The following is a 57671-nucleotide window of genomic DNA, read 5'->3' as shown; positions in this document are numbered from 1 at the left end:
CTACGGCCTCGATCGGATCGCGGCGCTGGCCGACGACGGCGAGCAGGACCTCGCCGCGTGGCCCGAACTGGTCCGGCAGGGCTGGCTGGACGCGGACCTCGGCCTGGCGGAGTTCGTCCTGCTGGCCGAGGAGGGCGGCCGTGCGCTGCACCCGGTGCCCTGGTTCGCCACGGCGGGGCTCGCCCTGCCGGTGTACCGGGCCGCGGGTGTCGAACCGCCCGGCCCGGCGACGCTGGCCGACGGCGGCGACACCTGCCGTGCGGCACGTCGCGACGACGCCTGGCGGCTCGACGGCGCGGTGCAGGCCGTCCTGCACGCCGACGTCGCCACGGAGCTCCTGGTCGCCGCCCGCACCCCGGCCGGGGTGGCGTTGTTCGGCGTCAGCCCCGCTGCCGCTTCGCTGTCCGCGCGCGACGGCGTCGACCCGCTCCGGGCGACGTCGGACGTCGCGCTGGCCGGAGCCGAGGGACGACTGCTGATCGGGCCGCCTGCCGCCGCGCCACTGCTCACCGCGATCCGCGGCCGGGCGACGACCCTGCTCGCGGGCGAGGCCATCGGCGTCGCGGACCGGGCCTTGACGATCGCCGTCGAGCACGCGAAGGCACGGAACCAGTTCGACCGGCCCATCGGTTCCTTCCAAGCGGTGAGCCAGCAACTCGCCGATGGCTACGCCGAAGTCGAGCTCGCGCGTTCGCTGGCCTACCGCGCCGCCGGAGCCGCCACGGCGGAAGCGGTCGCGTGCGCCGCGCACGCCGCGAGCCGCGCGGCGATCACCGTCTGCGAGACGGCGATCCAGGTCTGCGGCGGCATGGGCGTCACCTGGGAATTCCCGCTGCACCGCTGGTTCCGGCGCGCGTTGTGGCTGGAGGCGGAGCTCGCCTCGGGACCGTTGGAAGCGATCGCGCACTCACTGTTCGGGGAGCACTCATGAGCCTGCAACTGCACTGGTTCCTGCCGTCACACGGCGACGGGCGCGAGATCGCCAAGACCGCCGACGGGGTCGCGGCCCCCGGTGCCCGCCGCGAACCGGACATCGAGTACCTGACCCAGGTCGCGCTCGCCGCCGACCGCTTCGGGTTCACCGGGATGCTCACGCCGTTCGGGTTGTTCTGCGAGGACCCGTGGGTCGTGGCGTCGGCGCTGGTGGGCGTGACGCGGTCGGTGAAGTTCATGATCGCGATGCGACCGGGTTTCATCTCACCGCTGCTGGCCGCGCAGACCGCGGCGACGTTCCAGCGCGTCTCCGATTCGCGGCTGCTGCTGAACATCGTGACCGGCGGGGACCCCGACGAGCAGCGCCGTTACGGCGACTGGCTCGACCACGACCAGCGGTACGCGCGCACCGGCGAGTTCATGGACGTCTTCCGCCAGGCTTGGCCGGGTTCGCGGTTCGATTTCACCGGCACGCATTACAACCTGAAGGCCGGCATGGTCGCCCGGCCGCACGCGGTGCGGCCCACGTTGTTCCTCGGCGGCTCTTCGTCGGCCGCGCTGGAAGTCGCGGCCGCGCAGGCGGACGTCCTGCTGATGTGGGGCGAAACGCCCGCGGCGATGGCCTCGCACCTCGAGCGGTCGCGTGCGCGAGCGGAGGCTTTGGGCCGTTCGTTGCGCTTCGGCACGCGATTCCACGTGATCAGCCGGGACACCTCGGCCGAAGCGTGGAAGGTGGCCGACCAGCTGCTCGCCGGGATGGACCCGGCCCGGATCCGGCAGGCGCAGGAACGGTTCGCCGCCACCGAATCCGAGGGCCAGCGGCGGATGGCGGCGTTGCACTCCGGCAGTACCGACTCGCTGGAGATCCACCCCAACGTCTGGGCGGGCTACGGCCTGGTGCGTCCCGGCGTCGGCACGGCCTTGGTGGGCAGCCACGAAGAAGTGGCCGAACGGATCGAGGAGTACCACTCCCTCGGACTCGACCACCTGATCCTTTCCGCCCAGCCGCACCTCGAAGAGGCCTACACGTTCGGCGAAGGCGTCATGCCGATTTTACGGAAACGCGGCCTGCTCGCGGACACGCTCTGAACTCGCGGCGCGGGTGGGCTTTGGCGCGACTCGCGTGTCCAGACACGGGACTCACGTGATTGGACACGGAACTCGCGTGATGGGAAGGCGAACTCACCGCGGCCCGGCCCGCATCGTGTCTTCCGGCTTCAAGCACGCGTGATCCGGTTAGAAACACGCGAGATCCGGCTGGAATCATTAACAGTATCGCGGGGCAGTACGTGAAGGCCCCCTTCCTTGCGTCTGACGCGGGGAAGGGGGCCTTCAAGACGTGCATTGAGGCCTTCGTGCCCTTATCCTCTTACCCGACGGTGGAGGAATTGGGACACGCGACGTCCCAATTCCTCCATCGCCGTTTCGTTCCGGCCGCGAGCGTCAGCTGAAGCTGATGATCACACCGCCACCGTTGCCGGCGGCGTCACCGAGGCCGACGACGCAGGTGATGGCCTTGCAGTCCACCGCACCGTAGCTGCTGCCGTCGGGCAGCACGCCGGTGAAGTTCTTCTGCACGGTGACCGAGGCCGAGATCTTCCCGGACGCGTCAGCGACCAGCGACTGCTGCGAAGGGCTGCAAGGGAACTGCCCAGCCGAGTCCTGGGCGCACTCGCCGACGCGATAGGTCCCGCCCGGCGTCAGACCGGTGCCGACCACCTGGACCACCGCGCCGTCCGAGAGTCCCGACGACGGCGTGACCGTGACGGCCGCCGCGGCGGAGGCACCAGGGGCGACGACGGCCAGCAGGCCGAGAGCGGCGATGGTGGAACCGGCGAACTTGGCGACAAGCTTTGCGGACACAGTAATCACTCCGATTCATTGACAGGGATTTTCCGACTTCACCAGGCGCGGGTTCCGTTACCCCCCGGCGTCCTGGTAACAACGTTACGATCACCGGACCTAGATCGTCAACGATTTCTTCGAGCAGTTTTCGAGTAGGCCGTAAGAAAAAAGGTGCAATAAACTCACGCGCTTCGTGCGTAATTCATAGGCTGCCGGCAAGCCAGGAGAAGCAGGCTCGAGCGCGCGCACGGGAACCTGATTCAGTGACCTCTGTGACCTCTGTGACCTCTTCCAGCTCCGATTTCCTGTTCGGTGGCGCGCCAGAAAGGCACGCCGCCTATACCGCACTGCGCGAAAGCGGCCCGGTCCGGAGGATCACGCTCTCCTCCGGCACCAGCGGCTGGCTGGTCAGCGGCTACGCCGAGGTCCGTCAGGCGCTCGCGCATCCGGGGCTGAGCGGGCGCACCGGCGTCGTCGGCGACCGGCGCGGGCTGTCCGAGGACGTCCGGCTCGGCATGAACACGCATATGCTGAACCTCGATCCGCCGGATCACACCCGCCTCAGAAAGCTGGTGTCCGCCGCGTTCACCGTGCGCCGGATCGCCCAGCTGCGTCCCAGAATCGAGGCCATCACAGCGGAACTCCTCGACGCCGTCGCCGACTTCGACGAGGTCGACCTGATCAAGGCGCTCGCCCTGCCGCTGCCGATCCGCGTCCTCACCGAGATGCTCGGCGTGCCCGAAGACGAGGCCGGCGCCTTCCACGGCTGGACCGAGATCCTCACCGCCAGCGCGCTGCCCGTCGACGAACTCGACGCGGCGGCCGCCGAAATGCTGCGCTATGTCAGGAAACTCCTCGCCGAGAAGCGTGAGAACCCCGGCACGGACCTGCTTTCGGCGCTCGTCACGGTGCACGACGGCGAAGACCGGCTGACCGAGCACGAGCTGACCTCGATGGTCTTCCTCCTGCTCATCGCCGGGCACGAGACCACCGTGCACCTCATCGGCAACGCCACCCTCGCCCTGCTCGAGAACCCGGCGCAGCTCGCCGCGTTGCGCGCGAATCCGGACGGGATGCCCGCCGCGGTCGAGGAGTTCCTGCGCTACGAGAGCCCGGTGCACGCGGCGATGCGTTACTCCACCGAGGAAGTCGAGCTGGGCGGCGTGACGATTCCGGCCGCCTCACTCGTCATCGTGTCGTTGCTGGCCGCGAACCGCGACCCCGCCCGTTTCCCCGGCGCGGACACACTGAAACTCGATCGAGCGGACAATCCGCAGCTCGCCTTCGGACACGGCATCCACCATTGCCTCGGCGCGCCGATGGCCAGGCTCGAAGGCGGAATCGCGCTCGCCGCCCTGCTCACGCGGTTCCCGAACCTGCGCGAGGCCGTTCCCGCGGAAAGTCTCCGCTGGCGCGTCAGCATGGTGATGCACGGCCTCGAAGCGCTTCCCGTCCGGCTTCGCTGACGATTGTCCTTAAAGGACACTCGCCGGTGAACGCCGTCGGCAAAGTCGCAGGCTGGGATAAGACGCGACCGAAACCGCGATGCGACACTTTCGGAGACGATCACGAATTCGCGGTGCGTATCTCACGTCCGTGAGCCGCGTCATCTCCTATTCCTGGGAAGGGAGTAGAACGTGTCCCAAGACCTAGGCACCCCGGTCACGAGCACCCCATCGCGGGGCGCCGCCCCGCCCGCGCGGACGCCGAAGAAGAAGACCAAGACGGGGCTGACCGCACTGGCGGCCAGACGCATCGCCGTCCTGAGCGCGCTCGTCGCCGGCGTCGCCTACGGGTGGGGCATCGGCGGCAACGCCGCACACTACGCCTACGCCGCGGCAGTGCGCGGCATGTCCCAGAACTGGCACAACTTCCTTTACGGTGCCTACGATCCCGCCGGGTTCATGAGTGTCGACAAGGCACCCGGCGCGCTCTGGTTGCAGGCGCTTTCCGTGCGCGTCTTCGGTTACGAGACGTGGGCACTGCTGCTGCCCGGCGTCATCGCGGGCGGTGTCTCGGTGTACGTCCTGTTCGTGCTCGTGCGCCGCTGGGCCGGGCACGCGCCGGCGGCACTGGCCGCCGTCCTGTTCGCCGCGACGCCGATCACGGTCGCGGCCACCCGGGTCAACCTGCCCGACTCGACGCTGATCCTGACGCTGCTCGTCGCGACCTACGCCTTCTGGCGCGCGCTGGAGAAGGCGTCACCGCGCTGGCTGCTGCTGACCGCCGTGCTCGTCGGCGTCGGCTTCCACATCAAGCTCGCCATGGCGCTGGCCATCCTGCCGGTACTCGGAATCGTCTACCTCGTCGCCGCCCCGACCTCGGCGGGACGCCGGGTGCTGCACCTGCTCGGGGCCGGTGCGGTCACCGCCGCGGTTTCGTCGATCTGGATGCTCATCGTCTCGTTCACGCCCGCGGGCTCCCGTCCGTACATGGACGGCAGCACCTCGAACTCGGTGTGGCAGATGGTCTGGTCCTACAACCTCTTCGACCGCACGGGCGCCGCCAAAGCGGGGAACTCCGCCGAACTGCCCGTCCTGCCCGACGGCAAGGTCACGCCGGTCGACCAGGGCGGCGACACCGGCGTGTTCCGGCTGTTCAACGACCTGATCGGCGGCCAGATCTCGTGGCTGCTGCCGCTGGCGCTGCTGCTGCTCGTCGTCGGCCTGGTCGCCGCGGGCCGCGCGCCACGCACCGACAAGCAGCGCGCGGGCTGGCTGCTGTGGGGTGGCTGGCTCGTCCTTTTCGCCGGCGCGCTCAGCTTCTCGCAGAGCATTCACCCGTACTACACGAGCATCCTGGCACCGGCCATCGCCGCGATCGCCGGCGTGGGCCTGCACTTCGCCTGGACGACCCGCCGCCACCCGTGGGTACTGCCGGTCGGGCTGCTCGCCACCGGCACCTGGGCGTTCGTACTGATGAGCCGTTCCGGCGACTACGTGCCGTGGCTGCGGCCTGTCGTCGCGGTCGCCGCCGTCCTCGCCGCGGCACTGCTCCTCCTGCGCCGCACGGGGAAGTTCGCCGTCGTGACCGGGGCCGTGGCCGGGGTCGCACTGCTGGCCGGACCGGTCGCCTGGGCGGTGCCCGCCTTCCACCCGCCGACGGATCCGCGCACGGCGATGTTCCAGAACTTCAACCCGCTCGCGGGGCCGAACCCGAACGCGCTCTCCACCGGCATCGACCTGACGAAGTTCATGGCGGGCGGCCCGAAGCCCGTCGCGGCGGGCGGACAGGCCATGCCGTTGCCCCCGCCGATCATGTTCCAGATGATGCCGTCGGACGCCGACCAGAAGCTCCTCGGTTTTCTCAAGGCCAACGACCGCGGCGAGCGTTTCGACCTGGCGACCTTCGGCGGCACCGGCGCCTCGCCCTACATCCGGGCGGGTCTGTCCGTGATGCCGATGGGCGGCTTCGTCGGCACCATGCCGATGCCGACCGCCGCCGGCCTCGCGGAGGCCGTCCAAAGTGGACAGGTGAGGTTCGTGCTGTTCGGCGGATTCGCCTACGACAGCCCGACCGCGCTGGCCCGCAAGGACTGGGTGGTGCGCAACTGCACCCGGATCCCGCCGCCCACCTACACCGCGAACCCGTGGATGGGCTTCACCTCCGCCCTGTTCGACTGCAAGCCGGGAGCATCCCGATGACGGCTGAACTCACCGCGGCACCCCGCCTCGCCGCGGGAAGCCGTACGACGGCGACCGTCGAGATCGTCATCCCGGTGCTCAACGAGGAACGTGCCCTGCACGGCTGCATCACCACGCTGAGCGCGTTCCTCGGTGACGGCTTCCCGTTCCCTTGGTCCATCACCATCGCCGACAACGGCAGCACCGACCGGACCTGGGAGATCGCCACCGAACTGGCCGAGCGGAACCCGCGCATCTCCGCGCGCCGGGTGCCGGTCCGCGGCCGGGGCGCGGCGATCAAGGCGACGTGGGGATCCAGCACCGCCGACATCGTCGCCTACATGGACGTCGACCTCTCGACCGGACTGGAGAGCTTGCTCCCCCTGATCGCCCCACTGGTCAGCGGGCATTGCGAAATCACCATCGGGACCCGGCTCGGCCGTGGCTCGCGGATCCGCCGCAGCCTCAAACGCGAGATCGTCTCCCGCACCTACAACGCGATCACGCGGCATGTGTTCGGGCTGCGCAGCACCGACACGTCCGCCGGGTTCAAGGCGGCCCGGCGCGACGCCGTGGCCGGGCTGCTGGAAGCGGTCGAGGACGACCACTGGTTCTTCGACACCGAGCTGCTGATGCTGGCCGAACACAACGGCCTGCGGGTGCACGAAGTGCCGTTGGACTGGGTCGAGGACCTCGATTCGCGGGTCAAGGTCACGCAGACCGCGATGGGGAACCTGAAAGGCCTGGTCCGGGTGGGCCGGGCGATCGCCGCCGGGAAAGGACGGGTGAACGTGCCGGAGATCCCGCAGTTGCGCGCCACCCATCCCGACGCCGTGCTCGCCGAACCCCGGGCCGCGACCTTGGCGAAGTTCCTGGGATTCGCGGTCATCGGTGTCATCTCGACGGTGCTCTACACGCTCCTGTACCTCCCCTTGCGCGTGCCGCTGACGCCGGCGGGGGCGAATCTGGTCGCGCTGGTGCTCGTCGGGGTGGCCAACACCGAGGCGAACCGGCGCTGGACGTTCAACCGCGGCGGCGGGCACCGGCTCGGGTTGCACACCCGCGCCGCGATCCTGTTCGCCACCACGTATCTGCTGACCACGCTGGCCGTGACCGGGCTTCACCTGATCGCCCCGGGCTCCGGGCCGGTCGTCGAACTGCTCGTGCTCATCGTCGCCTACGGGCTGATGACGCTGCTGCGGTTCGTGGCCCTCGACCGCTGGGTCTTCGCCCAGCACCGGAAGGAGCGCCGGTGAAGACGGCGGACGTCACGCGCATCACCGAGATGGAGGACCACCACTGGTGGTTCCGGGAGAAGCGGCACCTGCTCGCCGACGAGCTGAAACGGCTCGGCCCACCCGGTCGCGCACTCGACATCGGCGCGGCGGGCGGCGGCAACACACGGGTGCTGCGTTCGCGCGGCTGGGACATCGTCGCCACGGACTACGACGGGAACGCCGTCGAGATCGCGCGCTCACGCGGTCTCGACGCGATCCACGCCGACGCCCGTGACCTGCCCCTGCCGTCTTCGTCGTTCGATCTGGTGGTGGCGTTCGAGATCCTCGAGCACATCCAGGAGGACGACCAGGCCGCGGCGGAACTGTTCCGGGTGCTGCGGCCCGGCGGCTCCGCGCTGATCAGCGTCCCGTCCGGAATGGACCTGTGGTCGGCGCACGACGTGGCGGTGCACCATGTGCGCCGCTACGACCGGGCTTCGCTGCGGAAGGTCATCGAGGACGCCGGCTTCGTCGTCGACGAGCTGTGGAGCTGGAACGTCCTGCTCCGGCCGGTGGTGGCGCTGCGGCGGCGTTCGGCTCGCGGGAACGAACTCAACGAGCACACGCCCTGGCTGGTCAACAAGGCTCTGACCGCGATCGTCGCGGCGGAGCGGTATCTTCCGACGCGCTCGCGGCGCGGTGTCTCGCTGATTCTGAAGGCCCATAAGCCTTAGCGGGTACCTTGCCAGTACATGATGGCCCCCTTCCTTGCGCCTGGCGCAAGGAAGGGGGCCATCATGTACTTCGGCCGCCGGTGCCGCGTGGCGCGGTACCCCGGTCGACGACGTAGCGAAGGCCTCCTTTCCTACCTCGAGGGTAGGGAAGGAGGCCTTCACGGACTGGGGCCTCGGCCCAGCGCGCCCAGACCGCGTGCGAGCGGATCTAGGCCGCGCGAAGGGCTGCCGAGGGGACGTCCCAGGCGGTGCCGCGGTGCTCGAGGTACCAGTCCACCGTCTTCGTCATGCCCTCCTCCAGCGTGACGAGCGAATCCGGCTCGATGCCGACGGAGAGCAGGGTCGAAACGTCGGCCGTGACCGGGGTGTTCGGTGTCTCACCAGGGCGCATGGGCAGGTCGGTGATGCCGACCCGCGGGTAGCCGCGCTGCTCGCACAGGTCGATCACGAGCTCCGCCACCTCGCGGATCGTGACCGAATCGGCGGGCCCGATCTCGACCGTGTTCTCCAGCACCCGCCCCTCGGCGGCGACCTCCAAGGAGGACACCAGGGTGCGGGCCACGTCGCCGACCCACACCATGTCCGAGATCTGCCGCCCGCCGCCGTAGAGCTCCACCGGGATGCCGGACAGCGCCCGGCAGACCAGCGCCGGGGTGATCTTGCGGACCTTCCCCGCGGCGAACGGCGGCGCGGCCTTCTGGCGCGGGCCGTAGGCGTTCACCGCGCGGACGCAGTTCACGCGGGTGCCGCGGTCGGCGTTGAACATGCGGACGAACCGCTCGACCGTGGTCTTCGAAATCGAGTAACTGTTGTTCATCCAGTGATTGCCGACGCAGATGTACACGCCGGGCAGGTCGTACTGGGCGACGGCCTCGAGGAAGTTCAGGCCGCCCATGACGTTGGTCTCCACCGCGGGGCGCGGATTGGTGATCGTCTCCTGGGTGCCCAGCACGGCGGCCAGGTGGATGATCCCGTCGCAATGCGCGGCGAGTTCGGTCAGTGCCGTCGCGTCACGGATGTCGCCCAGCATGACCTCCCACGGCCCGCCGTCCCCCTCACCACGATGGTCGAACACGACCGGCGTATGCCCTCGTGCGGCGAGTTCCTCGCAGACGTACTGCCCGATGAACCCGGTGCCACCGGTAACACCAACCTTCATTTTAGCCACCTTTGCCCGATAGGCTGGGAATTCCAGGACTTTTCCTTTTCGCAGAATCCCATCGGCGAGTTCGCCGGGACGCCTCCAATACTGCCTCGAAAGGCAGTATCGGAAGGCGGGATTCAGCCGAGGAACTTCTTCAGCGCGCCGATGACCTGAGCGGGCTGTTCCTCGGAAAGGTAATGCCCGGCCCCGGCGATCTTGACCACCTGCGGATCGGCCGCCTTCGCGGGGATCACCTGGGTGAAGTACTGGTGATTGAACTCGCCGGCGAGGCCGAGCACCGGCATGCTCAGCTTTCCGTACGACGACCCGGCCGCGATGTCCTGATTGAGCGTCCGGTACCAGCCGTTCCCGGCCCGGACGGCTTCACGCGTGTGGTACGCCCGCGCGTAGACGTTCCGGTCGAAGTCGCTCACCGTCGACGGCGCCACCGAGAGCTGGTCGATCATCGCGTCCACCAGGTACCGCGAGCGGCCGGAGACGAGCTGCTCCGGCAGGCCCTGCAGCTGGTTGAACGTCCACCACCACGGCGAGAACTGGCCGGGCGCGCTGGACAGCAACGGCAGCTGATAGAGGCTCTTGTCGGGCGCGACCACGTCCATCAGCGCCAGTTTCCCGACCGCCTGCGGGTACTTGATCCCGTAGCTGTGGGCGACCATCGCGCCGATGTCGTGGCCGACGATATCCGCCTTGGCGTAGCCGAGCTTGGCGAGCAACGCGTGGATGTCGGCGGCCATCGTCTCCTTGTCGTAGCCAGCCTGCGGCTTCGACGATCCGCCCATCCCCCGCAGGTCGACGGCGATCACGCGGTGGTTCGCGGCCAGCGCCGGCATCACCTTGTGGAACGCCCACCACGTCTGCGGCCAGCCCGGCAACAGGACCACCGGGCTGCCCGAACCACCGGCGACATAATGCAGCCGGACGCCGTTGACGTCGGCGTGAGAGCTTTCGAATCCGCCCTGCAGCGAACGTGCGAGCGCCGCGTCGGAATGTCTCCAGCTCGTATTCGCGGAGGTTCCCGCCGCCGCGCCCCCCAGCAGTACCACCGCCGCGACCGCGGCCAGCGCGATCATGACCTTCTTGAACCTGCTCATGAATTTCTCTCCCACCGCCAGGGAAATGGTCATCGACACCTCAATGATCAGCCGAGTGGGCCGAAAGAAGCATCTCGATTGTTGCGGAGGAGGAAAAGGTCGTACCGAACCGGCGATTTCGCGTGACCGAGGGGACGACAGGCGTGTCTGGATGGACGACACGTGTGTCGTCCATCCAGACACGCGAAATCGCCATTCGCGCTAAGACCCGGTCACGCCGCGCGCGACTCTCTGCCCGGGCGGGGCAGCTCCGTCACGGTCGCCCCCGGCACGGGACGCCGCCGGCTGGCCCGCAGCACCTTGCGCACGATGCCCGGCTTCATCAGCGCGGTCGGCGGATCGACCAGCCCGGCCACCCGCATGAACGCCGCCGTGATCTCCGGATCGATCGTCGCCGCGTACTGGACCTTCGCCATGTACGCGTTGCCCATCTTGACCTTGAGCGTCCGCTTTCCCTCCACGCCGGGGAAGTCCAGGTCACCGCTGGTCGAGATGTCCCACGGGTCGTTGACGACCTTGCCGATCTCGCGCAGGAACCGCCTCGAGTCCGGCTCGGACCGGCGACGGAGGTGCTCGCGCAGCGCGATCGCCTCCATCGACGCGACCGTCATGCCCTGGCCGTACACCGGGTTGAAGCTGCAGAACGCGTCACCGAGCACGAACAACCGCTCCGGGAACCGCTTGAGCCGTTCGTACCGCCGTCGCAGGCTCGCCGGGAACTTGAACGTCACCGGCTCGATCAACGGTTGCGCGTCCTTCACCGCTTCATAGATCTCCGGAGCAGGCAGCGACTTCACGTACTCGAGATAACCGCGAGCGTCGGTCGGCGGATGGTCGCCGAGGATGCCGGTCAGCGAAAGGATGCACTCGTTTTCGTTGACCTGCCCGAAGAACGCTCCCCGCGGATACGCGGGCGAGGCGACCGGGTTGATCGACTGCCAGCCGTCGAACATCTCCGGCCGCTTGCGGAACATCCGGGTCGTGTAGGCCAATCCGACCTTCACGCGCTCCTCGGCGGGCCGCTCGAAGCCCAGCTCCTCCAGCCAGACCGGCGTGCGCGTACCGCGTCCGGAGGCATCGACGACCAGGTCCGCGCCGAGGCGTTCCTCCGGCGAACCGTCCCTTGCCTGCACGCGTACCCCGATGATCCGTTCGCCCGCACGCGTGGCGAGCAGGCCGTGGACATCGGTGCGTTCGCGATAGGTGACGTTCGGCAGTGCCGCGGTGCGCAGCCGCAGGTGGTGCTCCAGCACCGGACGCAACGCCGTGATCGACGGCAACCCGCTATCCGCGGGCTTGACCTGCTTCCCGTTGAAGTACCACTTCATCCGCGCGAGATCGCCGACCGGGACGCCGGAGTCCCGCAGGTCGTCGAGCAGGTTCGGGAAGAGCTCTTCGAGGATGAAGTAGCCACGCGCGTGCAGGCCGTGCGCGTGCCAGGTATGCGGGGTCCCGCGCCGCGGTTTGTCCACGCCGAGCACCTCGTCTCGGTCCACGACCACGACCTCGCGGTAGAACTCGGAAAGCACTCTCGCCGCCAGGGTGCCGGCGATACTGCCGCCGATCACCACCGCGCGTTTGCCGACGGGTTCGTTCATGACCATGGCTCCTTGATACTCAGGCCGCGAGGTCGTCGGACGCGGGCGGAGCCTGGCCGATCGTGGCGGTGGGGACAGTGGTGTCGCCGGGGGCGGCGGGGCCGGCCGTCTTGACGCGCCGCGCGGTGCGCAGCACGCCGACCACCAGACTCGGCCGCATCAGGGCGGTCGGCGGATCGACCAGGCCCGCGGCCCGGAAGAACGCCTCGGTGAACCGGCCGTCGACGGTCGCCGCGGAGTGCAGCTTCGCCATGTACGCGTTGCCCATCTTGACCTTCAGCGGACGCGGGCCCTCGACGCCGGGGAACGCGAGGTCCCCGCCGGCCGAGATGTCCCACGGCACGTCGATGATCGGGCTGATCTCCTTGAAGAACCGCAGCGGCCGCACGCCACCGGCGTCGAGATGCGTGGCGAGCTGGGCGGCCTCCATGGCCGCGACCGTCATGCCCTGGCCGTACACCGGGTTGAACGCGCAGACGCCGTCCCCGATCACCAGCATGCCCTCGGGGAAGCGGCGCAGCTTGTCGAACCGGCGGCGGACGCTGGCGGGCACCTTGAAGCTGGTGATCTCGCTGATCGGCTTCGCGGTGCGTACGGCCCGGTAGATCTCAGGCGCGTCCAGCGTCTTGGCGAACTCGAGGAAACCCTCGGCGTCACGCGGCGGGTGGTCGCCGAGCAGGCCGGTCTGCGACAGCAGGGCGACGTTTCCCGGCAGGTTCACGAAGAAGGCGCCACGCGGGTTCGCGGGCGAGGCGACCGGGTTGATCGCCAGGTCGTCGCCGAACGGGTCGGTGTCCAGCTCGAACAGCCGTGACGTGTAGGCGAGGTCGATCTTGATCTTCTCCTCGGCAGGCCGCTCGTAGCCGAGTTCCTCCAGCCACACCGACGAACGGCTGCCGCGGCCGGTGGCGTCGACGAGCAGGTCGGCGAGGATGGTCTCGGGTTCGGCGCCGTCACCGGTCACCCGGACGCCGACGACCCGCGAGTGGTCGTCGGTGGCGACCAGCGACTGGATCACGGTGCGCTCGCGGACCTCCACGTTCGGCAGCGCGACGACGCGCGCCCGGACGTGCTCTTCGAGCTCCGGCCGGGTCGCGGACACGCTGAGCAGGCCGGAGTTCTTCTGCCGCAGGCGTTTGCCGTTGAAGTACCAGCGCAGGCTGCCGGAGAGGTCGCCGCTGGGGATACCGTTGTCGGTCAGCTCCGCTTGCAGGCCGGGAAAAAGGTCTTCGAGGATCTGCTGGCCGCGTGCGAGCAGCGCGTGTGCGTGATGCGCCTGCGGCACGCCGCGGCGGGTCCCGGTGACGCCGATGATCGTGTCGCGCTCGACGATCACGACGGAGCGGTAGCGTTCCGAAAGTACGCGGGCGGTCAGCAGGCCGGCCATGCCGCCGCCGAGCACGACGGCGCGTTCGCCAAGGTATTCGCCCATCGCGGGATTCCTCCAATAGGGTAGTCGGCCGGGCCGTCGGAGTCCGACACGTGAAGAATCGTCGTCCGCCCGCGGCCGGGGAGCGTCTCTTCGACTGCGGTTTCGCCGTCCATTCCCGCCGCGGGCGTGGAAATACGTTGCGCGGCAACGGGTTCTCGAGCGGATCTCCATTCCCGGTTGTTAGCGTCGATCAAGTAATTCCGGCTGTCGGCGTAGTTGGAGAGGTGTCATGCGCGCAAAGACCCGGATCCTCGTGATCGGCGGTGGACCGGCGGGTTCCACCGCTGCCGGGCTTCTGGCCCAAGAGGGATTCGAAGTCACCCTTCTCGAGCGGGAACACTTCCCGCGCTACCACATCGGCGAATCGCTGCTGCCCTCCTGCCGTCCGATCCTCGAGCGCCTCGGCGTCTGGGACAAGATCGCCGCGGCCGGGTTCCAGCCCAAGGGCGGTGCCTACTACTTCTGGGGCCCCGAAGAGTGGGAGGTGCGCTTCCGGCCGCACGGCCGTGACGGCAGCACCAGCGCGTGGCAGGTCGTCCGCGCCGATTTCGACAAGATCCTGCTCGACCACGCGCGCGAGGTCGGCGTCGAGGTCCACGAGGGCATCGCGGTGAAGAAGCTCGACTTCGACGGCGACCGCCCGGTGGCGGCGCACTGGGCCGAGGCGAAGAACCCGGCCGGCACCGGCCGGATCGAGTTCGAGTACCTCGTCGACGCCTCCGGCCGCGGCGGCGTGATGGCCACCAAGTACCTGAAGAACCGCAAGTTCCACAACGTGTTCCGCAACGTCGCCGCCTGGTCGTACTGGAAGGACGCGAAGGAACTCGACCGCGGGCCACGGGGCGCGATCACCGTCGCGTCGGTCGGCGACGGCTGGTTCTGGGGAATCCCGCTGCCCGACGGCACGATGAGCGTCGGACTGGTCACCGGACGGGACACGTTCAACGCCGCGCGCAACGAACTCGGCGGCGTGGATCCGGTGTACCACAAGGCGATCGGCGACTGCCCGGCGATACAGCGGCTGCTGGTCGAGGCCGAGCAGGTCACCGAGGTCAAGGTCGAGCAGGACTATTCGTACGCGGCCGAGCAGTTCCAGGGCCCCGGCTACCTGCTCGCCGGCGACGCCGCCTGCTTCCTCGACCCCCTGCTGTCGACCGGCGTGCACCTGGGTACCTACAGCGCGCTGATCGGCACCGCCGCGATCAGCAGCGTCATCCGCGGTGAAATCGGCGAGACCGAGGCCTGGGACTTCTACGAGGTCGTGTACCGCCGCGCCTACGAACGGCTGCTGGTGCTGGTGTCCACCTTCTACGAGAGCTACCGCGGCAAGGAGCACCACTTCTTCCGCGCGCAGCAACTGTCCGAAAAGGACTGGTCGGGGATGGACGTGCAGGCCGCGTTCGACCGGTTCGTCACCGGCATCGCCGACCTCGAGGACACCGAGGAGGTCTACCGCCGCATCCAGGGTCACCTGCTCGGCGAGGAGAGCGGCAAGCACAACCCGCTGGACAACCTCAACCGCGTCCACGAGCACAAGCAGGCACCGGAGAAACCCGAAAAGGCGATCAACGGGCTGTACCTGAGCTATGAGCCGCAGATCGGCATCCGGCGCGCGTGAGCGCCGTCACTCCTCCACCGGCCTAGGGAAAGGGTCCTCATGTCAGCCACGCTTCACGGTATGCCCGAGCGGTTCGACGTCATCGTCATCGGTGGCGGCCCGGCGGGCGCGACCTGCGCCGGTCTCCTCGCGAAGGAGGGGCGCACGGTCCTGGTCCTCGAACGCGAAAGGTTCCCCCGCTACCACATCGGCGAATCCCTGATCCCGGTCGGGATGCGCCCGCTGCAGGAACTCGACCTGCTCGAGCGCATGGAGGCCCGCGGCTTCGAACGCAAGTACGGTGGCAGCCTGGTGTGGGGGAACCGGGACGTGCCATGGAACTTCTCCTTCATGAAGGCCGCGGAAGGCACCTACGCCTACCACACCCGTCGCGCCGACCTGGACACGCTGATCCTCGACCGCGCCCGCGAACTCGGCGCGTACGTCGTGGAGGAGACGACGGTCAAGGAGGTGCTCCAGTCCGACACCGGCCGGGTCACCGGTGTCCGGTTCACCCTGCGTGGTTCGGCGGGCGACTACGAAGCCAGCGCCTCGCTGGTCGTCGACGCCTCCGGCCAGTCCCGCGTGATCGGCCGGAAGTTCAGCGACATCACCTGGCACAACGAGCTCCGCAACGTCGCGGTCTGGACCTACTACGACAACTGCGACCGGCTGCCCGGTGACGAGTGGACCAACATCCTCATCGAAGGCACCGCCAACGGATGGTTCTGGGGCATCCCGATCGACAAGGGCACGATGAGCGTCGGCTACGTGACCAAATCGGACCTCGCCAACGCGGACGACCAGTCGCTGGAACAGCTCTTCCTGAACGAGCGGGACAAGACCACCCGGCTCAAGGGGCTGCTGGCCAACGCGCGTCAGCACGCGGGATACCGGACAGCGCGGGACTGGTCCTACACCAACGAAACCTTCTACGGCGACGGCTGGGTGCTCGTCGGCGACGCCGCCGCGTTCGTCGACCCGCTGTTCTCCACCGGCGTCGCGCTGGCCACGCTGGCGGGCAGCTCACTGTCCAAAGTGGTCCATCAGATTCTGGACCACCCGGCCATCGAGGAGAAGGCCCTCGACCGGTACGCCGGGAACTACCGCGCGTTCTTCGACGAGATCCGCAATTTCGTCGAGCGGTTCTACGACCGGACGAAGTACAAGGAGTACTACTACGACCTCGCGCAGGAGGTCGTGGACCCGGAACAACTCCACGCGCCGAGCGTCGACTTCGTCACGCTGGTCTCCGGGCTGTCGGGCAAGCATCCGCTGTTGAACATCAGTCTCGACGACCTGATCGCGAACGTCACCGAACCCTGAGCGGGGACCTGAATGATGGAGAGCAAACCCCGCTCCGGCTACCGGGCGCTGGGGGTCTACATAGGACTGGTCGTGCTCCCCGTCGTGGTCGCGATCATCCTGCTCGGACAGGGCGACGACGGCGCCGTCGTCGCCACGGCGAAGACGTCCGCCGGGCCGTCGCTGGCACAACTGTTGCTGGCGATCGCCGTGGTGGTCGGTGTCTGCAAGGTGGTGGGCTGGCTGGCCCAGCGGATCGGGCAACCCGCGGTGATCGGCGAGATCACCGCGGGTGTCCTGCTCGGCCCGTCGGTGCTCGGCGCGCTGTGGCCTTCTGGCGCGGCCGTGCTGATCCCGCCGGCGGTGGTCCCGCAGCTCAACGTCGTGGCGCAGCTCGGCGTGATCTTCTTCGTGTTCCTCGCCGGGCTGGAACTGAACACCCGGCTGCTGCGCGGACGCGGGCGGCTCGCGCTGGTCGTCAGCCACGTCAGTATCGCGCTGCCGTTCCTGCTCGGCGTCGGGCTCGCCATGTTCGCCTACACCCGGTTCGCGCCGCCCGGCGGTGGCTTCCTGCCGTTCGCGCTCTTCTTCGGCGTGTCGATGAGCATCACGGCGTTGCCGGTGCTGGTGCGGATCCTGCACGAGATCGGGCTCTTCCGCAGCGAGATCGGCGTGGTGACGCTGACCTGCGCGGTGGTCGACGACGTGACCGCGTGGAGCCTGCTGGCGCTGGTGATCGCGCTGACCACCGCGTCCTCGTTGTTCGGAGTGGTGCTGACGGTCTTGCTGACGGCGGCGTTCGTCGCGCTGCTCGGCCTGGTCGTCCGGCCACTGCTGCGGAAGCTCGTGACGCGGGTCCCGGTGGCGAGCCTGCAGAAGGCCGCGCCGCTTTCGGTGGTCGGCGTGCTGGTGTGCGCGATGGCGACCGAGTGGATCGGGGTGCACGCGATGTTCGGCGCGTTCGTGTTCGGTGTGGCCTTCCCCAGGGACAACCCGATCGCGACGTGGCTGCACGACAAGGTCGGCGGGCTGACGACGGCGTTGATGTTGCCGTTGTTCTTCGCCTACAGCGGGTTGCGCACCGACATCGGCCTGCTTTCCGGCGGCGGCGCGTGGCTCTGGTGCGGCACCATCCTGCTCGTGGCCATCGCGGGCAAGTTCGGCGGCTCGGCGCTGGCCGCGCGTGCGGTGGGCGAGAACTGGAACCGCTCGCTGCAAGTGGGCGCGTTGATGAATTGCCGCGGCCTGACCGAACTGGTCGTCCTCAACATCGGGCTCGACCTCGGCGTGCTGTCCCCGACGCTGTTCACCATGCTGGTGATCATGGCGCTGGTCTCGACCGCGATGGCGGCGCCGATGGCGACCTGGTTCGCCCGGCGCGATGGCCGGAACGTGGTGAATTTTCTCGACCGCACCTCCGAACGTGCGGCAGCTTGACGCACCGGCAAGCAGGAAGACGCGACGCCTTCCGGCCGCTGCGAAGCTGAAACAGTCGACGATCTAGGAGGTCAAGGTGTCGAGCAACGATGTTCCGACGCGGGAGGAACTGGTTCGCCGCGTGGCCGAACTCGCCCCCGCACTGAAGAAGCACTCGAACTGGCAGGAACAGAACCGGCGGGTGCACGAGGAGTCCATCGAGGCGCTGGCCGACGCCGGCGTCTTCAAACTGCGCCGCCCCAAGCGTTACGGCGGCTACGAAGCCGACACCCGGACCCTGGTCGACGTCGCCACCGAGCTCGGCCGCGCCGACGGCTCCACCTCCTGGGTGGCCTCGGTGTACTGGATCCCGACCTGGATGGCCTGCCAGTTCCCGGAGGCGGTGCAGGACGAGGTGTTCGCCACCCCGGACGTCCGCGTCTGCGGCACGCTGAGCCCGACCGCGATGGCCGCGCCGGTCGACGGCGGGGTCGTGGTGAACGGCAAATGGGGTTTCATCAGCGGAGCGTTGCACGCGCAGTGGCAGGAGATCATCGCGATCCTCGTGCCGCCGGAGGGCGAGCCGTACCCGATCATGGCGCTGGTGCCGATCTCGGACCTGCTGATCGTGGACGACTGGGACACCTCGGGCCTGCGCGGCACCGGCAGCGTGTCGACGGTGGCACAGGATGTCTTCATCCCGGCTGAGCGGGTGCTCCCGCTGCCGGCGGTGCTGGAAGGTCAGGGCGCGGCTTCGGCGTCGATCTACCGGGCACCGCTGCTTCCGGTCGCGTCGGCGTCCTCGGTGGGAACGCTGGTGGGAATGGCGAAGGGCGCGCAGGACACCTTCCTCAAGCGTCTGCCGGACCGCAAGATCACCTACACGGCCTATGATTCGCAGCGCGAAGCCCCGATCACGCACCACCAGGTGGCCGAGTCGGCGCTGAAGATCGACGAGGCCGAGTTCCACGCGCATCGTCTGTCCACTTTGGTCGACCGGAAGACCTCGGACGGCGCGCCGTGGAAACTCGAGGAACGCGCGATCGCGCGGGCCGACCTCGGCGCCGTGGTCCGCCTCGCCAAGGAAGGCATCGACATCCTGGCCGGTGCTTCCGGCGGTTCGTCGGTCTACCAGGGCATCCCGATCCAGCGCATCGCCCGCGACGTCGCCGCGGTCAATCTCCACGCGCTGATGCACCCCAACACCAACACCGAGCTGTACGGCCGCGTGCTGTGCGGGCTCGAGCCCAACACCCTTTACATCTAGGAGGATCCTCCGATGACCACGACCGAAACCGGCACCGCCGCCGACCAGGCGGCGATCGCGGCGCTGACCCAGAAGGTGATCGCCGCGTGGGCCTACCACGACGCCGACTCCTTCGCCGGCGTCTTCACCGAAGACGGCACGATGATCCTTCCCGGCGTCTACAAGAAGGGCCGCGACGAGATCCGGTCGTTCCTCGTGGAATCCTTCGAGGGCAACTACAAGGGCACCCAGGTCACCGGGCGCCCGCTGGAGATCCGGTTCTTCACCCCGGACTCGGGCGTGCTGATCACCCAAGGCGGCGTACTCGGCCCCGGTGAGACCGAGGTCGCGGACTCCCAGTCGATCCGTGCCTCGTGGACGGTCGTCAAACGGGACGGCGGCTGGCAGCTGGCGTCCTATCAGAACACCCCGGCCAAGCAGCAGCTGCCCAAACCGGGCACGGCCGCCTGACCCTCCCCATCGGAACCCGGGCCTCCCCTCCCCTGGGCCCGGGTTCCGTTCTGTCCGGGGCCCGGTCGGCCGAGGTCCGTGAAGGCCTCCTTACCCCCACGGAAGTCCGTGAAGGCCTCCTTGAGGGACCCTGGGTCCCTCAAGGAGGCCTTCACGGACTTCGATCGGACGTGGGAGGACGGGCCCCGGTGCCGCCTAACCGATGGCGAAAACCTCGACCGGATGCGGGATGCGAACGTGCCCCGCGGAGAGCGTCCCCAGCTCCCCGACGGCGTCGAGCAGTTCCGCGCGGCTCGTTCCCCCGCGCCACGGCTGGTGCCGGGCGAAGGTCAGGAACTCGAGAAGGCGGTGCGCCGGCTCCGAGACCGGCACCGCGATCTCCGCGCCCACCGTGGCGGACCGGAACTCGATGCCGAACCGCCCCAGTTCCTCCGCGAGCGTCTGCGCGAACAACGGACGCGTGACGCCTTGCCGCGCGAGGGATTCCGCGAAGGGACCGTTCAGCCGGTTCAGCGGGGTCACCGCCACGATCAGGACCCGGTGCCGGTTGCGGGCCTCCTTCAGCACGGCCATGCCGTCGTCGGCGCCGAGGTAGCACAGCGACTGGACGAACAGGCCGTACTCGGTCGGCGCGATCCGGAGATCGGCGACGTCGGCCATGCTCGCCGTGAGCACGCGGTGACCCCGCACCTTCGGCAGCCCGGCCAGCTCCGTGCGCAGCCGTGCCGCCGCTTCGCCGTTGGTGTCGACGCCCTGGAACCACACCGTTCTCCGCGGCACCCGTGCGATCAACTCCAGTTCGAACATGCCGAACCCGCAGCCGTACGAGGTGAGTTCGAGATCGGCGTCCGCGCCGATCAGCCTCGACGTCTCCTCGACCATCAGCCGCTGCTGATCGGTCAGGCTCCGGAAGGTGGCATTGCAGGTGTTGTAATCCAGTTCGTCCATCAGCGCTCCCCGGTTCAGGCCCCTGAAACACCGAAGCCGTGGCGCACAGGCGTCACGGCTTCGGTGGTCGAGCGGCGAATACTCAGATCCGCTTCTTCAAGGCACGTACCGAAAGTGCCCCGAACACGATCGCGATCACGGCCGCCCAGATGAGCGACCAGACCACCGCCGAGGTGACCCCGACGCCGCCGTTCATCAGGCCGCGGCACGCCTTGAGCAGGATCGCCACCGGGCTGACCTCCGCGAACGCCTGGAGCCAGGACGGCATCGACTCGACCGGCGCGAACACCCCGCTGACGAAGTTCAGCGGCAGGATCACCGCGAACGCGAACACCTGGACCTTCTCCGCCTGGTCGGCGGCGACGCCCACCAGCGTGGGCACCCAGGAGAACGCGATCGCGAACACCAGCAGCAGCAGCCCGGCCGCCAGCACGCCGAGGAAACCCTTCTCCGGCCGGAAACCGAGCAGCAGCCCGACACCGACCACCAGCAGCACGGACCAGACCTGCTTGAACTGGTCGCCGATGATCCGCCCGGCCAGCGGTGCCCAGCGCGCGATGGGCAGCGAGCGGAACCGGTCGAACACCCCCTGGGAAAGGTCGGTGTTGAGGCCGATGCCCACGTTGATGGTCGCGAACAGCATGCTCATCACCAGCATGCCCGGGATCATGAACTGCAGGTACGCGTGCCGGTCCCCGGAGATCGCGCCACCGAAGACGAACGTGAACAGCAGGGTGAAGATGATCGGCTGGAAACTGATGTCGGCCAGCTGTTTCGGCTCGTGCTTCACCGAAACCGTGCTCCGCCAGGCGAGGGTGAACATCTGCGAGATGCCCTGCAAGAACCCGACCCTGGCCGACAACTGCTGCGGCGGCGGCGCCGTGGTCGCGGCGGTCATCGGATCTCCTCGGTCTCTTCGGTGGTCTCCTCGGCCGGACGCCCGGTCAGGCTCAGGAACACTTCGTCCAGGCTGGAGCTGCGCAGGGACAGCTCGCCGATGACGATTCCCGCCTCCTCCAGCCGCCGGACCGCGCCGGGCAACGCCGCCGGGTCGGTGACCGGGACGCTGACGACCTGGCCCGAGACGTCCGGCGTCACGCCGGCGATCTCGCCGACCAGCCGCACGACCTTCTCGAGGTCGGCGGGCTGGGCGCCGCGCACCGTCAGGCGCTGGGCGCCGGTGCTGGCCTTGAGCTCGTCCGGGGTGCCCTTGGCGATCACCTTGCCGTGGTCGACGACCACGATCTCGTCGGCGAGCGCGTCGGCCTCCTCGAGGTACTGCGTGGTCAACAGCACCGTGACGCCGTCGGCGACCAGGCCGCGTACGACGTCCCACAGTTCGAGCCTGCTGCGCGGGTCGAGGCCGGTGGTGGGTTCGTCGAGGAACAGCAGGCGCGCGTTGCCGACCAGGCTGGCGGCCAGGTCGAGCCGGCGGCGCATACCGCCCGAGTAGCCCTTCGCGGCCCGTCCGCCCGCTTCGGTGAGGGAGAACCGCTCCAGGAGCTCATGCGCGCGGGCCTTGGCCGCCCGCCGAGAAAAGCCGAGCAGCCGCCCGATGAGCAGCAGGTTTTCCACGCCCGTCAGGCTCTCGTCGACCGAGGCGTACTGCCCGGTCAGTCCGATCAGCTGCCGCACCTGGTGGGCGTCTTTTTCGATGTCGTATCCGGCCACGGTGGCGTGGCCCTCGTCCGGTGTCACCAGCGTGGACAGGATCCGGACCGTGGTGGTCTTCCCGGCGCCGTTCGGGCCGAGGACCCCGAGCACGGTACCCGTGCGGACGGTCAAGTCGACCCCGTCGAGCGCGGTCGTCTCGCCGAACCGTTTCACCAGCCCTTCGGCGTGGATCGCGAATTCCGTCTCGATCCCCCGCGGCCCCGGGCCGGCCCTCGACGCGGTCGCGGGTTCGACGTTCTGCAACATGACGCACTACCTTCCTGTTCCTCACTACGGAGACACTCTCGTGCGGTTACATCATGCGACCGTGCGCGGCGCGGGAGGAGTGAATGGTTAACCTCTCGGGCATGAATTCCTCATTTTCACCGATAGTTATCCCATCATGAAATCCTCACACTGCCGCCGAGAATACCGCTGCGGCACGCCATCGCACTTCTCCATAAATGCGGTGAATAATCGTGGTCCGTTCCCGAATTCCGCTGCTAACCTGCGAATGTCCGCCTCTCGGCGAAAACGCGATTGCCCAGCCCGGAAAGGACCGCCTCGGTCATGGTCGCCGTCATCACCGCAGCTCCGCGGACCGGCACGGTCTTCGCGGGATTCGCCGCGTACGGCGCGTTGTGGGGCCCGTACCTTTCGATGTTGCCGGACGTCCGGCACGCCACCGGCGCCGGTGAGGCGCAACTCGGGGCGGCGTTGCTGATCGGCGCCATCGCGGCGATGCCCGCCATGTTCGCGATCGGCAAGCTGCTCGACCGGTTCGGCCGCCCGGTGGCCGTCGCGACCTTCGCCGGATTCGCGCTCATCGCACCGACGCCCGCACTCGCCGGATCCGTTCCGGGCCTGTTCCTGACGCTGGGATTATTCGGATTCGGATCCGGTGCCTGCAATGTCGTCGTGGTCGCGCTGGCGGCGTCCGCCGAGGCAGGCGACGGGCCCCGCGTGATGAACCGCGCGCACGCCTTGTTCAGCGTCGGGTTGCTGACGTGCAGCCTCGGCACCGGGGCGGCGCGAAGCGCGGGTGTCCCCGCCGAGGTGATCGCGTTGACGCTTTCGACGCTGGTCGTGATCGGCGCCGTCGCGGCGAGGAACTCCGTGCCGGGACGCCTGGTACGGCAGGGCCGCGAACCGGGGAAGCGTCTGCGGCTCGGCCCGGCGGTCCTGCTGCTGTGCCTGCTGGCCGCGCTGGCCATGGCCGTGGAAAGCGGGGTGCAGCAGTGGAGCGCGGTGTTCCTGGCCGACGTCACCCGGGCACCGGTCGGGATCTCCGCCGCCGCGCCCGGCATCTTCGCCGCGGGCATGGCGCTGGGCAGGCTCGGCGGGCACTGGCTCTCCGGCCGCGTGTCGGATCGCTTGGTGCTAGTGGCTTCCGGCGCGCTCTCCGGGGTGGGCGTACTGCTCCTTTCCCTTGCCGACGCGCCGGTCCACGGCCTGATCGGCACCGCCGTGGTGGGCGGCGCGATCTCGGTGTCGACGCCCACCGTCTACGGGCTGATCGGGCGCGGCGCGACGGCGGAGGACCGCGGCGCGGTGATCGGCTCGGCCGCCTCCTTGGCCAGTGTCGGCCTCTTGCTCGGCCCCGCCGTGGTCGGCCAGATCGCCGGACACACCGACCTGCGGGTCGCCATCGCGGCCTTGTCCGTGGCCTCGGTCGCGGTCTGCCTGCTCGCGCTGCGCGTGCCCGCCCGGAACGACTGATCGACAGGAGGGACCAGATGGCCGACGTGACAGGAGGTCGGGGAGGCTCGGATTTCGCCGAGGGACGGCACCGGCGGCTGCTCGTCGGTGACGACGTCCCGGCCGGGTGCCCCCTCAGTTCCCGCCCGCGCGACGGGCGGTGCGAATGGCTGGTGAGCGGCTACTCCGAAGCACGCGAGTTCCTGCGTGACAAGCGGTTCAGCCGGGCCGTGCTGGCCGAGAAGACCCATCCGCGTGGCCCGGCCACCCGGATGTCGGTGACCGATCTCGACCCGCCCCGGCACACCCGGATCCGGAAACTGATCGGCGGCGCGTTCTCCGCGCGCCGCGCGGAGCAACTGCGCGGCTACGTGGAAACCGCCGCCACCGACCTGCTCGACAGGCTGATCGCGGCAGGCCCCACCGCGGACCTCGTCGCCGATTTCTGCGCCCCGCTGACCTTCAGCGCACAGGCCGAGTTGCTGGGCGTGCCGCCGTCGCGGCGCGAGGCCGTCCGCAAACGCGCGAACGCGCGCCTCGGCAAGCCCGGATCCCCGCGATCCGCCGTCTACCAAGGCGAACTGCTGCTGCACGATGAGGTCGCGATGATGCTCGCCGACACCGAGGACCCGCCGTCCGGGCTGATGGCGGAACTCGTCGAGGCGCACCGCTCGGGGGCGCTCGACGAAACCGAGCTGACCGGGCTGGCGGCCTCGCTGTTCTTCGACGGGCACGCGCTGGCGGCCGCGCAGATCACCAACACCGTGCTGTGCGTGATCTCCCGGCCGGGGCTGCTGGCCGAATTGGCCGCGAATCCGGCGCTGCTGGACGCCGCCGTCGAGGAAGCGCTGCGCTACAGCCCCGCGGTGAACTTCAGCATGACGCGGATCGCGACGGAAGACCTCACCCTCGCGGGCACGCGGATCGAACCGGGCGACCTGGTGACCGCGCTGCTGCCGGTGGTCAACCGCGACGAGGACGTCTTCGCCGAACCCGACCGGTTCGCGATGGACCGCAACGGCAGGCACCTGTCCTTCGGGCACGGCACGCACCACTGCATCGGCGCCCACCTCGCGCGGGTCGAGATCCAGTCGGCGCTGCGCGCGCTTTCCCGTCGCGCACCGGAACTTTCGCTCGCCGTACCCGAATCGTCCCTGGACTGGACCGTCTCGCCGACGATGCGCGCATTGTCCGCGCTGCCGGTCCGCTGGAATTCTTCCGTCGTGCTCGATCCTTTGGAGCGTCGCGCGCGTCAGTGGGAGGATCGGCCCGCGGCCTGAACACAGGCTTTTGATTGACGAAGGAGTTCGTAATGCGCGAAATCGCCGCGGGATTGTTCATGTCGCTGGACGGGGTGGCGGAACGGCCCGACCGCTGGATGGGTCAGTACTGGTCCGACGAGATGAGCGAAGGCATCGCCGAGAGCCTCGCCGCCTCGGACGCCATTCTGATGGGCAAGGACACCTATCTGGCCTTCGAGCAGTTGTGGAAGCCGCAGGGGGACAGCAACCCGATGGCGGCGTTCCTCAACGGCACGCACAAATACGTCGTCTCTTCGACGCTCGACGAAGCGACGCTGACCTGGCCGGACACCAGCCTCATCACCGGCGACATCGCGGGCGAGATCACCCGGCTGAAGGAAGCGTCCGGCAAGACGATCCGGGTGCCCGGCAGCCCGAAACTGGTGAGCTGGCTGCTCGCCGAGGACCTGTTGGACGAACTGGCGCTCAACATCATGCCGCTGGTGGCGGGCGAGGGAGCACGGCTGTTCGAAGGCGTCGGCAAGGAGATCCCGCTGACCCTGACGAAGACGAACTCGCTGAAGACCGGCGTGATCGGAGCCGTCTACAACCGGGCCGGCTGAATTCGCGGAAATCACGGCTCGTGGCCGACGTGAAAAATTCATTCTTCCGTCGTGAAGAAAACATACCCCGATCGCACGTGAATGGACTACCGGGGAAGCATCGGCACTGCGATACTGGCGAGCAGGCGCGATCATTCACGCGCGACGGCGAGGAAAGGACCTTCTGTGACTGCCGCAGCCCGCAAGACCAAGCAACCGGCGGGTGAGGGAATCCGCGTCACCGGCGCTCACGAGAACAATCTGAAGGATGTCTCCCTCGAGCTCCCGAAGAACCAGATCACGGTTTTCGTCGGGGTGTCGGGTTCCGGGAAGTCCTCCGTCGTCTTCGACACGATCGCCGTCGAGGCGCAGCGTCAGCTGAACGCCACCTTCCCGTGGTTCATCCGCAACCAGCTGCCCAAACACGAACGACCGCACGTGGACGGCATCGAGAACCTGACCACCCCGGTCGTCGTCGACCAGCGACCGCTCGGCGGGAACGCCCGCTCGACGGTCGGCACGGTCGCCGACATCCATCCGCTGCTGCGGGTGCTGTTCTCACGTCAGGGAAAGCCCAGCGCGGGCAACCCGTCGCTGTACTCCTTCAACGACCCGAACGGAATGTGCCCCGACTGCGAGGGCATCGGCCGCGCGCTGCGTCCGGACCCCGAGCTCATGCTCGACATGACGAAGTCACTGGACGAGGGCGCGATCCTCGTGCCGGGCTACCCGGTCGGCAGCCCCGGCTGGCAGTTCTACGCCAACCACGACGCCATCAATCCGGCCAAGAAGCTCAACAAGTACACCGCGAAGGAGATGGACACCCTCCTGCACGGCAAGGAGGGCAAGGTCCAGCTCACCTTCAAGAACGGCAAGACGCAGACGCTGACGTTCGAAGGCCTGGTCGCGAACTTCACCCGGCGCCACCTCAAACGCGACACCGGGTCGATGAGCGAGAAGACCCGCGCCCAGGCGGAGAAGTTCATCACCGAGGGGCCCTGCCCGGCCTGCCGCGGCGGACGGCTGAGCGAGGCCGCGCTGGCGACCAAGCTGGCGGGCAAGAACATCGCGCAATGGTGCGAGCTGCAGATCACCGATCTGATCGAGCTGATCCGGTCCATCAAGGACAAGCAGACCAGCGCGATGGCGCAAGGGGTGCTGGCCGCGCTCGAGCGCATCGAGGCGATCGGCCTCGGCTACCTTTCGCTGGACCGCGCGACGACGTCGCTCTCCGGTGGTGAGGGGCAGCGGCTCAAGCTGGTCAAGCACCTGGGCAGCGACCTGACCGGGCTGACGTACATCTTCGACGAGCCCAGCGTCGGCCTGCACCCCCGCGACGTCGGGCGGCTCAACGACCTGCTGCGGGCGTTGCGGGACAAGGGCAACACGATCCTGGTGGTCGAACACGATCCGGACGTCATCGAGATCGCCGACCACGTGGTCGAAATCGGGCCGCGCGCGGGTGTGCACGGCGGCGAGGTCGTCTTCCAGGGAACGTACCGGCAGCTGCGCGCCGGCAAGACGTTGACCGGGGCCGGACTGGCGCGTGCGGGTGTCGTCAAGACGGATCCGCGGCGCGCCAAGGGGAAGCTGCCGATCAAACGGGCTTCACTGCACAACCTGAAGAACGTCACGGTCGACATCCCGACCGGTGTGCTCACGGCGGTCACCGGTGTCGCGGGCTCGGGCAAGAGCTCGTTGATCTCCGGCGTCTTCCGCGAAGCGCATCCGGACGCGATCTTCGTGGATCAAACGCCGATCGCGGCGTCCTCCCGGTCGACACCGGCGACGTACCTCGGCCTGATGGACCCGGTCCGCAAGCTCTTCGCGAAGGCGAGCGGCGCGAACGCGGCGTTGTTCAGCTTCAACTCCCAGGGCGCCTGCGAAGAATGCCAGGGCCGAGGCGTGCTGATCACCGAAGTGTCGTATATGGACCCGATCACGACGCACTGCGAAAGCTGCGACGGGCGGCGGTTCTCCGGCGAGGTGCTGGCGCACAAGCTGCGTGGCAAGTCGATCGCCGACGTGCTGGAGCTGTCGGCCGAGCAGGCGGCGGAGTACTTCACCGAGGCACCGGTGCTGGAGAAGGTGAACGCGCTGATCGAGACCGGGCTCGGGTATCTCGGGCTGGGGCAGGCACTGAGCACGCTGTCCGGTGGTGAACGCCAGCGGATCAAGCTGGCGGACCGGCTTTCCGGCGGCGGCAACGTCTACATCCTCGACGAGCCGACCACCGGCCTGCACATGACCGACATCGACATGTTGCTCGGCCTGCTCAACGGCATGGTCGACGCGGGCAACACGGTGGTGGTGATCGAGCACAACCTGGCGGTGATCGAGCAGGCCGACTGGATCATCGACCTCGGTCCCGGCGGCGGCAAGAACGGCGGCGAGATCGTCTTCACCGGTCCGCCCGAGAAGCTCCTGACCGCGGAGAGCTCTCTGACCGGCGAATACCTCAAGCGCTACCAACAAGCCGACTAGGTCGTGTGCTGAAGGGGACGTCCCACGCGGGGCGTCCCCTTCGGCATGTCCGGGCATGTCCGGGCATGTCCGGCGCAGGATGCGAGACGCCCCACGCCGCCGGAATCCGCCATGCTGGGAGCCGGTTCGGTGAGGAGGCTCGGATGGCGGTGCGGCTGAAGCTGACCGGCGGGCTGGAATGGCTGGATTCGATTCCGGAAAGTGAACGCACGACGGTTTTCACCGCGTTGTTCGCCATCTGCGACGGATCCGCGTTCCTGACCTACGGCGTTTTCAAGGTCGGCGGCGGCCCCGGCCGGTTCCTGCTGACCGTCGCGCCCGAACTGGCGATCCGGATCCGGATCGATTGGGCGCGTTCGGAGTTCGAGCTGCTCGGGTTCACCAGGAAGGCCGTCTACTGGCCACAGGAGCTGGACGCGCTGTGAAAGCCCGATTCCGTTGCGGCATCCGGCTGCGGACAATGCCGCGACCGGCGTACCCCGATCGCCGCACCGGAAAGCGTATTTCGAGGCAGCACCGCGCTGGTTGAGATTCCCGTAGAATAACGACGGAGCCACTGAACTGGGGTGCGAGGTGCTTCGTGGTGATCAAGGTGCTGCTTGCCGAAGATATGCACATGGTCCGTGGCGCGCTCGTCGCGCTGCTGAATCTGGAGCCCGACATCGAGGTCGTCGCCCAAGTCGCTTCGGGTGACCAGATCCTCCCGGCCGCGAAGTCCGTCCAGCCCGACGTCGCGGTCATCGACATCGACCTGCCGGGCAAGGACGGGCTGACCGCCGCCATGGAGATCCGTGAAAGCCTGCCCGGCTGCCACACGCTGATCCTCACCAGCCTCGGCCGCCCGGGCACGGTCCGGCGCGCGCTCGACGCGAAGGTCAACGGCTTCCTGCTCAAGGACGCGCCGTCGGACAAACTGGCCAACGCGGTGCGGTCCGTCGCGATCGGGCGGCGCGTGATCGACAGCGAACTCGCGCTGGCCGCCTGGGAAACCGACGACTGCCCGCTGACCACACGCGAGATCGAGATCCTGCGGGTGACCGCGCTCGGGCGCAACGTCGCCGACATCGCGGCCGAGCTTTTCCTTTCTCCCGGAACGGTCCGGAACTATCTGGCCGCGATCGTCACCAAACTCAACGCCCGCAACCGGGTCCACGCGATCCGCATCGCCACCGACGCCGAATGGCTGTGACCCTCTCGGGTGGCGGGTTCTTCGGGACGTCGGCTGGGTGCGCTGCCGCCGGTTCGATGTTCCCAATGTCGCATCAGGGACGCTGACCGTCTCTAATGCGACATTGGGGACCTGGCGGTTCCTGAACTCGCGCCTTGGCGCGACCAGCGCCCAAGGCCGTGTCGCCGGTGCGAATCGGTGCGCCTTCGCGGCGATGGAGGAATCGGGACACTGAACGTCCCGATTCCTCCATCGTCAGCTCTCGAAATGGTTGTCAGTCCTTCGCTCGGCCACCCCACGCCCTCGACGGCCGACGTTGCGGCACGCCCACTCGCTGCGGCCCAGCGTCCACACGAGCGTGATTGTCGCGATGCGGTCACGAAATCCCGCCCGCGTGTAGCGATCAAGCGATTCGGCACGACCTTGCGTCCGCGACGGCAGTCACCACTTCGGAGCATGCCTCGTACGACGAAGGGAATCGTGTGACTTCGGCAGGTCTTGTGGCGATCATCGTGGCCCTGGGTTTCGTCCTCGGCGTACTCGCCAACTGGTTCGTCCGCCCGGCCCGGCTGAAGACCGGGTCTTTGGTCGTCATCGTCGTGCTCACACTGGGCGCTCTCGCCGCGGTCACCCTCATCAAGGACTCCTACGACCACACCGACGAGTCCGCGCGTCCGGGGCAGCAGAGCGGCGAGCGCGTCTCCGCACCGGCCGGCACCACGACTTCGGCCCCCTCCACCACGCCCGGACCGACCTCCGAGGTCAGTACCTCGTCGAAACCCGCCACCACCGCCAAGAGTTCCGAGAAGCCGGCCGACGACGCCGGAACGCAGGTCGCGTTGCGCTACCTCACCGAAATCGGGCCGATCGGCGGGTACGGGAACAACGAGGGGTCGGGGGTCGCGACCATCGGCGGGACCCCGTTCACCAAAAGTGTCACCTTCTCCCCGGGTGTCTTCAACAAGACGGTGAAAGACCTCTCGTTCACCATCCCTCCGGGACTGGGGACCTTCAAAGCCACGCTCGGCCTCAGCGACAAGACACTTCCCGGCTATGTCGCCAAGATGGAGATCACCCGCCGGGACGGCACGTCGATCGTCAGCAAGATCCTCCGTGCGGGACAGGCGCAAACGATCGCGGAGACGGTTTCGGGAGCGGGCGTCATCACGGTGAAGGTAAGCGTGACCGAATGGGCGTCGGACGCGATCAACAACCGTCCTCAGATCGTGCTCGGCGACGGGCATTTCGTTCGTTCTTGACCGAACGAACGAACGAAAGGAAAGTTCCGCCATTTCACGATCGCTCGCCGGGATATTCGTGGACGAATCGACCTTTCCGATATGAGCCGTCGTTCGACCGGTTCCTGCGGTTCCTTCCGCCCACGGGGGTCCGGACCAGGTTGCGCGGAGGACGTGCTCCCGTCAAGCGACTTACGGCGCCCGTGTCAAGTTTGCCTTACCCCTCAAGGGTTCTGCCCGGTGTCGACGGCGACGCACAGTAACCGATCGCTCCACGGCACCGTACGAAAGTCGCCAAGGCTCCACACTCGCGGCGAGTCCTTGATCGAACACCCAGTCGACCAGGACTGACGCGCCGCGACCTAACCGAGTGCTACTCGCAGCCCTTGACAACCACTCCCGCCCGCTTGAATAGTGGAAAAGGTTTGACATTCACCAAGTGCTCTGGGGGCTAGAAGATGTTAAACTGGCATAAGGAGAAAACCGCGGAAGGCAAGCAGATCCCCACAGCCAGACGGGAAGGCGAGTGGGCCGCCGCGGGCTCGGATCCGCCACTGGGCGAGGTCGTCGAGGTACCGCTCGACGAGCTGTCCGTGGAAGACTCCCCGAGGGCGGCGGGGGTTGATCTGGCGTACGCGCGAGTGCTCGCCGAAACGGACGCCCCGCTTCCGCCGATTCTCGTGCACCGTCCCACGATGCGGGTGATCGACGGCACCCACCGGTTGCAGGCGGCGCGGCTGACGAAGGCGACCGTGATCAACGCGCGGTTCTTCGACGGGGACACCCACGCCGCGTTCATCCTCGCGGTGAAGTCGAACATCGCGCACGGCCTGCCGCTTTCCCTGGCCGACCGCAAGACCGCCGCCTGCCGGATCCTCGACGTCCGTCCGCACTGGTCAGACCGCGCGATCGCCGCGGTCACGGGCCTGTCGCACAAGACGGTCGGCAAGTTGCGCCGTAGTTCGAGTGGGGAAGTTCCCCAGTCGAACGCCCACGTCGGCCGGGACGGACGCGTCCGCGCGCTGGACCCGACGCAAGGCCGGCGGCGCGCCCACGAGCTGATCACGGGCAATCCCACCGCCTCGATCCGGGAAATCGCCCGCGGCGCGGGGATTTCTCTCGCGACAGCACACGACGTGCGCCATCGGCATCGCCACGGCGAGGATCCGTCACCCACGGCGACACAGGGCGACACCGCGGCACGCGCCTCGGCGAGGCCACGCCTCCGGCAGGCCGAGATCGTCGACCCCGGCACGACCCAGGCCGCCGACGATCAAGAGGCGGTCGAGCGGCTCCGTTCGGATCCCACCATTCGTTACACCGAGTCCGGGCGCACCTTGGTGCGTTTGCTCGACGGCCATCTGAACGACCGCGACGAGTGGGATCAAGTGGCCAGGAACATCCCCGAACACCGGTTGGAATTGATCTCCGAACTCGCCAAGGCGCGGGCGGAGGACTGGCGGCAGTTCGCGGAACTCCTCCGGAAGCGCAAGCGCTGATCGGCCCGAAGGGGGCTTTCCACGCATTACGATGCGTGGAAGGCCCCTTTTTCGTCGCTTGATCCGCGAAGAACAAAGAACACCGAAGACGGAGATGGTTGCGGATCGCGGACGCTTCGAGACACAATGGAGCCACTGGAGGGGGAACGGCAGCACGCACACTGGCGTGCTTTTCGCTGCCGCACCAACGAAAACAGGCCTGAACCACCGGCCTGATCCGCCGCGCCCGAGTGCGGCCGAAACATTTCGAACTCATCCATTCGCGCCGATACGCGCGGATTCAGCAAAGGGGACACATGAACGCGGAAGACGCGCGGACGGAATTGCGTCAGCAGATTTTCTCCCTCCTGTCCGAAGTCGCAGGCGGCGTTCTGGAAAACCAGACCATCGAGGCGGACACGGAGTTCCCCGAGACGGGTATGAGCTCCATCGAGTACCTGGCGCTCATCGAGAAGATCGAGACGAAGCTCGATGTGTTCATCGACCTCGAAGAGAACGAGGATCTGACCACTGTGGACAAGTTCTGCGACTACCTGCTGGAGCAGGTTCCGTCGGCCTGAGTCGCCACCGTCAGATCTCCCCGGACCCAAGATCAGGAGTTCCAGTCATCATGCACACCAAGGCCTTCGGCTGCTTCCTGCCTCCCTTCCACGACCCTTCGGTCAGCCCGCACGCGTCGCTGAAGCGCGATATCGAGCTGTGCGGCCTGGTCGACGACCTGGGTTTCGACGAGATCTGGCTCGGCGAGCACCATTCCAGCGGCTGGAGCACGCTCAGCTCCCCCGAGATGCTGATGGCGGCGCTGGCCCGCGAGACGCGCCGCATCCACTTCGCCACCGGCGTGATCCCGCTTCCCTACCACCATCCCCTGCATGTCGCGGAACGGATCGTGCTGCTCGATCACCTCACCGCCGGCCGGGCGATCCTGGGTGTCGGGACCGGGACCTACGTCCACGACATGGAAATGATCGGGGTGGATCCGGCCTCGGTCCGTGATCACTTCCGGGCCGCGCTGGCGACGGTGCAAGCGCTGCTCGACGGCGAGACGGTCAACACCACGACACCGTGGTTCACCGCGAAGAAGGCCGTCCTGCAACTTCAGCCGCTGAGAGGCGCGGGCGCCATCGAGACCGTCGTCGCGTCTTCGCTGAGCCCGGCCGGTATCGAACTCCTGACCGACACCGCCACGACCCCGACCGTCCACGTGGCACCCCCGTGGGGCTCCATCCGGCCCGGAATGGACCCGGATCCGGTCGGCGCGCTGATCGAGCGCGTCGAGTCGTACCGGAACAAGTCCGCGGGCGGGACACGGGTCCGGTGCAATGTCTTCGTCCACATCGCCGACTCCCCCGCCGCCGGGGTGGAAGAACTGCTCGAGGGATTTTCCGCGCTGCGCCGCGGCCTGTACCGCAACACTCTGGGCATGCCCATCCCGGACTCCCCCGTCGCGCACCGCAAGACGTTGCAGAACCTCGTCGGCACGGGCGGGTTCATCGTCGGTGACGCCGCGACCTGCGCCACCCGGATCCGCGATCTGATCGACCGCGTCGGCGACCCGGTGTCGCTGAACTTCTTCGTCCCCAGGTGGATTTCGCACCAGGCGACCCTCGAACAGCTGACGGCGCTCGCGCACGAGGTCCTGCCCGCCCTCTCCGGCGGATACGACGGCACCACCGAGTCCATCCGGCTGACTTCGGAAGAAGCCGCTCGACAACTGAAGTCCCGGACCGAGCTGGTCGGAAACGGAGGCGACAAATGAGCCCCGCCACGGTGAAGCTGGACTTCAGCTCCGACGAGTTCCTCGCCGACCCCTGGCCCATCTACAAGGAGCTCCGGCGGTCGGAACCGGTGTACTGGTCGGCGGCGTTCAACGCCTTCCTGGTCACCAGGTTCGAAGACGTCCAGAACCTGCTGTCGGATCGCGAGGTCGGCAGTGGGTTCCCGATGCGCAGCAGCAGGCGGCTGTTCGGCCGGACGCTGCTGGACACCGACGGCCCCCGGCATCGCGATCTGCGCAAGCTGTTCATGCCGCTGTTCGCCGGCGGATCGGTGAAGCGGCTGCGCACCGAGATCCTCGTTCCCGCGGTGGACCAGGTCCTCGACTCGATCGAGGCCGAGATGGGGGCCAAGGACGAGGTCGACATCGAGTTCATGGAGCGGGTCGCGGTCGGCGTGCCGTACGCGATGGTCACCCGGCTGTTCGGGTTGCCGCCGGAGGACGCGGCCTGGCTGCGCCCCCGGGTCCTTCCGCTGGCGGGCGCGATCGAGTTCCCGGCGACCTCGCTGGACTCGGCGGTCGCGGCCAAGGCGGAGCTGATCGACTACCTCAAGGACAAGCTCGCCCGTCGCCGCGAGGGCGATCCGATGCCGTTCCTCGACCTCGTCTTCCCGCCGGGCGAACCGCTGGACGAGTCCATGCTGGGCACGGCCACGTTGTTCCTGCTGGCCGGGACCGAGACGAGCGTCGCCACCATCGGCAAGATCATGTACGCGGTCCTGGCGCACAATGTCGACCTGTCGACACTGGCGGACCAGGAGTACCGCACCCAGGTGGTCCGCGAGACGCTGCGGTGGGAACCGCCGAGCCACACCATCCTCAGGTACGCGACCGCCGATCTGAACCTCCACGGGGTGGACATCCCGCGCCGGTCCGCGCTGCTGCTCTCGCTGGGCAGCGCCAGCCGCGACGAGAACACCTTCGAGGACCCGGACTCCTGGCGCCCGGAGCGGACCGACCAGCGGCTGCTGGCGTTTTCGGCGGGCCCGCACACCTGCCTGGGCATCCAGCTGGCCTTGGCGGAGTTCGACACGCTGTTCGAGCGGTTGTCGCACCGGTTCGGCGGCGTCCGGCTCAGCGGTTCGCTCGACGGCGTCCGGCCGGGTTTCTGGCGGCTGCGGGAACGGGGCCACATCTTCCGGCGGCCCGATCACCTTCATGTCCGGCTGGAGCGCAAGCGCGCGGGGAGCAGCGGGGCCGATGCCTGATGTGCTCTCCGCTCCCTACGAGCTGAAGACCGAGCTCGCGGGCGAGCTCTCGGAGTACCGCCGCGCGACACTGGTGCTGGCCGCGTTCGCGGTGACCTTGTGCCGGTGGACGGCGGCGAACGAGGCCGCGATCTCGGTCGCGGGGCGGGTGATCCGGGTCCGGGTCGACGACGGGGCGCGGATCGAGGACTTCCTGGGGTCGGTCCACCCGGTCGGTGTCGTCGAAGACGGGCCGGTGGATCTCGTGCTCGGTTCCCTGCACGGGGATCTGCGGTCCGGCGAGGTCCGGTTCGTCACCGAGGTGCCGGACGCCGCGCACGGGTTCGTCGCAGACGTCGCCGCCGCTGTGCACGGGCTGACCTCGCTCGACGGGTGTCTGGAGGACGTGCGCTGCATCGCTCCGGAACGCCGCCGGATCCTCGACGGGCTGGTCGGCGCGAACACTCCTCCGGTGGGCATCGAGGCCCTGTTCCTGGACCAGGTGCGGCTTCGCCCGCAGGAGGTCGCGGTCCGTGACGCGAGCGCCGAGCTGACCTACGGGCAACTCGCGCGGGCCGCCGACGAGTACGCCGGCGTGCTGCGGCGTGCCGGGGTCCGGCCCGGTGACACGGTGCTCGTCGCGACCCGGCGGTCCGTCGGCGAGATCGTGGCGCTGCTCGCGATCGTCCGCGCCGGCGCCGCGTACGCGGGATTCGACGAAGACGTGCCGGAAGCGCGATCGGCCAGGATCGTCGGCAAGCTGGCGCCCGCGGCCGCGGTGGTCGACGCCGCCTCGGCGGGCCATCCCGTCCTGCGCGAGCTCGTCCGGGTCGATTCCTGGGTTCCTGGACAGGAAATCGACGCGGACACCGAGCCGCCGGCACCTGGCCCCGACGATCCGGCCCGGACGGCGTACATCGCGTTCACCTCCGGATCCACCGGCGAACCGAAGGGCGTCGTCGTCCCGCATCGCGCGGTCACCCGGCTCGCGCGGACGCCGGAGCTCCAAACGCGCCCTGGTGACCGGGTGCTGCGGATGGCGCCCCTGGCCTTCGACGCGTCGACCTACGAGATCTGGGTGACCTTGCTCAACGGCGCGACACTGGAGGCCTTCCCCGGAAGACTTCCGTCGGTCCGGAAGCTCGAAAAGTTCTTCACCGAGCGGGAAGTCACGGTCGCCTGGCTGACCGCCAGCCTGTTCCGGCTGGTCGTCAAGTCGCGGCCGCGGGCGCTCGCCGGACTCCGCCGGCTCCTGAGCGGCGGCGAAGTCGTACCGCACGACGCGGCGGCGCAGGTGCTCGAGTCGTACCCCGGTCTGGTGCTCACGAATGGATACGGGCCCACCGAGAACACCACCTTCACGACCACGCACACCGTGCGCGGCCGCGCGGAGATCGACGGGCCGCTGCCCATCGGCAGGCCGATCGCCGGCACCAAGGTCTTCGTTCTCGACCGGAACGCGCGGCTCGTCCCACCCGGCGCGGTCGGCGAACTGTACGCGGCCGGAGCGGGTTTGGCCGACGGCTATCTCGACGACGAAACCGAAACGGGCAAGCGGTTCGGCCACTTCTCCCCGGACGTGGACGAACGCCTGTACCGCACGGGTGATCTGGTCCGGCTCGACCCGAACGGCGACGTGCTCTTCCTCGGCCGCGCGGACAAGCAGATCAAACTCGACGGCCACCGCATCGAAACCGAGGAGATCGGCACCATCCTCGCCGGCCACCCCGGTCTCCGCGATGCCGTGATCGTCGTCGCCCGGCAACCGGGCCAGAGCCCTCAGCTCGTGGCGGGCGTCGTCGCGCACCCCGGCGAGGACACGGATCCCCGTTCGCTGCGCGCGTTCCTGTCGAAGCAGCTTCCGAGTTACGCGATACCCGCCCGCTGGGTGGCGGTCGACGAGATCCCGCTCACCCGCAACGGGAAAGTCGACGAAAAGGCCCTGATCGAAGCCGCGACGGACCGCGAGGTCGTCGCCGCCCGACGAGCGAACGCCGGATGAAGGAGAAATCGATGAGGTTGTCGCTCGGACAGGAGCGGCTGTGGCTGGTGCAGCAACTCGACCGGACCAGCGCCGCGTACAACATTCCGATCGTCCTCCGGTTCCACGACGGCGTCGACTTCGACGCGCTCGCCCACGCGCTCGACGCGCTTGTCGAACGTCATCCGGTGCTCCGCTGGCGGTTCGTCGTGGACGCATCGGGGACACCCGCCGCCGTACCGACCCCGGGCTTCCGCATCCCGGTGGCACGGCGGACCGCGGGACCGGGCGAGAACGAGTGGCAGAAGCACACGGCCGACCTGGTCAGTGAACCGTTCGACCTCGCCGCGGCGCCGCCCATACGCGCGATGGTGGTCGAATGCGCCGACGGATCGGCTGTGCTGTGCCTGGTGAACCACCACATCATCACCGACGGCCGGTCCATCCAGATCGTGACCGAAGACGTCGTCAGGCTCTACCGGTCGGAGACCCTCGCACCGCTCGACGTGACCTACGAGGAGTTCGTCGCGGTGCAGCGCGCCGGCACCGGCTCCGTGGCGGAGCATCTCGACTACTGGCGGCGTGAGCTCGACGGCTTCGAGCCGCTGCGGTTGCCGACGGACCGGCCGCGGACGGGAAATCCCGGCTTCGCGGGCGACCACGTCGATTTCGAGTTCCCCGCCGAGCTCACCAAGGCTTTCAGCGCCTTCGCCCTGCGGAATCGCTGCGCGCTCTCCAGCGCCGTGGCCGCGGTGTTCCAGGCCCTGTTGTCCCTCCATTCGGGACAGGAGGACGTCACGATCGGGACGGTGCTGGCCGGTCGCGACGACCGCCGGTTCGCCGACGTCCTCGGCTTCTTCGTGAACACCGTGGTGCTGCGCACGCACCTCACGCCGTCGATGACGTTCCGCGAGCTGCTGAAGGTGGCACGGACCAAGATGGTCGACGCCTACGCGCATCAGCAGGCGCCGTTCGACCAGGTGGTCGCCGAGGTCCGGCCCGAACGGGACGCGGGCCGCAACGCGATCTTCGACGTCGTGGTCGTGCACAACGGGGAGCTCCCCACACCCGGCGAAGGCGAGATCTCCAGCGTGCCGTGGGCGGGGGTCGCGACCCGGTTCGACCTGGAACTGGTCACCCACCTACAAGACGGCAAGCTGCACGGTTCACTGGTGTTCCGCACCGGTCTCTTCGACCGCTCCACCGCCACGCGGCTGGTCGGCAGGCTCGTCCGGCTCGTCGAACACACGCTGGAGCACCCCGACGAGCCGATTTTCGAGGCACTGCGGGGGCAACTCGACTACTGGCGGAAGCAGCTCGACGACGTTCCCGCGGCACTGGAACTGCCGACGGACCGCGCACGCCCGCCGGTGGCGGCCTACCGCGGCGACTCGCTCTCCTTCACCGTGGATCCCGGCGTCGCCGAAAGCCTCCGCGAAGTGAGCGGCCGTCACGGCGTCACCCTGTTCATGGCGCTGCTGGCGGCCTTCGACGTCGTCCTGTCCCGCTACGCGCGCACCACGGACGTGCCGGTCGGAGTGCCGACGACCGAGCCGTCGACCGGGTTCGATGCCAAGATGCTGGTGCTGCGTACCGATCTTTCCGGCGATCCCACCTTCGCGGATCTGCTGGGCCGGGTACGGGAGACCACGCTCGGCGCGTACGCGAACCAGAACATCCCCTTCGAGCGCCTCGTCGAGGAGTTGGCGCCCCGGCGGGACTTCAGCCGCACCCCGCTCACCCAGGTCGTACTCCGGCTGACGGGCGGGCCGTTGTCGGATGTCTCGCCGGTCGGCACGAAGGCGGAACCGTTCGATCTCGAATGCCAGGTGGCGGACTCCGGCGGCGTGCTGGAAGCGCGGATCGACTACAACGCCGAGCTGTTCGACCGGGTCACGATCGAACGCTTCACCCGGCACTTCCGGCAGCTGCTCGGCTCGGTCGTCGCCGAACCGGAGCGGCCGCTTTCGGCGTCGTCGATGATGGACGATTCCGAGATCCGCCTGCTGACCGAGGATTGGAACGACACGACCAAGGCGTTGCCGTCCCCGGCGACCGTGCCCTCGGTGTTCGCCGAGCGGGTCCGCGACCGTCCACAAGCGACAGCCCTGGTCCGCGGTGACGATTCCCTGACCTACGCCGAACTCGACATCCGGTCCAACCGGCTCGCGCACCGGTTGCGCACCCTGGGCGCCGGGCCGGAAACGGTCGTCGGCGTCTGCCTGCCCCGCTCGATCGGATTGATCACCGCCCTGCTCGCGATCCTCAAGACCGGCGCCGCGTACCTGCCGATCGATCCCGAGTATCCCGAGGAGCGCCAACGGCTTCTGCTCACCGACGGCGGAGCGCGGCTGGTGATCGCGACCGACCTGATCGGCGACCCGACCCTCGACGAGGAACCGGCGACAGCGCTCGAGACCGGAGTCGGGCCGCGCGATCTCGCGTACGTCATCTACACCTCCGGCTCGACCGGACGTCCCAAAGGCGTCGAAATCGAGCACCGGTCGATCATCCGGCTCGTCACCGGGCTGCCGGAGGGCATCCTCGGCCCGGACGAAGTGGTCCTGCACGCGTCGGCGGTCTCCTTCGACGCGGCCACGTTCGAGATCTGGGGTGCCCTCCTCACCGGCGCCACCTGCGTCATCGCGGGCGAACGGGTGCTCACCGCCCGGCCGCTCGCGAACGCGATCACCCGGCACCGGGTCAGCACGGCGTGGCTGACCTCGTCGTTGTTCAACCACATCGTCGACGAGGACACCACGGCACTGAGCGGGCTCCGCCGGCTGCTCGTCGGCGGCGAAGCACTGTCGGTCACCCATGTCCGCCGCGCTGTCGCCGCGCTGCCCGGAACGCGGTTCTTCAACGGCTACGGCCCCACCGAATGCACCACGTTCGCCACGTGTCACCCGATCCCCTCGCCCGTTCCCGAGGGCGCCACCGGAATCCCCATCGGCCGTCCGCTCGGCAACACGCGGGTGTACGTCCTCGACGAGCGCGGCGAGCTCGCGCCGATCGGAGTGCCCGGAGAACTCCACGTGGCCGGCCCCGGTGTCGCGAGGGGCTACCGAGGACAGCCGGAACTCACCGAGCGGCAGTTCGTCCCCGATCGCCACGACACCACCGGCGACCGGCTCTACCGGACCGGGGACATCGTCCGGCACAACGCCGACGGTGACATCGAGTACCTAGGACGCGTCGACGATCAGGTCAAGATCCGCGGCTTCCGCATCGAACCCCGCGAGATCGAAGCCGTACTTCTGTCCACGGAGGACATTTCGCAGGCCGCCGTCATCGCCCGTGAGGACGGCGGCGGGCAGAAGAGGCTCGTCGCCTATGTCAAGGTGTCGGGCGTTCTCGACGACGCCGCTCTGCGTACTCGCCTGCGAAGCGTGCTACCGGAATACATGGTGCCCGCGGCGTTCGTGTCGCTTCCCGAACTCCCGTTGACCATCAACGGAAAGCTCGATGTCCGGGCGCTCCCGGAACCCGAGGGCGACACCCGGGCGGACGAAGCCACTCCCCCGCGGAACCCGACCGAGGAGAAGCTGGCGGCGATCTGGGCCCAGGTCCTCGGCCGCGAGACCGTCGGCAGGGACGAAAGCTTCTTCGACGTCGGCGGGCACTCGCTGAAGGCCGCGCAACTCGCCGTCCGGATCGGGGAGACCCTCCGGATCGACCTGCCGTTGCGGACGCTGTTCGAGCGGCCCACGATCGCGAAGCTGGCCGAAGAGATCAACGGCGAGCGGCGGATCGACGCCCGCTCGTTCGATCCCCAGGCCGTACTTGGCGGCGTCCTCCCGGACCGGCTCCCGCCACGCGAATCCGGCGATCCTTCGGGGATCCTGCTCACCGGGGCCACCGGCTTCGTCGGGGCGTACCTGGTCCGCGAGTTGCTGGCACGGAAGAACGTGCGCGTGCACTGTCTCGTCCGCGCGGCCGGCGAAGCGGCGGGATGGCAGCGGCTGCGCGAGAACCTGGACCGCTACGGTCTGTCGGACGAGGTCGACCACGAGCGGATCACCGTCGTTCCCGGCGATCTCGCGGCACCCGGACTTGGGCTCACCGGTGAGACCTTCGCGCGGCTCGCGGGCGAAATCGACTTGATCTGTCACAACGGCGCACGGGTCGACGCGCTCTCCAGCTACGAACAGCTCGAAGACGCCAACGTGGGCGGCACCCGCGAGCTGATCCGGCTGGCGGCGACCACCCGGCTCAAGCGACTTCAGTTCGTGTCGACCATCTCGGCCGGCGAGGAGAACGGTTCCCGCAGCGGCTACGCGGAGACCAAGTCGCATGCGGAACAGCTGATCACCACCGCGTACGAACGCGGAATGCCGGCGGCGATCTACCGGCTGCCCCGGATCGTCGGCGACTCGCGCACCGGACAGGGGAACACGCGCGACATCATGCTGCGGGTCCTGCGGATCATCCTCGAACTCGGTTGCGCACCCGACACCGAGATCGAGGAACCGTGGATCGCGGTCGATGAAACGGCGAGCACGCTCACCCGGCTCGGCATGGAAGGACAGCAGGACGGCAGCCGGTTCGTGCTGGCGAGCCGGCGTCCGACGCGTCTCACGCACCTGGTCGAACTCCTGCGGAGCACCGGCATGGAGATCGGCGTCCGGCCGGTGGCGGACTGGCTTTCGTTACTCGAAGCCCACTCTCCGGAGGAACACGCCATCCTGAAGTTGCTTTTCGAGTCCACTTCGGACACTTCCGGCAACGGCGTGCCGAGCAGCGCGTTCGACTCGATCGTCGTGCCGAGCCCCGACGACGACGCACTGCTTCGTTACGTCGACCGAATGCTCGTCCGGACCTCCGCAGAAGACACAGAAGACATAGAAGACACAGAAGGGCTGTCGCGAAAATGATCAGTGAAAACCGGATGGCCCTGTACCGGTCCATGAAACAGATCCGGGAATTCGAAGAGCGCTGCCTGGCGATGGCCATCGCCGGTGAGATCGACGGCGGCATCCACCCGTACATCGGGCAGGAAGCGGTCGCCGTGGGCATCTGCGCGAACCTGACCGACCGGGACTTCATCACCAGCACGCACCGGGGGCACGGGCACGTGCTGGCGAAGGGCGCGGATCCACGCCGTCTGCTCGCCGAACTCCTCGGCACCCTCGAAGGCTTCAACAAGGGCCGCGGCGGGTCGATGCACGCCGCGGACATGAAGCTGGGCATCCTGGGTGCCAACGGAATCGTCGGTGCCGGCGGGGCGATCGCCTCCGGCGCCGCCTGGGCCGCCAAGGCCCGCGGGAACTCCGAGGTCGTCGTCAGCTTCTTCGGCGACGGGGCGATGAGCCAGGGTGTTCTCCTGGAAGCCTTCAACCTGGCCGCGATCTGGTCCCTGCCGGTGCTGTTCGTCTGCGAGAACAACATGTACGCGACGAGCCTCAAACTCGAATCGGGGCTCGCGGGTGGCGCCGCACGGCGCGCGGAAGGCTTCGGGATGGTCGCGCGCACGGTCGACGGCATGGACGTCGAGGCCGTGGCGGGTGCCGCGGCGGAACTGGTCGAAGGGTGCCGCGCGGGCCGGGGCCCGGCCTTCCTGGAATGTCAGACATATCGGTTCTTCGGGCATCATTCCGTGCTCGAACTCTTGGGCGTCGAGTTCCGCGATCCCGAAGAAGTGGCCCTGTGGCGCAAGCGGGATCCACTTCCCCTGCTGGGAAGTCAGCTGGGCGATGACGTCGTCGCCGGGATCGACGCCGCCGTGAAGAACGAAATCGACGAGGCGGTCGAGTTCGCGAAGAACGCCCCGTCGCCCGATCCGAAGGACGCATTGATGTACCTGTACGCGGGAAAGACCGCCGTCCGGCCTGGGGTGATCCTGTGAGCGAGCTGCCTTCTCCGTCGAACTTCGGCTACATGCACGCGATGAACCTCGCCCTGCACGCCGAGATGGCGGCCGACGAAGACGTTTTCCTGCTCGGCGAAGACGTCGGTGTCGGTGCGAGCGGGGTCACCTCGGGGCTGCTGCCCCGGTTCGGGCCGGAGCGAGTGCTGGACACGCCGTTGTCCGAGCAGGCCTTCACCAGTTTCGGGACCGGCGCGGCGATGGCCGGCAAGAAACCCGTGATCGAATTCCAGATCTCATCGCTGATCTACCTGGTCTTCGAGCAGATCGTGAACCAGGCCCACAAGTTCTCCCTGATGACCGGCGGGCAGGTACAGATCCCCGTCACGTATCTCGTGTCCGGTTCGGGTTCGCGATTCGGCTGGGCGGGCCAGCATTCGGACAATCCGTACAGCTTGCTCGCCCACGCGGGGATCAAAACGGTGGTCCCTGGCCTGCCCGCGGACGCGTACGGGCTGCTGCGGTCGGCGATCCAGGATCCCGACCCGGTCGCCGTGTTCGCCCCATCGTCGTTGCTGGGAGCGACGGATGTGACCTACGGGGGCGAAGAGGACATCGTCCCGCTGGGAGAGGCGAACGTCGTCCGGGAGGGCGGCGACCTGACGGTGGTGGCGGTGGGCCAGCACGTCGGTACGGCGATCGAAGTCGCCGAGAGCCTCAGCGGCCGGGCCGAGATCGAGATCATCGACCCGCGAACGGTCTACCCCTTCGATTGGGAATGCCTCCGCAAATCGGTCGACAAGACCGGGCGCCTCGTCGTGATCGACGACTCGAACCGCATGTGCGGGCTCGGGGCGGAGATCGTCGCGACGGCGGCCGAAGAGTTCGACCTGGTGGCCCCGCCGAGGCGGGTGTGCCGTCCGGACGGCACCGTCATCCCGTACGCCCTCGCGCTCGACAAGGCCTTGGTGCCGGGACCCGAACAGCTGACGGCCGCCATCAACGCGACACTGAAATGAGGGTGCCCATGGACGAGATTTCGGATCGCTACCGGCGGACCCAGGACGCCTTCGACGCCGTACTCGCCGCCGTGCCACCGGACCGGTGGGACGCCGCGTCGGCGTGCGAACACTGGACGGTGCGTGACGTGACAGGTCACGTCATCTGGGGCCTGGAGGTGCTGCGCCGGCACGCGGACGGCCAGGAGTTCACGGTGGAGAACGGGCCCGCGGGCTCCGAGAAGCCCGGCGAGCTGGCCGGCGACGACCCGCTCGCCGAATGGCGTGCGACGCGCTCCGCGACCGACGCCGTCGTCACCGACGAGGTGCTCGGCCGGCCCGCCCCCGCGTGGTACGTGGCCGACCGTCCCGATGCGACGGTCGCGGACTACCTGGCGTTGCTCACCTTCGACACCTTGGTCCACACCTGGGACATCGGCTCCGCGCTCGGCATCGACGTGCGCATGGAACCCGACGTCATCGCGCCGTCGTTCTCCCTCGCCCGGTTGATCATCAGCCGCACGCCGGGCACCTTCGGCCCCCGGGTGAAACCACCCGCGGACGCCGACCCCCAGACCCGGTTCCTGGCCTTCCTGGGCCGCTCAACCTGAGTGTTCGCCCTCCAATCACGCGAGTTCGGCCTCCAATCACGCGAGTTCGGCCTCCAATCACGCGAGATCGCCCTCCAATCACGCGAGATCGGCCTCCTTGGGGGATCCAGAGTCCCTCAAGGAGGCCTTCACGGCCTTCTGTATCGCTTATGCTCCCCGGCGTGTACTCACCGATCCCCGTCCTGAACGAGCTGAAGGCTCTCTACGACTCGGCCGGCGACTTCATCGCCGATGGCTTCGAGCTGCACGGCTACGACGACAAGGAGCGTTTCCCCAAGGAGCTGGACGACCCGGCGTTCCTGTCGCGCTTGATTCCCTTCGCCCAGGCGAACGGGAGCGGCTCGACGTACGCGATCTGGCGAAGCGGCGACGAGACTGACCTCGCCCTGTCGCCCGTCGTGGTCTTCGGCGACGAGGGCGGTGAACAGGTCGTCGCCCGTGACTTCCGGGATTTCTTGCGGCTGCTGGGTTACGACGGTGAGGTCATGGTCGGCCACGACTCGGCCGACTACTTCCGTGAGGAAGACGACGACCACAGCGGCTCGCACGAAGAGTTCGTCAAGTGGCTTCAGGAGCGCGGCCTGACACCGGCCGAGGATCCGGACGCCATCGTGGCCGCCGCTCAGGAGGTCCACGGGGAGCGGTTCCGAGCGTGGATCACGCCGTTCTACGAGCGGATCGGCTGGGTCTGACCAGTACCTGTGTGGTCGTGCGCCTGTCCGTGAAGGCCTCAATTTGACTTTGCCTACCTTGAAGGTAGTGAAGGAGGCCTTCACGGACCTTTCACCGCTCCGTTCCATCTGGCACGTGACGGGTTGGAGGGTGAGCCGCATTTCGCTCGCTGCGACCGGTGGGCCCGAACTCACGTGCCTGGAAGCCGAACTCGCGTGATGGGAAGCCGAATTCGCGTGACTGGAGCCGGAACTCTCGCACCGTGTGTCGTCCGGCCCCTTGTCGCGAAAGCCACTTTCGGGACACGGTTCAGAGGGCAGGCACGAGTGCCGCAAACCTCCACCCGGAGCTTCCCTGCCCCTCGATAAGCTGCCCACATGCAGATCATCGGGCCGGACGACGCCCTTCCCGGACACCGGATCCGGCGGGTCGCGGTGGCGGGTCCCGCCGGATCCGGCAAGTCGACGCTGGCGCGAACCCTGTGCGAGCGTATGGGGTTGCCGTTCGTCGAGTTCGAGTCCTTCTTCCACGCGCCGGGCTGGACGGTTCGGGAGACCTGGCAAGCCGACGTCCTGAAATTCATCGCCGTCGACGAGTGGGCCATCGAATGGCAGGGCGAAGAGGTTCGGGAGCGGATGACCGAGCGGTTGGACGTCCTCGTCTGGCTCGATCATTTACGTGCCCTGACCGTGACACGCACGGTCGTCCGGACGCTGAAACGTCGTGTGGGGTGCGGCTCGAAGATCGCCGGCGGCAACGTCGAAGGCCCCCTGCACACGTTCTTCACCGAAGGCGACCACATCGTCAAGCTCGCCTGGCGCTACCACCCGATCATGCGCGCTCGCGTGCACAGGGTCATCGCCGAGAACCGGTATCCGGACCTCGTTGTCGTCCGCCTGCGGGGTCAGCGCCAGGTCGATCGCTGGCTCGACGGCCCCCTGGCCCGGAACCTCCGTTAACGAAGATCGCGGACGCGCCAAACGACACCGAGCCGAGGATCGATCCGCTCCACCCTGAAACCCTCGCGCTCGTAGAAGGCTCCCGCACGCTCGTTGGCCGCGAAATGCTCGATGTACAACCGTTCGGTGCCCGCGGGCAACTGTCCGATGAGGACGTCCAGCAGCCGACGGCCCAATCCGCCACCTCGGTGACGAGGGTGCACATACAGCTTGTAGATGACGTGCTCGTCACCGTCGAGTCCGCGCTGTCCGACGCCCACCAGGTGCCCGCCGTCGTCGGCGACCACCATCGAACCGCGGGCCACGGCGCCGGCGATGTTCGTCTCGTTCCACCACATCCGCACCTGCTTGGCAGCGGCTTCTTCGCCGATCAACGGCGTGTAGTGGGCTCGGACGTGCTCCTCGCCGAAGCGGCAGATGGCCATGACGTCGTCTCGATCGGCGTCCCGTACGACCGGTTCCGTCCCCGGCACAGTTCCTCTTCTCTGGCCCGAATTACCGCCACGGGAGGCCCATTCGGGCAATCCCCGATCACGCGGGTTGTCCGAAGACCCACGCGATGGTAACGATACGTGACGATCTCGGGCAGTTCCGTAGACCGCCTCGTCGACCTCGCACTCTCTCCGATCGTGACCCATCCGAACCGAGCCAAGGCGACGCATGCAACCCAATTTCGACGCAGGTGAGGACTTCGCGCTCCTTTTGGAGCGAGAGGCCAAGAAACTCGAGGAAAAAGCCAATGCCCTGACGGCCGCGTTCACCGCGTCCGCGTCCACGGTACGGTCCTCCGACGGTTCGGTGACGGTGACGGTCGAGGCCAACGGCTCGCTGAGCGCGATCGAGTTCGGCAACCGGGCCACCGCGCTGGGACCGGCCCGGCTCTCCTCCCTGGTCATGCAGACGGTGCGCGAGGCCCAGCGCAAGACCGTGGAGAAGGTCACGGAGTCCTACACCGAGATCAACGGCGAAGACGAGGCCGCGCGGCTGGTCCGCACGTTCCTGCCGAAGGTGGAGGACGAGGAAGACGCACCGGACAACCCGGAGCGGGACAAGTGGGCTCCGGAGGCGCACCGCGAGGACCCGCGTCCGCAGGCGGGCTTCCGGCCGCCGCGGCCACCGCAGGCGGGCCCCCCGATGCCGCCGCAGCCGGGCCGTCCCGTGCGGCCGCCGAACCCCCCGGCGCCGCGACCCCGGCGACCGGCCACCCCCGACGACGATGAAATGAGCCCGTGGTGAGCGGATTCGGTGTCAAGACGGAAGCCCTGAACGAGTTCGCCGGTCACCTCGACAAACTCGAGGACGCGCTCCGGGGGAGCGCCGACATGGTGGGCGGCTGCGTGGCCGACCCCGGCATCTTCGGCATCTTCGGCGGCCAGATCTACGGCGCCGGCGCGAGCATGCACTGTGGGAAAGCCCGGGACCACCTGAACAAGTACTCCGAGAACGTGCAGGAGTTCTCGGACAGGGTGCGTGAGGCCGCGAAGAAGTACGACGCCAACGAGCAGGAGGCGGAGAAGCTGATCACCGAGGCCGGCAAGGGCATCGACGAGGTGAAGGTCAAGTGAGCGACGAGTACCGCCCGAACGACTTCGGCAACGGCAGCGGCACCAAGGCCGAGGACTTCAAAGACGAGAAGAACAGCTTCCTCGCGGGCAGTGGTGACACCGCGGGCGCCGGCTTCTTCGACTCCGCGTTCGCCCTGAAGAAGGCCGTCGACGAAGGCGACAGCCTCAGTATCGGCCTGGCTTCGGCGGGGATGGCGATCGAGATCCTCGGCATGGTCGTCGATCCGATCGGGTCGTTGCTCACCGCCGGGATCGGCTGGCTGATCGAGCACATCGTCATCTTCCGCTGGCCGCTGGACTTCCTGCTGGGCGACCCGAAGGGCATCGAGGCGGCCAAGACGGCGATCTACAAAGAGGGCGCGGAAGTGCGGGAGTGGTCGAAGAACCACGCGGCCGCCACCAAAAAGTTCATGGAGAAGTGGGACGGCGAGGCCGCCGACAAGTTCCGGGCCGACATGGAAGGCGTCGCCGCCCAGATCGACGCGCTCGCCGGGTACCTCGATTTCGCGGGCAAGCAGATGGGGATCGCGGGCGCCATGATCGGCGCCGTCCGCGGCATCGTCCGCGACATCATCGCCATGACCCTGGCGGGCATCATCAAGGCCGCGATCGTGGCGGTGGCACTGGCGCCGGTCACCTTCGGCGGTTCGATCATCGCGGCGATCACCTCCATCATGACCACGGTCGGCGTGGCGATCGCCAAGATCGCCAAGCAGATCGCCGACGTCGCCAAGAAGCTCGGCGAGATGATCAAGATCCTGGCCAAGACCCGCGGATCGGCGGACGACGTCGTGAAGCTGACCCTCGGCGGCGGCAAGGTCACGCTGCCGACGCCGAAGCCGAAACCCGGCGGTGGCACGCCGATGCCCGGCGGCAAGAAGCCGATCGAAGGCCCGCCCACCAAACCGGCCGACACCTCCCCGGACGCGAAGCCCGATGGTCCGAAGCCTCCGCTGGAAAAGCTCAGCGACATACCTTCCAGGATCGTGAGCGAAAAGCTGGCGAAGGTGCTGGAGGGGAACCCGGACAAGGCGAAGATCATGGAGAAGTTCGCCTACTGGAACAGCTTTCCGATGGGCCAGCTGGCGCGGAAGCATCCTGACATCGCGAAGGCGATCGACTCGACGGTCAAGGTGCTCAGCGACCCGACCTACGGTGCGTCGGGCCTGGCCGGGAAGACCATCGTCGAGATGACGAAGGCCATCCCGCCGGCCGTGAAGGAGAAACCACCGGAGGACGAGGAAGAGAAGTGAGCATGGGCGGCCCCGTACCGGTTTCGGTACGGGGCCGACTTGTGCTTTCGTTCGGTCCATGACTGAACGGGTGAACATCTCTTCCGGCGGGGACTTCGAGCGGGTCTTCGGCTACAGCCGGGCCGTGCGCGTCGGCGAGCACATCCACGTCTCCGGGACCACCGCGCGGGAACCCGCCCGTTCCGGCGACGCGTACGAGCAGGCCACGGCCGTGCTTTCGATCATCGAGACCGCGCTGCGGGACGCCGGTTCGAGTCTGGTCGCGGTGGTCCGCACGGTCACCTACGTGACCGACATCGAGGACGCCGAACTGGTGGCACGGGCACACCGCGAGGCCTTCGGTGACGTGCTTCCCGCGGCCACGATGGTCGAGGTCTCGGCGTTGCTCGACCCGAAGATGAAGGTCGAGATCGAGGCCTACGCCATCGAAAAGTAGGTCACCGCCCGAACGAACCGACCAGCGCCTCGGGAGCTTCGCGCGTCTCGTGGAGCTTCCAGAAGGCGTCGGCGAAGACGTCCGGATGGATCACCTCGGGCTCGAAGTCCAACGGGCTCGAGGTGAGCGCTTGATGCGGCACGCTGCCCTCGATCAACGCGCCGACGTTGACAGCCCCGGCGTAGACGCCCTTCTCGGCGAGCACTGCGTTCAGGTTGAGGAAGTAGTTCCGCAGCGCGGCCTGCGCCATGCCGATGTTGCCGAGGAAGGGCGCCGGATGCAGACCGGACTGCCCGGCGGTGAACAGGACGGCGCCGTCACCGCGCTCGGTCATACCCGGCAGTACGGCCCGCACCAGCGCTACCGCGGACACCAGAAAGCGGTCGAGGACCAGCCGCAGGTTCTCCGGATCGACGTCGAGTACCGGCACGATGCCCTCGCCCATGGTTCCGCCGCCGGGGTTGAAGGCGGCCACGTCGACGCGGCCGATCGCGGTGACGGCGGCCGTGAGCTGTTCGGGCTCGTAGACGTCGGCGGTGAACCCGTTCGCTTCGATGCCGTCCTTGGCGAGTTCGGCGACGAGCGCGTCGAGGTTCTCGGTGGTGCGCGCGACGAGGGCGATGCGGAAACCCTCGCGGCCGAAGCGACGCGCGAGCGAAAGTCCCAGCACCGGTCCGGCGCCGAAGATCGCGAGCGTCCTGGTCATATGTCCTCCCAGAGTTAAGTTGAGGTCCTCCTCAACTTATACCGGTAACTTGAGGGTGCCTTCAACTTGGCTAGGATGGTCGCCATGACCAAACCTCTGCGGAAGGACGCCCGGCGCAACCGTGACCTGCTGGTCGAAGCCGCCAGGGACCTCTACTCGGTGCGCGGCCTCGACGTCCCGCTCGAAGAGATCGCCAAGACCGCGGGCGTCAGCATCGGCACGCTGTACAACCACTTCCCCCAGCGCGCGGATCTCGTGAACGCCGTGTTCGCCGACCGGACCGAGACCGTCGCGAAATTGGCCGAACACGCGCTCTCCCTCGACGACGCCTGGACCGGTCTGACGTCTTTCGTCGAGCGGATCTGCGAATTGCAGGCAGCCGACCGCGGCTACAACGAACTCGCCTCGACGCGTCCGCCACAGACCGAAGACCTCGAACGGGGTTACGAACTGATGACCCGGATCGTCGAACGCGCCAAGGAAAGCGGTGACCTGCGCGCCGACTTCACCCTCGAGGACATGGCGTTCGTGACCTGGGGGATCGCGCGCACGGTGGAGGCGACCGCGGCCGTGCGCCCGGCGGCGTGGCGCCGCCACCTCGCGCTCCTGCTCGACGGCATGCGGGCCACGGCCGCGAACCCGTTGCCGGAACCGCCGTTGTCGCCCGGCGAACTCGCGCGGCTGATGGGGCACTGCGACTGAGGGCAACCCGCGGACCCTCCGGTGCGTGTTCAGCCCGGAGGGAGATCCGATGAAGACGAAAGCACTGCTCCTTCCCCTTGCCGTGGCCCTGTTCGCGATGACGGCCTGCTCGGGTGGACCACCGCCCCCCGCGCCCGCGACAGTCACCGTCACCCCGTCGTCGCCGTCGTCGCCGTCGCCAGCCGGTCCGGACGCCAAGACCGTCGCGTGGCTCGACGGGATGTGCGGCGCGCTGTACGGCTATGTGAAGGCCAGCAACGACCACGCGAGCAAACAGGCGTCGGGCGTCGAAGTGACGCGGAGCTGGCTGAGCGAGGATCTCGGGGTGCGCGCCGGACTCGCGGACAAGGTCATCGGCGAGCTGGCCGCGCTGCCCGCATCACCGATCCCCGGCGGCGACGCGGCCAAGAAGTCCATTGTGGACCGTTACACCGCGGCACGGGACGCGGCGGCCGAAGGCAAGCGGAAACTCGACGCGTCCAAGGGCCAGGCCGCGCTGGATCAGGGGCTCAAAGCCCTTGAGGCGGCCCAGAAACCGCTGACGGAAACGACGATCCCTTCGCTTCGGTCAAGATGGACTCGCCGGAACTGGCGGCCGCCGCCGCGGCCGCCAAGAAGTGCGTGCCCGCCTCTTGACGCAGGCCTCGGCCTGTTCCGCCGCCAATCACGCGAGTTCGCGAGCCGGTCAGGTTCCCGATGTCGCATCCGAGACGCTCGGTTTCTCCAACGCGACATCGGGAACACCCGGACCGCGGCGGCCACTCACGAGAAGGGACCGGTCAACCGATCTCCGGCGTGATCCCGCCCGCCGCGGCGAGCGCGCGATGCAGCGCGAGTTCCGCGGTCGGCCCTTCGGCCAGCACGATCCCGGTGCACGAGCGCTGATCCGTCAGGTGCCGGATCTCGTCACCGGGGCTCGCCGTCGGATACCACTCCGGCGCGCCCGGGAGGCCTGGCAGCTTGTCGAGCCCCGACCAACCCTTCAGCACGCCTTCCTTGGTCGGGTACGCCAGCACGAACCCGATCCCGGGCCCCCCGCCCACCTCCCGGGTGAGCAAGGCGGGTTCCTCGCCCAGCGCCATGGCGATCATCGCGGAGTAGACGTTGGTGTCCAACGACCGGCACAGCGCCTCGCCGAGCATCGCCCCGCCGATCCGGATGTTGATCTCGACGACTTCCGGCCCGTCGGCGGTGAGCACGAATTCGGTGTGCGCGAAGCCCTGCTCGTGTCCGGCGGCCTTGAGCACCCGGCCGATCCAGTCGGCCAGTCCGGCGTATTCGGCCGCGGGGAAGGCCACCGGGAACGCGGCGGCCTCCTCACGTCGCACGGGTTCCGGCGAAAGCTGACGGGAGAGAATCCCGAGCAGCCGCGTCCTTCCTTGCCAGGTGACGGTTTCCGCGCTGTAGAGGGGGCCGGCGAAATACGGTTCGGCGATCAGATGCCCCTTGAGCGGCGTCTCCTTCGCCTCCCGCCTGGCTCGCTCGAGTTCGGCCTCATCGCGGACCAGCCATACCCCGCGTGACGACGTTCCCGAAGAATCCTTGAGCACCAAAGGAAACCCGAGTTCCTCGGCGACCATGACAGGTGCCGGCCTGCCGCGGGTGAGTCCGTGTTCGTACAGCAGATCGCGCACCGCACCCTTGTCTCGCAGTACACCGACGGCGGCCGCGTCGGGACCGGGCAGGCCGAGCCGAGCGGTGAGTTCCGCGCCGGGAAGCGCCCAGGTGTCGGTCGAATTGATGATGCCGGCGAGGTCCGGGATGGCGCGCAGCGCCGTTTCGCAGGCCGCGATGTCGGTGGTGTCGATGTCGACGACCTCGATCCTGTCCGGCCCGAGGGTGCCGAGTTCGTACCGGTAGATGTCGCGATTTCCGGTGAACAGCACCAGTTTCCGCCCGGCCTCCGCCGCGGCGTCGGCCAGCCTGCCCAGGCCGAACGTCAATGCTTCCAACAGGACAATGGTCACGACGCCCGGTCCTTCCGGTACAGCGGTTGTGCGGGGATCCCGAAACGGCGGCGGCTCCAATCCATCGCCGCCCACGGCAGGGCGAGTTCGTCCAGTGAAGCGATCTCGCGCGGCGCGAGCCCGGCCGGGTCGACCGCTTCCCGATGCCGGGCGAAGACCCTCGCCGTGTAGCGATGTCCGGTGTCGGCGCCGATCACGACGTGCGTCCGATCCGGATCCCGCGCCGCCTCCCAGCCCGCGACGAGGTACGCGGCACCGGTGGAAAGCCCGGCGAAGACGGCGTGGTCGCGCATCAGGCCGATGGTCGCCGCCATGGCGTGCACGAAGTCCAGCCAATGGATCCGGTCGTACAGTGCGTGATCGACGTTGCCGAACGGGATGGCGGAACCGATTCCCGCGATGATCGCGTCCGGATCGGTGAACCGCTCGCTGCCGAAGGTGACACTGCCGAACGGCTGGACACCGGTCAGGCGGACGTCCGGATCACGTTCGCGCAGCGACCGCGCGATCCCGCCGGTGGACGCGCCGGTGCCCACACTGCCGACGACGGTGAGCGGCCCGGACGGCAGCGCACGGGCGACCAGATCGGCGACCTCGCCATAACCCAGGTAGTGGACGGGATCGTGGTACTGGCGCATCCAATGCATGCCCGGATGACTTTCCAGCAGTTCGTGCACGCGCGCGACGCGGCGCCGCTGGTCGAGGCGGAGGTCGTCCGACGGCGGCATCTGGTCCACCGTCGCGCCCAGGATCTCCAGCTGCGAACGCATGGTGAGGTCGACGGTGGTGGAGGCGACGATATGGCAGCGCAGACCGTAACGATGACAGGCCATCGCCAGCGCGAGCGCGTAGATCCCGCTGGAGCTGTCGATCAGTGTCTGTCCTTTTCGGACGGTACCGTCGGCGAGCAGCGACCGGACCGCGCCGAGCGCCGCGTAGACCTTCAGGGTTTCGAAGCGGATCAGCACGACGTTCGGCGTGAGCCGGATCAACGCCGGGGTCTTGATCGCGTCGGTGACGTGCTCGTGGACCAGCGCGGACATCGCGTTCACCGCCCGATCGAACGCAGGTACGCGGCCAGTGATTCGGCGCCCGCCGCGTTGCGCGGGCCGCTCACGAGATCCCCGTAGGAGACGACGTGGAACCGGTTGTCGCGCACGGCGGGGGTGTTCTTCAGCTGTGGCGCGGATTTGATGAACGCGATCTTGTCCCGCGCGGGCTGGTCCGCGTAGTCCACCACGACGATCACCTCGGGTTCGGCCTTCACCACCGCTTCCCAGCCGACGCTGCCCCAGCCGTCCTGGAGGTCGCGGAAGACGTTGGTCCCGCCCGCGGCGTCGATGATGTCGTGGGGAGCGGCGTGTTTTCCGGAGGTGAAGGGCTGGTCGGTGCCGGAGTCGTAGACGAACACCTTGGCGGGCGGGGTCTTCGGCGCTCCGGCGCGGACCTTGTCGAAGCGTCCCTTGAGTTCCGTGACCAGTTCGTCGGCCCGCTGGCGGACGCCGAAGATGTCGCCGAGGTTGCGCAGGTCGGTATAGAGTGCCTCGAGCGGCGTCACTTCCGACCTCGCGGCCGGATATTCCCAGCAGGACTCGGTGTGCAGATAGCTCGAGATGCCGACCTGCTCCAGCAGCTTCGGCGTGATCCCGCGCTCCTCGCTGAAGCCCGAGTTCCAGCCCGCGATCACCCAGTCCGCTTTGGCGTTGACCAGGATCTCGCGCGTGACCCGCGAGGTGCCGAGCCGTTCGACCTTGGCGTAGTCGTCCTTCCACGGCGATCCGGCGATCGACGGATCGCCGAGCGAGTTCATCACGTAGCCGCGCATGCGGCCGGCGAGACCGAGCGCGAACATCTTCTCGGCGCCGGAGACGTCGTAGGCCACCGGGCGTTGCGGCGCCGGGAAGGTGACCTGCGCGCCGCAATTGGTCACCGTGGCCTGTGCCGGTGCGGCCGGTCCGGCCTCGACCTGGGCACCGCAGGCGCTCAGGAGCAGCGCCGCGGCGAAGAGCGCGGTCACCCTGGACGGCTTCATCGTGTGATCCCCTCGGTTTCGTCGGCGGGAAGGTCGTACAGCAGCTGGAGCGCCCCGGTCACGGGATGGGTCACCTGGGTGACCTCGACGCCGAACACGGCGCGGACCGTTTCGGGCGTGAGCACTTCGGCCGGGGTTCCGCAGGCGGCGAGCGATCCGCCGCGCAGCAACGCGATCCGGTGACAGACGGCGGCGGCGAGGTTGAGATCGTGCAGGGCGACGAGCACGGTGAGCCCGCAGTCGCGCAGGAATTTCAGCAGTTCCACCTGGTGTCGGACGTCGAGGTGATTGGTCGGCTCGTCGAGGACCAGCACCTCCGGTTCCTGGACGAGCGCCCTCGCCACCAGGACCCGTTGCCGCTCGCCGCCGGAAAGCGTCAGCACACTGCGCTGGGCGAGATGGGTGATGTCCATCCGCCGCAACGCTTCCCGGCACAACGCGCGTTCGCGGACCGACAACCGGAGATTGCCGCGCTGATGCGGAGACCGGCCGAGCGCGACGACCTCCTCGACGGTGAAGTCCAGATCCGCCCGGCTGTCCTGGGTGAGCGCGGCGATCCGGCGGGCGGTGTCGCGCAGCCCCTGTTCCGCGAGGTCGATGCCATCGAGCAGGACGGCGCCGCCGGACGGGGTCAGCGCCCGGTAGACGCAGCGCAACGCCGTCGACTTGCCGCTGCCGTTGGGACCGAGAAGGCCGACGACCTCGCCCGCGCCGACGTCCAAGCGCAGTGCACGGATCAGCGTCGATCCGGCCACCTCGACGGAAAGTTCGCGCAGGGACAGCATCAGCGGCCCCCGAACGCGTAGCCGCGGCGCCGCATCACGACGAGGAACACCGGGACGCCGATCAGCGCGGTGATCACCCCGAGCGGTAGTTCCTCCGGTGCGACGAGGGTACGGGCGAGCAGATCGACCCACACCAGGAACACCGCCCCCACGAGCGGCGCGAGCGCCAGCACACGGCGGTGCCCCGAACCGGCGATCATCCGCACCACATGCGGCAGGACCAGCCCGACGAACCCGATGGAGCCGCTGACCGCCACCAGCAGCCCGGTGACGACCGCGGTGAGCAGGAAGAGCCAGCGGCGCAAGGCGGCCGCGTCGGTGCCGAGGCTCATCGCGGTCTCGTCGCCCAGGGAAAGGACGTCGAGCGCGGTGCCGTACCGCAGCAGGACCACGATCGCCACGGCCACCCCGAGCGTGGCCAGCGGCAAGGACGCCCAGGTCGACGCGCCGAGGCTGCCCAGCAGCCAGAACAGCACGGTCTGCGCGGCCTGGCCGCTGGGCGAAAGGTAGACGAGCACGCTCATCACGGCTTGGAAGGCGTAGGTGAGCGCGACCCCGGTGAGCACGAGACGCAACGGCGTCAGGCCGAATTTGCTGCGGGCGGCCAGATAGACGAGCGCGGTCGCGCCCAGGGCGCCGAGGAAGGCGGCCGTCGACAGCGCCAGCACACCGAGCCCGGCGAACAAGCCGAACACCACGACGGCGGCGGCACCGACCGAAGCACCCGACGAGATCCCGAGTACGAACGGATCGGCGAGGGCGTTGCGGACCAGGGCCTGCACGGCGACCCCGACCACCGCGAGCCCCGCGCCGACCACGGCCGCCAGCAGTACCCGCGGGGTGCGGACCTGCCAGACGATCGAGTACCCGGTGACCTCCTCACCGGTGATGGTGCCGCCGATGATCGCCTTTCCCAGGTAGCGCAGGACATCCGGGAGAGCCACGGTGGACGGGCCGAGCGCGATGCCCGCGATCAGCGAGATCAGGAGCGCCGCCGACAGCAGCAGCACCGGGCCGGTGAGCCGCAGCGGGCGCGCGACTTTGTCGTCGCGCCCAAGGTCGTCCGGTTCGGCGAACAGGCGAAGCGTTTCAGCCGGCACGTTCACCACGCACGATCAGGCGGCGCGCGTGGTTGTCGTACGGCGAGCCGTCGAAGTCGCCGAAACACTCGACGCCGGTGAAGCCCACCGTCTCGAACAGCGCCTTCAGTTCCGCGGCGCTGTACAGGAAGGACAGGATCGACACCTGCTTCGCCGCTCCGTCGCGGACCAACGTCCATTCGGTCTTGAGGCGGCTCCAGTCGTCGAGGACGGTGTCGCGCATGAACACCGTCCCGCCGTCGACGTCGACCGCTTTCGGGCGGCCGACCCAGCCGGCGAGCACTTCCTTGCCGAGGACGTCGATCAGCAGGCTGCCGCCGGGCGCGAGGCTCGCGAAGGCGTTTCGCAGCACGATGAGGTTGTCGCCGGGGTCGGTGAAGTAACCGAACGACGTGTACATGTTGATGATCAGGTCGTACGCGCCGGGTTCGGCGTACTCGCGCATGTCGGCCTGAATCAGTTTCGCGGCGACTCCGGCGCTTTCGCAGACCTCACGCGCGCGTTCGAGCATCGCCGGGCTGAGGTCGACGCCGGTCACGTCGGCGCCCTTCTTCGCCAACGGCACGACGTGGATCGCCGGGCCGCACGCCAGATCGAGTACCTTCGCGCCGTCGGCGACCTGGAGCAGCGGTGACGTGGCCGTCAGGCGTTCGGCCTCTTCGGCCCGGCTGGGCGGGAACATCACGTCCGCGAAGCCGACCCACAGGTCGTCGTCCTCGTACCAGTGCATCTCTCTCCGCTCGCCGGACCGCATGTGTCAGCCCCACAAGTCGTCGAAAGGTCGTCTTCGGTTCCCGGTTTCGCCGCCTTTCTCGTGGAGTGATCACGCGAGTGCCCGTCCAGGTGGTCGTGGGGGGGGGGGGGGGGGGGGGGGGGGGGAGGAGACACACCCCCAGCCCGGCACCCGCCGCCCCCTCCCCGGGGGGGGGA

At 68.3% G+C, this 57671-nt stretch carries 51 protein-coding genes (1 of these 51 running past the window's edge); 35 read left to right on the top strand and 16 right to left on the bottom strand.

Features of this window, described 5'->3' with window-relative positions; genetic code table 11:
• A protein-coding gene (locus ACZ6DT_RS09935; protein ID WP_465591425.1) for an acyl-CoA dehydrogenase family protein crosses the window boundary here: on the top strand, window positions 1-931 show its 3' portion. Its footprint begins 68 nt before the window's first position; the window shows 931 of its 999 coding nt (coding positions 69-999); the start codon falls outside the window, past its left edge; its stop codon occupies window positions 929-931.
• Window positions 928-2022, top strand: a complete 1095-nt coding sequence (locus ACZ6DT_RS09930; RefSeq protein WP_465591422.1) for an LLM class flavin-dependent oxidoreductase — start codon at window positions 928-930, stop codon at window positions 2020-2022. Before ACZ6DT_RS09935 ends, ACZ6DT_RS09930 begins: the two co-directional genes overlap by 4 nt.
• Before the next feature lie 354 nt (window positions 2023-2376).
• Here the strand turns inward: ACZ6DT_RS09930 and ACZ6DT_RS09925 are convergent, their stop codons facing one another.
• Window positions 2377-2796: an enediyne antibiotic chromoprotein gene (locus tag ACZ6DT_RS09925; protein ID WP_465591419.1), complete on the bottom strand. Its 420-nt coding sequence runs from the start codon at window positions 2794-2796 to the stop codon at window positions 2377-2379.
• 263 nt (window positions 2797-3059) lie between these two features.
• Between ACZ6DT_RS09925 and ACZ6DT_RS09920 the strand changes: the two genes are divergently transcribed.
• The 4 genes from ACZ6DT_RS09920 (at window position 3060) to ACZ6DT_RS09905 (ending at window position 8352) form a co-directional block, all read left to right on the top strand.
• Window positions 3060-4244 carry a cytochrome P450 family protein gene (locus ACZ6DT_RS09920; protein WP_465591849.1) on the top strand — a complete coding sequence of 395 codons (1185 nt, stop codon included), beginning with the start codon at window positions 3060-3062 and terminating at the stop codon, window positions 4242-4244.
• Window positions 4245-4415: 171 nt separating this feature from the next.
• Window positions 4416-6422, top strand: a complete 2007-nt coding sequence (locus ACZ6DT_RS09915) for an ArnT family glycosyltransferase (RefSeq protein WP_465591417.1) — start codon at window positions 4416-4418, stop codon at window positions 6420-6422.
• The gene (locus tag ACZ6DT_RS09910; RefSeq protein ID WP_465591415.1) at window positions 6419-7657 is read left to right on the top strand and encodes a glycosyltransferase; all 1239 of its coding nucleotides are present in this window, start codon (window positions 6419-6421) and stop codon (window positions 7655-7657) included. The genes ACZ6DT_RS09915 and ACZ6DT_RS09910 overlap by 4 nt, the downstream gene beginning before the upstream one ends.
• Window positions 7654-8352, top strand: coding sequence for a class I SAM-dependent methyltransferase (locus ACZ6DT_RS09905; RefSeq protein WP_465591413.1), 699 nt, complete (start codon window positions 7654-7656; stop codon window positions 8350-8352). The genes ACZ6DT_RS09910 and ACZ6DT_RS09905 overlap by 4 nt, the downstream gene beginning before the upstream one ends.
• A gap of 208 nt (window positions 8353-8560) precedes the next feature.
• Here ACZ6DT_RS09905 and ACZ6DT_RS09900 read toward each other — a convergent pair whose 3' ends face one another.
• The 4 genes from ACZ6DT_RS09900 to ACZ6DT_RS09885 all read right to left on the bottom strand — a co-directional run bounded on the left by ACZ6DT_RS09900 (window position 8561) and on the right by ACZ6DT_RS09885 (window position 13638).
• Window positions 8561-9511, bottom strand: coding sequence for an NAD-dependent epimerase/dehydratase family protein (locus ACZ6DT_RS09900; RefSeq protein ID WP_465591410.1), 951 nt, complete (start codon window positions 9509-9511; stop codon window positions 8561-8563).
• Between the two features lie 122 nt (window positions 9512-9633).
• Window positions 9634-10608: an alpha/beta fold hydrolase gene (locus ACZ6DT_RS09895; protein WP_465591407.1), complete on the bottom strand. Its 975-nt coding sequence runs from the start codon at window positions 10606-10608 to the stop codon at window positions 9634-9636.
• Between the two features lie 212 nt (window positions 10609-10820).
• Complete coding sequence (locus ACZ6DT_RS09890) at window positions 10821-12206, bottom strand: FAD-dependent oxidoreductase (protein WP_465591404.1); 1386 nt, start codon at window positions 12204-12206, stop codon at window positions 10821-10823.
• A gap of 19 nt (window positions 12207-12225) precedes the next feature.
• Window positions 12226-13638 (bottom strand): NAD(P)/FAD-dependent oxidoreductase, encoded by a 1413-nt coding sequence (locus ACZ6DT_RS09885; RefSeq protein WP_465591401.1) that lies wholly within the window; start codon window positions 13636-13638, stop codon window positions 12226-12228.
• Window positions 13639-13867: 229 nt separating this feature from the next.
• On the opposite strand from ACZ6DT_RS09885, the gene ACZ6DT_RS09880 reads away from it, so the two are divergent.
• The 5 genes from ACZ6DT_RS09880 to ACZ6DT_RS09860 all read left to right on the top strand — a co-directional run bounded on the left by ACZ6DT_RS09880 (window position 13868) and on the right by ACZ6DT_RS09860 (window position 19673).
• Complete coding sequence (locus tag ACZ6DT_RS09880) at window positions 13868-15256, top strand: NAD(P)/FAD-dependent oxidoreductase (protein ID WP_465591398.1); 1389 nt, start codon at window positions 13868-13870, stop codon at window positions 15254-15256.
• Window positions 15257-15316: 60 nt separating this feature from the next.
• Window positions 15317-16561 carry an NAD(P)/FAD-dependent oxidoreductase gene (locus tag ACZ6DT_RS09875; RefSeq protein ID WP_465591395.1) on the top strand — a complete coding sequence of 415 codons (1245 nt, stop codon included), beginning with the start codon at window positions 15317-15319 and terminating at the stop codon, window positions 16559-16561.
• 15 nt (window positions 16562-16576) lie between these two features.
• Entirely contained in the window at window positions 16577-17977 is a 1401-nt protein-coding gene (locus ACZ6DT_RS09870) for a cation:proton antiporter domain-containing protein (RefSeq protein ID WP_465591392.1), read from the top strand.
• Between the two features lie 76 nt (window positions 17978-18053).
• A complete protein-coding gene (locus ACZ6DT_RS09865; RefSeq protein WP_465591389.1) occupies window positions 18054-19223 on the top strand; it encodes an acyl-CoA dehydrogenase family protein in 1170 nt (389 codons plus the stop codon).
• A 12-nt stretch (window positions 19224-19235) separates the two neighbouring features.
• Window positions 19236-19673 (top strand): SgcJ/EcaC family oxidoreductase, encoded by a 438-nt coding sequence (locus tag ACZ6DT_RS09860; RefSeq protein WP_125785201.1) that lies wholly within the window; start codon window positions 19236-19238, stop codon window positions 19671-19673.
• A gap of 195 nt (window positions 19674-19868) precedes the next feature.
• Here the strand turns inward: ACZ6DT_RS09860 and ACZ6DT_RS09855 are convergent, their stop codons facing one another.
• From ACZ6DT_RS09855 to ACZ6DT_RS09845, 3 genes are all read right to left on the bottom strand, one after another.
• Window positions 19869-20621 (bottom strand): hypothetical protein, encoded by a 753-nt coding sequence (locus ACZ6DT_RS09855; RefSeq protein ID WP_465591386.1) that lies wholly within the window; start codon window positions 20619-20621, stop codon window positions 19869-19871.
• A gap of 82 nt (window positions 20622-20703) precedes the next feature.
• A complete protein-coding gene (locus ACZ6DT_RS09850; RefSeq protein WP_465591383.1) occupies window positions 20704-21519 on the bottom strand; it encodes an ABC transporter permease in 816 nt (271 codons plus the stop codon).
• Complete coding sequence (locus ACZ6DT_RS09845; RefSeq protein ID WP_465591380.1) at window positions 21516-22541, bottom strand: ATP-binding cassette domain-containing protein; 1026 nt, start codon at window positions 22539-22541, stop codon at window positions 21516-21518. The genes ACZ6DT_RS09850 and ACZ6DT_RS09845 overlap by 4 nt, the downstream gene beginning before the upstream one ends.
• 303 nt (window positions 22542-22844) lie before the next feature.
• Between ACZ6DT_RS09845 and ACZ6DT_RS09840 the strand changes: the two genes are divergently transcribed.
• The 18 genes from ACZ6DT_RS09840 (at window position 22845) to ACZ6DT_RS09755 (ending at window position 46195) form a co-directional block, all read left to right on the top strand.
• Window positions 22845-23993 carry an MFS transporter gene (locus ACZ6DT_RS09840; protein WP_465591377.1) on the top strand — a complete coding sequence of 383 codons (1149 nt, stop codon included), beginning with the start codon at window positions 22845-22847 and terminating at the stop codon, window positions 23991-23993.
• Window positions 23994-24010: 17 nt separating this feature from the next.
• Window positions 24011-25252: a cytochrome P450 gene (locus ACZ6DT_RS09835; protein WP_465591374.1), complete on the top strand. Its 1242-nt coding sequence runs from the start codon at window positions 24011-24013 to the stop codon at window positions 25250-25252.
• A gap of 32 nt (window positions 25253-25284) precedes the next feature.
• Window positions 25285-25836, top strand: coding sequence for a dihydrofolate reductase family protein (locus ACZ6DT_RS09830; RefSeq protein ID WP_465591371.1), 552 nt, complete (start codon window positions 25285-25287; stop codon window positions 25834-25836).
• 165 nt (window positions 25837-26001) lie between these two features.
• The gene (locus ACZ6DT_RS09825; RefSeq protein WP_465591369.1) at window positions 26002-28299 is read left to right on the top strand and encodes an ATP-binding cassette domain-containing protein; all 2298 of its coding nucleotides are present in this window, start codon (window positions 26002-26004) and stop codon (window positions 28297-28299) included.
• A 143-nt stretch (window positions 28300-28442) separates the two neighbouring features.
• On the top strand, window positions 28443-28724 hold the full coding sequence (locus tag ACZ6DT_RS09820) for a DUF6235 family protein (RefSeq protein ID WP_465591366.1): 282 nt from the start codon (window positions 28443-28445) through the stop codon (window positions 28722-28724).
• Window positions 28725-28882: 158 nt separating this feature from the next.
• On the top strand, window positions 28883-29488 hold the full coding sequence (locus ACZ6DT_RS09815) for a response regulator transcription factor (protein WP_465591363.1): 606 nt from the start codon (window positions 28883-28885) through the stop codon (window positions 29486-29488).
• A gap of 461 nt (window positions 29489-29949) precedes the next feature.
• On the top strand, window positions 29950-30726 hold the full coding sequence (locus ACZ6DT_RS09810) for a hypothetical protein (RefSeq protein WP_465591360.1): 777 nt from the start codon (window positions 29950-29952) through the stop codon (window positions 30724-30726).
• Window positions 30727-31163: 437 nt separating this feature from the next.
• Window positions 31164-32204: a streptomycin biosynthesis protein gene (locus ACZ6DT_RS09805; RefSeq protein WP_465591357.1), complete on the top strand. Its 1041-nt coding sequence runs from the start codon at window positions 31164-31166 to the stop codon at window positions 32202-32204.
• Window positions 32205-32500: 296 nt separating this feature from the next.
• Window positions 32501-32764, top strand: a complete 264-nt coding sequence (locus ACZ6DT_RS09800; protein ID WP_125785211.1) for an acyl carrier protein — start codon at window positions 32501-32503, stop codon at window positions 32762-32764.
• A gap of 50 nt (window positions 32765-32814) precedes the next feature.
• Window positions 32815-33963, top strand: coding sequence for an LLM class flavin-dependent oxidoreductase (locus ACZ6DT_RS09795; protein WP_465591354.1), 1149 nt, complete (start codon window positions 32815-32817; stop codon window positions 33961-33963).
• On the top strand, window positions 33960-35189 hold the full coding sequence (locus tag ACZ6DT_RS09790) for a cytochrome P450 (RefSeq protein WP_465591351.1): 1230 nt from the start codon (window positions 33960-33962) through the stop codon (window positions 35187-35189). The genes ACZ6DT_RS09795 and ACZ6DT_RS09790 overlap by 4 nt, the downstream gene beginning before the upstream one ends.
• Window positions 35182-37170, top strand: coding sequence for an amino acid adenylation domain-containing protein (locus tag ACZ6DT_RS09785; protein ID WP_465591348.1), 1989 nt, complete (start codon window positions 35182-35184; stop codon window positions 37168-37170). Before ACZ6DT_RS09790 ends, ACZ6DT_RS09785 begins: the two co-directional genes overlap by 8 nt.
• An 11-nt stretch (window positions 37171-37181) precedes the next feature.
• Window positions 37182-42023 (top strand): amino acid adenylation domain-containing protein, encoded by a 4842-nt coding sequence (locus tag ACZ6DT_RS09780; RefSeq protein WP_465591345.1) that lies wholly within the window; start codon window positions 37182-37184, stop codon window positions 42021-42023.
• Complete coding sequence (locus tag ACZ6DT_RS09775; protein WP_465591342.1) at window positions 42020-42994, top strand: thiamine pyrophosphate-dependent dehydrogenase E1 component subunit alpha; 975 nt, start codon at window positions 42020-42022, stop codon at window positions 42992-42994. Before ACZ6DT_RS09780 ends, ACZ6DT_RS09775 begins: the two co-directional genes overlap by 4 nt.
• The gene (locus ACZ6DT_RS09770; RefSeq protein ID WP_465591339.1) at window positions 42991-43974 is read left to right on the top strand and encodes an alpha-ketoacid dehydrogenase subunit beta; all 984 of its coding nucleotides are present in this window, start codon (window positions 42991-42993) and stop codon (window positions 43972-43974) included. The genes ACZ6DT_RS09775 and ACZ6DT_RS09770 overlap by 4 nt, the downstream gene beginning before the upstream one ends.
• A gap of 8 nt (window positions 43975-43982) precedes the next feature.
• Window positions 43983-44564 carry a TIGR03086 family metal-binding protein gene (locus ACZ6DT_RS09765; RefSeq protein ID WP_465591336.1) on the top strand — a complete coding sequence of 194 codons (582 nt, stop codon included), beginning with the start codon at window positions 43983-43985 and terminating at the stop codon, window positions 44562-44564.
• Between the two features lie 161 nt (window positions 44565-44725).
• Window positions 44726-45256, top strand: a complete 531-nt coding sequence (locus ACZ6DT_RS09760) for a hypothetical protein (protein ID WP_465591333.1) — start codon at window positions 44726-44728, stop codon at window positions 45254-45256.
• Window positions 45257-45613: 357 nt separating this feature from the next.
• A complete protein-coding gene (locus ACZ6DT_RS09755; RefSeq protein ID WP_465591330.1) occupies window positions 45614-46195 on the top strand; it encodes an AAA family ATPase in 582 nt (193 codons plus the stop codon).
• On the opposite strand, the gene ACZ6DT_RS09750 is transcribed toward ACZ6DT_RS09755, so the two are convergent.
• Complete coding sequence (locus tag ACZ6DT_RS09750; RefSeq protein ID WP_465591846.1) at window positions 46192-46620, bottom strand: GNAT family N-acetyltransferase; 429 nt, start codon at window positions 46618-46620, stop codon at window positions 46192-46194. The two genes, ACZ6DT_RS09755 and ACZ6DT_RS09750, sit on opposite strands and share 4 nt — an antisense overlap.
• A 235-nt stretch (window positions 46621-46855) precedes the next feature.
• Between ACZ6DT_RS09750 and ACZ6DT_RS09745 the strand changes: the two genes are divergently transcribed.
• Genes ACZ6DT_RS09745 through ACZ6DT_RS09730 form a run of 4 tightly spaced genes read left to right on the top strand, consistent with a single transcriptional unit; the run spans window position 46856 to window position 49449 of the window.
• A complete protein-coding gene (locus tag ACZ6DT_RS09745) occupies window positions 46856-47431 on the top strand; it encodes a YbaB/EbfC family nucleoid-associated protein (protein WP_465591327.1) in 576 nt (191 codons plus the stop codon).
• Window positions 47425-47760: a type VII secretion target gene (locus tag ACZ6DT_RS09740; protein WP_465591324.1), complete on the top strand. Its 336-nt coding sequence runs from the start codon at window positions 47425-47427 to the stop codon at window positions 47758-47760. Before ACZ6DT_RS09745 ends, ACZ6DT_RS09740 begins: the two co-directional genes overlap by 7 nt.
• A complete protein-coding gene (locus tag ACZ6DT_RS09735; protein WP_465591321.1) occupies window positions 47757-49013 on the top strand; it encodes a hypothetical protein in 1257 nt (418 codons plus the stop codon). The genes ACZ6DT_RS09740 and ACZ6DT_RS09735 overlap by 4 nt, the downstream gene beginning before the upstream one ends.
• A 58-nt stretch (window positions 49014-49071) precedes the next feature.
• A complete protein-coding gene (locus tag ACZ6DT_RS09730; protein ID WP_465591318.1) occupies window positions 49072-49449 on the top strand; it encodes a RidA family protein in 378 nt (125 codons plus the stop codon).
• A 1-nt stretch (window position 49450) separates the two neighbouring features.
• On the opposite strand, the gene ACZ6DT_RS09725 is transcribed toward ACZ6DT_RS09730, so the two are convergent.
• Complete coding sequence (locus tag ACZ6DT_RS09725) at window positions 49451-50155, bottom strand: SDR family NAD(P)-dependent oxidoreductase (protein ID WP_465591315.1); 705 nt, start codon at window positions 50153-50155, stop codon at window positions 49451-49453.
• An 84-nt stretch (window positions 50156-50239) separates the two neighbouring features.
• On the opposite strand from ACZ6DT_RS09725, the gene ACZ6DT_RS09720 reads away from it, so the two are divergent.
• Both ACZ6DT_RS09720 and ACZ6DT_RS09715 read left to right on the top strand, forming a co-directional pair.
• A complete protein-coding gene (locus tag ACZ6DT_RS09720; RefSeq protein ID WP_465591312.1) occupies window positions 50240-50857 on the top strand; it encodes a TetR/AcrR family transcriptional regulator in 618 nt (205 codons plus the stop codon).
• Window positions 50858-50906: 49 nt separating this feature from the next.
• Window positions 50907-51656, top strand: coding sequence for a hypothetical protein (locus ACZ6DT_RS09715; RefSeq protein WP_465591309.1), 750 nt, complete (start codon window positions 50907-50909; stop codon window positions 51654-51656).
• Here the strand turns inward: ACZ6DT_RS09715 and ACZ6DT_RS09710 are convergent.
• From ACZ6DT_RS09710 to ACZ6DT_RS09685, 6 genes are read right to left on the bottom strand one after another with little or no spacing between them, the layout of a single operon-like run.
• Window positions 51637-52824, bottom strand: a complete 1188-nt coding sequence (locus ACZ6DT_RS09710) for an ATP-grasp domain-containing protein (RefSeq protein ID WP_465591307.1) — start codon at window positions 52822-52824, stop codon at window positions 51637-51639. The genes ACZ6DT_RS09715 and ACZ6DT_RS09710 overlap by 20 nt on opposite strands.
• Complete coding sequence (locus ACZ6DT_RS09705) at window positions 52821-53876, bottom strand: cysteine synthase family protein (protein ID WP_465591305.1); 1056 nt, start codon at window positions 53874-53876, stop codon at window positions 52821-52823. The genes ACZ6DT_RS09710 and ACZ6DT_RS09705 overlap by 4 nt, the downstream gene beginning before the upstream one ends.
• Entirely contained in the window at window positions 53873-54856 is a 984-nt protein-coding gene (locus tag ACZ6DT_RS09700) for an ABC transporter substrate-binding protein (RefSeq protein WP_465591302.1), read from the bottom strand. Before ACZ6DT_RS09700 ends, ACZ6DT_RS09705 begins: the two co-directional genes overlap by 4 nt.
• Window positions 54853-55641, bottom strand: coding sequence for an ABC transporter ATP-binding protein (locus ACZ6DT_RS09695; RefSeq protein ID WP_465591299.1), 789 nt, complete (start codon window positions 55639-55641; stop codon window positions 54853-54855). Before ACZ6DT_RS09695 ends, ACZ6DT_RS09700 begins: the two co-directional genes overlap by 4 nt.
• Window positions 55641-56750, bottom strand: a complete 1110-nt coding sequence (locus ACZ6DT_RS09690) for a FecCD family ABC transporter permease (protein WP_465591296.1) — start codon at window positions 56748-56750, stop codon at window positions 55641-55643. Before ACZ6DT_RS09690 ends, ACZ6DT_RS09695 begins: the two co-directional genes overlap by 1 nt.
• On the bottom strand, window positions 56731-57471 hold the full coding sequence (locus ACZ6DT_RS09685) for a class I SAM-dependent methyltransferase (RefSeq protein WP_465591293.1): 741 nt from the start codon (window positions 57469-57471) through the stop codon (window positions 56731-56733). The genes ACZ6DT_RS09690 and ACZ6DT_RS09685 overlap by 20 nt, the downstream gene beginning before the upstream one ends.
• Between the last annotated feature and the right edge of the window lie 200 nt (window positions 57472-57671).

The organism is Amycolatopsis sp. NPDC041971 (assembly GCF_055588925.1).
Note: the sequence above shows the minus strand (reverse complement) of the source record. Positions and strands in the feature narration are given on the sequence as shown.

Coding starts and splice junctions, on each gene's coding strand:
- ACZ6DT_RS09930 (WP_465591422.1), top strand. CDS start 928: ATGAGCCTGCAACTGCACTGGTTCCTGCCGTCACACGGCGACGGGCGC.
- ACZ6DT_RS09910 (WP_465591415.1), top strand. CDS start 6,419: ATGACGGCTGAACTCACCGCGGCACCCCGCCTCGCCGCGGGAAGCCGT.
- ACZ6DT_RS09900 (WP_465591410.1), bottom strand. CDS start 9,511: ATGAAGGTTGGTGTTACCGGTGGCACCGGGTTCATCGGGCAGTACGTC.
- ACZ6DT_RS09895 (WP_465591407.1), bottom strand. CDS start 10,608: ATGAGCAGGTTCAAGAAGGTCATGATCGCGCTGGCCGCGGTCGCGGCG.
- ACZ6DT_RS09890 (WP_465591404.1), bottom strand. CDS start 12,206: ATGAACGAACCCGTCGGCAAACGCGCGGTGGTGATCGGCGGCAGTATC.
- ACZ6DT_RS09885 (WP_465591401.1), bottom strand. CDS start 13,638: ATGGGCGAATACCTTGGCGAACGCGCCGTCGTGCTCGGCGGCGGCATG.
- ACZ6DT_RS09880 (WP_465591398.1), top strand. CDS start 13,868: ATGCGCGCAAAGACCCGGATCCTCGTGATCGGCGGTGGACCGGCGGGT.
- ACZ6DT_RS09875 (WP_465591395.1), top strand. CDS start 15,317: ATGCCCGAGCGGTTCGACGTCATCGTCATCGGTGGCGGCCCGGCGGGC.
- ACZ6DT_RS09870 (WP_465591392.1), top strand. CDS start 16,577: ATGGAGAGCAAACCCCGCTCCGGCTACCGGGCGCTGGGGGTCTACATA.
- ACZ6DT_RS09860 (WP_125785201.1), top strand. CDS start 19,236: ATGACCACGACCGAAACCGGCACCGCCGCCGACCAGGCGGCGATCGCG.
- ACZ6DT_RS09855 (WP_465591386.1), bottom strand. CDS start 20,621: ATGGACGAACTGGATTACAACACCTGCAATGCCACCTTCCGGAGCCTG.
- ACZ6DT_RS09850 (WP_465591383.1), bottom strand. CDS start 21,519: ATGACCGCCGCGACCACGGCGCCGCCGCCGCAGCAGTTGTCGGCCAGG.
- ACZ6DT_RS09845 (WP_465591380.1), bottom strand. CDS start 22,541: ATGTTGCAGAACGTCGAACCCGCGACCGCGTCGAGGGCCGGCCCGGGG.
- ACZ6DT_RS09840 (WP_465591377.1), top strand. CDS start 22,845: ATGGTCGCCGTCATCACCGCAGCTCCGCGGACCGGCACGGTCTTCGCG.
- ACZ6DT_RS09835 (WP_465591374.1), top strand. CDS start 24,011: ATGGCCGACGTGACAGGAGGTCGGGGAGGCTCGGATTTCGCCGAGGGA.
- ACZ6DT_RS09830 (WP_465591371.1), top strand. CDS start 25,285: ATGCGCGAAATCGCCGCGGGATTGTTCATGTCGCTGGACGGGGTGGCG.
- ACZ6DT_RS09820 (WP_465591366.1), top strand. CDS start 28,443: ATGGCGGTGCGGCTGAAGCTGACCGGCGGGCTGGAATGGCTGGATTCG.
- ACZ6DT_RS09805 (WP_465591357.1), top strand. CDS start 31,164: ATGTTAAACTGGCATAAGGAGAAAACCGCGGAAGGCAAGCAGATCCCC.
- ACZ6DT_RS09800 (WP_125785211.1), top strand. CDS start 32,501: ATGAACGCGGAAGACGCGCGGACGGAATTGCGTCAGCAGATTTTCTCC.
- ACZ6DT_RS09795 (WP_465591354.1), top strand. CDS start 32,815: ATGCACACCAAGGCCTTCGGCTGCTTCCTGCCTCCCTTCCACGACCCT.
- ACZ6DT_RS09790 (WP_465591351.1), top strand. CDS start 33,960: ATGAGCCCCGCCACGGTGAAGCTGGACTTCAGCTCCGACGAGTTCCTC.
- ACZ6DT_RS09785 (WP_465591348.1), top strand. CDS start 35,182: ATGCCTGATGTGCTCTCCGCTCCCTACGAGCTGAAGACCGAGCTCGCG.
- ACZ6DT_RS09780 (WP_465591345.1), top strand. CDS start 37,182: ATGAGGTTGTCGCTCGGACAGGAGCGGCTGTGGCTGGTGCAGCAACTC.
- ACZ6DT_RS09775 (WP_465591342.1), top strand. CDS start 42,020: ATGATCAGTGAAAACCGGATGGCCCTGTACCGGTCCATGAAACAGATC.
- ACZ6DT_RS09765 (WP_465591336.1), top strand. CDS start 43,983: ATGGACGAGATTTCGGATCGCTACCGGCGGACCCAGGACGCCTTCGAC.
- ACZ6DT_RS09755 (WP_465591330.1), top strand. CDS start 45,614: ATGCAGATCATCGGGCCGGACGACGCCCTTCCCGGACACCGGATCCGG.
- ACZ6DT_RS09750 (WP_465591846.1), bottom strand. CDS start 46,620: ATGGCCATCTGCCGCTTCGGCGAGGAGCACGTCCGAGCCCACTACACG.
- ACZ6DT_RS09745 (WP_465591327.1), top strand. CDS start 46,856: ATGCAACCCAATTTCGACGCAGGTGAGGACTTCGCGCTCCTTTTGGAG.
- ACZ6DT_RS09730 (WP_465591318.1), top strand. CDS start 49,072: ATGACTGAACGGGTGAACATCTCTTCCGGCGGGGACTTCGAGCGGGTC.
- ACZ6DT_RS09725 (WP_465591315.1), bottom strand. CDS start 50,155: ATGACCAGGACGCTCGCGATCTTCGGCGCCGGACCGGTGCTGGGACTT.
- ACZ6DT_RS09720 (WP_465591312.1), top strand. CDS start 50,240: ATGACCAAACCTCTGCGGAAGGACGCCCGGCGCAACCGTGACCTGCTG.
- ACZ6DT_RS09715 (WP_465591309.1), top strand. CDS start 50,907: ATGAAGACGAAAGCACTGCTCCTTCCCCTTGCCGTGGCCCTGTTCGCG.
- ACZ6DT_RS09700 (WP_465591302.1), bottom strand. CDS start 54,856: ATGAAGCCGTCCAGGGTGACCGCGCTCTTCGCCGCGGCGCTGCTCCTG.
- ACZ6DT_RS09695 (WP_465591299.1), bottom strand. CDS start 55,641: ATGCTGTCCCTGCGCGAACTTTCCGTCGAGGTGGCCGGATCGACGCTG.
- ACZ6DT_RS09685 (WP_465591293.1), bottom strand. CDS start 57,471: ATGCACTGGTACGAGGACGACGACCTGTGGGTCGGCTTCGCGGACGTG.